We start from the raw sequence: 54,414 nt of genomic DNA on the forward strand, positions 1-54,414 counted from the left end.
TGGCGCGCAAGGCCTCGCGACCGGCGTCCGTCGGTGCCGACAGTTCCATGCGGATGCCCTCCCCGCCCAAAAGGGCCTTGACCGTGATGGGACCCAGTGCCTCGGGAGCAATGTTCACGCTTAGCGTTCGTTCCCCGTTCGGCCCAGCGGCCAAAGTGGCCATCGGGCCGAGCAGTTGGCGGTGCAGCGGTGCGGGCCCCTGGGTGCGTACCAGCGGGCTTTCCGTGGCCGGTGTTTCGAGCGGGTCCACGGCCGAGATGCCGCCGTCGTTGGAGACTCGGACCGATGCGATTGCGTCGTCAGAGGTAGTGCGGACTTCGATCTGCCCGGTTGCCGGTGGGAGGGACTGGGCCGGGGCGTTCGTTGCAGCGGGCGCCATCTCGGTCCCGGCCAGTGCCGTGGCGACACTGGCTTCCGGAGTTTGTCCCCCGGCACCCGGTCCTTGCCGAGCATCCGCCGAGGCGGAACCCGGTGCGTGTTCCTGGGTCGGGGCACCGGTGGCCGAAATTGCTGCCCCGGGTTGCCCGGTGACGGCCGCCGTCCCGTTCGTGCCTGCAGCCACAGGATCGAGGGTTCCCGTGGGTTCCGAAGGGGTCGGCACCGCGAGTGGCTGCAGTGCGCCGGTTGGGGGCAGGTCGGGATGGGTAATCGTGGTTCCGGGCGTGGGTGCCACAGGCAGGGAGGTGCCACCTTCAGGCAGCTGTATTTCCAAAGCGGGGGCCTCTGCCAAGGGAAGCGGCTCGGCTTCCGGAGCGGCAACGACCCCAGGCTTCGGCACGACCAGCGGCGGTGTGACGGCCACCGGGAACGGCGACCCTGCACCGGAGTCAGGTGCCTGTGCAGCGGAAACCGAATCGGCCGTCGGCTCCTTGCCGGTTTCGACGACCGAAGTGGAGCCGACGGTTACCGTGGCGCCCGAAGGAAGTACGGCGGAAGCCGACAGTCCCGGAAGTTGCGCCCGCTGGACCATCACGTGCCCGGCATCCGATGCGCTGGACTCCGCCGGATCCCGGCCGATGGAAGATCCCAGCGGCGAAGCACCGGTAGGCAGCCCGCTTTCCGCTGTCCCCGGTGCGGCTGCGGCAGCATCCGCTGCGGTTCCCGCCGATGCGCGCTGGGTACCCGGTACCGGCAACGACGGAACCATGGAGGCAAAGACCTCGGCGAACTGGCCGGCAGGAGCGTTTCCGGGTTCGGTTGAACTCCGGGAGGCCGACGATGCCGGGGCAATCCCGCCGGGACCGGCAGGGGCAGCCGGCAGTGCGGCGAAGGGTCGCGGGAACGGAATCATGCGCCGCTCACCGCCGTAGAGAAGAGCGCGCGCTGCACTGCCGCGGTGAGCTCTGCCTGCTGCGTCGTGGCCAACGCCTTGGCTGGGGCAGGGGTCTTTGCCTCGGCCGCACCGGCCGTTTCGGAGGGCACAATTCGGCGAATCGTCATGATCGTGGCATCGGTTTCAAAGAGCTTGCGGATGCTCACGGTTTCCCCCGGACGCGGGGCATGGATCATTTTGTTGTCGCCCAGGTAGATGCCGATGTGGCCACCACCCCGGGTGACGATCAGGTCCCCCGGCTTGGCCTGGGCCAACGAGGGAACCTCGGTTCCTTCCTTCGCCTGCTGTCGGGCCACGCGGGGAAGCTCCACGCCAAGGTCCCTGAACGTGTGCTGCACGAAGGAGGAGCAGTCAAGACCGATCTCGGGATTGTTTCCGCCCCACACGTACGGGACACCCAGGTACTTCTTCGCAGTCTGCACCACGTCCGAGCCATCCACGCCGTCCGCAGTTGCCGGTGGTTCCTTGCCCACAGCCTTGGACTGGTCCACTGCCGCGCCGGAACCGGGAGCCGGCGAGGTCACGGGTGCCGGTGGTGCGGTGACAGGGCTCGCCGCCGCGGACGGGGCCATGGCCTGTTGCAGGGCCTGGGTGAAGGAGGCCGGTGTTGTGGGCATGGCCGCCGAACTTGCCCCGAGTCCCGGGACGGCACCAGCCAGCGCTGCAGCCGCCACGGAGCCGGAAGGCGCTGCCTCGGCCTTCGCGGTTGCCGGGGTTCCGCTGACGCGGGCAAGTGTCGATTGGATGGCGCCGATGCGTGAGGCCATGTCGCTGAAGCTCACGGTGTCTTCCCTTCAAAAGCGTTGGTGGCACCCAGGTCGTCAAGCAGCAATTGCTCCCGTGACAGGGCTTCGGTACGTACCTTCACCTCGTGGCGGTGGGCAAGTTTTTCCAGGGCCTTGAGCTCTTGGCGGGCCCGGCGATGGGTTTCGCGGGCTTCTTCCGCCTGCCCGTCCAGCGTGGAAACCAGGGTGTCCAGTTCCAGCAGCATGCCGCGCGCGGAGGCACGCGAGGCGACCAAGGCCATCAGCGTCTCGCTGTCCACCGGAGCCTGTTCGGGTGCGGCCATGGCATCGCGCATGGCGTTTCGCTCCATCATCCGCTGGCGTAGGCCGCGGTTGGCCGCGGCAAGGTCTCCTGCTGCCTTGGTTTCCTGCAGTCCGCGCAAACGCAGCAGCCCCGAAAGTGCAAATCCCCTGGACATCAGGACACCCCCATGTTCCGTAGCAATGAGTGAAGTTCGGCCCACGAGTGGGCGCTGGGCACCGGTTCCTCGAGTCTCTGTTGCAGGAACCGATTGATGGCAGCTTCGTGATCGACCGCGGCATCCGCCAGCGGATTGCTTCCGCGCTGGTAGGCTCCGACATCCAGCAGGTCCTGCACGGCACGGCGTGCGGCCATGACTTTGCGCAGCGTGCCTGCTGCATTGGCTTGTTCCTTGCTGGTCACCCGGGAGGCGACACGCGAAACAGAGGCAAGTGCGTCAATGGACGGGAAGTGGCCGGAAATGGCCAGTTTCCTGTCCAGGACAATGTGCCCGTCAAGCAGCGAACGGGTCGCGTCGGCGATGGGTTCGTTATGGTCGTCCCCGTCCACCAGCACGGTATAGATCCCGGTGATGGAACCTTCCGAGGAGGTCCCGGCTCGCTCGAGCAACCGGGCGAGCAGGGAGAACGTGGAGGGAGGGTAGCCGCGCGTTGCCGGCGGTTCCCCGGCGGAGAGCCCGATTTCGCGCTGTGCCATGGCGACACGTGTCAGGGAATCCATCATGAGCAGCACCTGTGCACCGGATTCGCGAAAGGACTCGGCAATGCGTGTTGCCACGAATGCTGCCCGCAGCCGCATGCGCGCCGGCTCGTCGGCGGTGGAAACCACGACGATCGAGCGGGCCAGGCCTTCGGGGCCCAGGTCCTCTTCCAGGAACTCGCGGACTTCGCGCCCGCGCTCGCCCACCAGGGCAATGACATTGACCTGTGCGCTGGTGCCGCGGGCGATCATGGAAAGCAGCGAGGACTTGCCGACTCCGGATCCGGCGAACAGCCCGATGCGCTGGCCTGCACCCACCGCGGTGAGGGTGTCCATGGTCCGGACACCGAGTTGCAGTGGCGTGGTGATGCGGCTGCGTTCCAGTGCCGCGGGGGCCTGGTGCTCCATGGGAACCAGGGTGTGTTCCCCCAGCGGGCCAAGCCCGTCAATGGGCTGGCCCAATCCGTCCAGCACGCGGCCAAGCAGGCCGCTGCCGACCGGGATGTAGGCGGCAGAACCGCTGCTATGTACAAAATCGCCCACCCTGATGTCATCCATCGGTCCCAGCGGCATACAGTGCAGGGTGTCTCGACGCGCGGCAACCACTTCGGCGGCGACTTTGGCGTCCCCGATTTCCAGCACGGTGCCCATCGGCGCGTTCAGGCCAGCGACTTCGAGCCCCAACCCGACCACCGAGCTCACCACTCCCATCCTCACCGGCTCGGCTGCCCGCAGAGCCGCGTCCAGGCCCGTCCAGGACCGTGCCTCCACGCTCACGGGGTTGCCCCGCGCAGCGCAGCACTGGCCCGTTCGAGTGCGGTGGAGATGCGGGCGTCAAGGAATCCTTCGTCGAATGCCGTCAGCGCATCCCCGCGGGCGAGCACGGGATCTGCAACCAGCGCGATGCCGGTTCCGGGAACCGTTTCCAGTTCCAGCAACGCAATATCCTGCGGATTCATGCGGATCTGGCGAACCGTGGCTTCGTCTATGCCGTTCAGGGCCCGATCCAAGGCCGCCTTCGCACCGAAGCGGTCGTTGGACAGTTCCCTGCCCACGATCTTCTCGGCCAAGAGCAACGCCGATTCCACCAGCACGGTGGAGGCGGCTTCGAGCACCGGGACGGTGCGTGCGTGCAGGGCCGCGGCCGCCGCGCCCAGGGCGCGAACCGCCTCGGCATGTTCGGCGGCACGCGCGGCATCGGCCTCGGCCGCGACCCGTGCCTGATCCTCGCGCTGGGTCCGAGCCCAGGCCTCCGCGGCACGGATGCCCTGCGCATATCCGGTGGCGTATCCGTGCGCCTGCGAGGTGCCCAACTCGCGCTTGGCCGAGTCGGAAAGATCCAGGGCGCCAAAGTGCGCAGGTTCAAAGGCGGTCGGATCAGAGGACATAGTCTTCCTCGTCGCCGCGCTTGATCGTAATTTCGCCACTGGCCTCCAGTGCCCGGATGGACTGGACCACGTCGGCGCGCGCCTCCTCGACCTGTGAGACCCTGACCCTGCCCATGGATGAGATCTCCGCGTCAAGGATTTCCTTGGTGCGGTCGGAGATGTTCGCACGGATCGTCTCCTCAACCTCGGCCGCGGCGCCCTTGAGGGCAAAGGCCAGCGTTGAAGCGTCGACGCCGCGCAACACGCGTTGTACGTCGCGGCGATCGAACTTGACCAGGTCCGCGAAGGAGAGCATGCGGGAGCGCACTTCTTCGGCCAGGTCCGGATCCTGCTCGTCCAGCGAGGAAAGCAGGTCCTTTTCGATCGTGATGTCCGAGCGGTTCAGGATGTCAACCAGTGGTTGGATGCCGCCGACCGCCTCGAGCGGTTCGTGGGTGGTGATGACCGACCCGGTCCGCTTCTTCAGTTCCTCGGCCACCACGCGCACGGCCTCGGGCACGGCAGTGCCCATGGTGGCCAGGGCCCTGGCGGATTCGGTGCGCAGCGATCCCTCGAATCCGGCCAAGACAGCCGACGCAACCTCGGGGCGCAGGTGAGCCAGGACGAGTGCAATGGTTTGCGGCAATTCTCCGTCAAGCAGCGAGCCGATATGGGCTGGTTCGGTGCCGTCAAGGAATTCAAAGGTCATCCCGGCCATAGTGGACGACAGGCGATTCATGACCGTGCTGGCCTTTTCGCTGCCGAAGGACGCCTCGAGCAGTCCCGCAGCCATGTCCCGCCCGCCACGAGCGCTGGGTTTGCCGGACGTGGCGAGTTCGTGAATTTCACGCACGGTGTCTTCCACCAGCGAAGAGTCCACCCGGCGCAGGCGCACCAGTTCCGCAGCGATTTCGTCTGCCTCGAACTCGGTGAACTGGCGCATGACTTCCGCCGCATGGTCCTGGTCCAGTTGCATAAGCATGATCGCGACCTTCTGGGTGCCCGTCAGCTTCCGGGGTGTGCCGGGTCCTTGTGCCATTAGTCGGTCCCCTTGTCATCCATCACGGCGCGCAGGTAATCGGCCATCTTGGCTGGATCCTTGGCCGCCAGGGCCGAAAGTTCCTCCCGCTTGACGTGGTGCGGGGTGACCAATTCGGCCACAGGTGCTGTGGCAGGAACCTGGCTGATGGCCATGGTGTCCGGGTGCGTGACCTCTGCCGGAGCCGGTGCCGGTGGTAGCGACGTGAATTCGCGGAACTCGCCCAGGTCGACAGGTTCGCGGTTTTGCTTGTTGCGCCGCACATACAGCGCGTAAACGACGGCCAGGATCAGCGCCAAGCCGATGACTCCGGCAATGATCAGGGTGCGCTGAAGTTCCGCGGTGCGGGCTGCCTCCTCGGCGGCGGCGGCAGCCGCGAGCGCGGCCTCGGCGGCAGCGGCGCCGTCGGCATTGAACGGCACTACCGAGACGTTGACGGTGTCGTTGCGCGCCTCGTCGATGCCGGCTGCGGTACTGACCATTTGAGTGATGTCCGGAATGCTCAACCCCTGGGTGGCGGCGGAGTTCAAGGCTACCGACACGCTCTGGCGGTTCAGGTTGCCGGAGGGGATCAAGCGGTTCTCGGTCACCTTGTTCACGGCGTTGGTGCGCTGGTTGTCGGTGGAGGTGAAGGTCCCCTCGCCGCCCGCACCGCCGGGCACCGCGATGTTGTCAGGGCCGAGCACACCTGCGCCGGCCCCTCCGGTACCCTCGTATTCCTCTTCTTTGCTGGATTCGGTCAGCGCGGGTTCGCCTTCGGGGTTGGTGAAGGATTCCTCGGTTCGTTCCGCCGATTCCAGGCTCAGGTCCGCCGCCACCGCGACCGTGGCGTTCCCGGGCCCGACCACGCGGTCAAGCATGGCCTGGATGACGCCGGCGACCCGGGTTTCGTAGTCGGCAGCCTGTTTCTCGGCACCACCGGTCAACCCGACGCCCGCGGCGGAAAGCAATTTTCCCGTCGAGTCAACGACCGAGATGTCCTCGGCCTTGAGCCCGTCGACCGCGGCGGAGGTCAGGTGCACGATGGATTGGACCTGGTCGCTGCCCAATGTCACGTTTGGCTTGGTTTCGACGAATATCGATGCGGTGGGGTCGGTCTTGGAATCCACGAAGACGGTTTGTTCGGGGATGGCTAGCTTGACCGAGGCAAGGTTGATGCCGTCCATGGCCTGGATGGTGGTGGCCAGCTCGCCCTCGAGCGCTCGCTTGTAGGTGACTGACTGCTGGAATTCGCTGGAGGTCACACCCATGTCGTCAAGCAGCGAGTATCCGCTGGTCCCCGCGCTGGGCAGCCCCGCAGCGGCGGCCTTGAGCCGCGAGTCGTACACGTTGGCTTCGGGCACCAGGATGGTGCTTCCTCCTCCGGTGAGCTCATAAGGGACCGAATCGGTCTTCAATTGCTCAACGACCCCTGCTGCGTCTTCCGGGGCCAGCCCCGTGAACAGCGGTGTCATTTTGGGTTGGCCCAAGAAGGCCACAAGCGCAATGGTTCCCAGGACCAGGCCGGCGACGCCGATCAGGGCGATGGTGCGCTGTGCCAGGCTGAAGCCGCGCACGGCATCCATGGCCTTGGTCAACGGTGCTGGAACGTTGGCCACTAGGCTTGCATCCTCATGATTTCATTGAAGGCCTCAACGCCGCGGTTCCGGAAGGTCGAAGCCATTTCCAGCGCGACCGCGGAACGGGTCGAGGCCAATGTTGCGGCGTGGATGTCAGTCAAGTCCCCGGTCACGGCCTTGATTGAAAGATCATTGGACGTGGCTTGCAGTGACTGGACCTGGTCCACGGCGCCGCCCAGGGCGGTGGCAAAGGCTGAGCCGTCGGTGGTTGGTGCGCCGGCCGGCTTCAGGTATCCGGTGGGCAGGGTGGGGCTAACGCCCGCGACGGGGCCGATTTCGAAGGCCATTACTGGTTGCGTCCGATCTGCAGCGCTGCCTGGTAAGTTTCCTTGGCGCGGTCCACGACGGCCGCGTTCACCTGGTAGCCGCGCTGGGCCATGATTAGGCTCCCCATTTGCTCGGACATGTCAATGTCCGGGTAACGGACATAGCCTTCCTCATCCGCCAGCGGATGGTCGGGTTCGTGCACGAGCCGTCCCTCGGCATTGCCGAATTCCGAACCGGCGACATACACGCCGGTGTTTTCGGCGCCAGCCTGTGCCAGGACGTAACGAGCCCGGAACGCCTCGCCGTCGGTGGCCGTGGCGGTGTTCGCGTTCGCAAGGTTGTCCGACACGGCATCAAGCCATTTGCGGTGAACGGTCAGAGCGCTGCCGGCGATTCCGATTGCGTCAAGCATTAGTTGCTCCGAAGGGCGGTGCGAATGGCATTGAACGGCCCCGAAGCCGCCTGCGTGGCGAATTGGTAGCGCAGCACCGTGTCGATGTTGGAGAGCGTCTCGGTGTCCAGATTGACGTTGTTTCCGTCAAGACGTGTGGGTTCCAAGGACGCGGAAGTGCTCGCGGCGGCCCGGCCATTGCCTTCTGCCACGGACCGTGCCAGCGCGGATTCAAACACAACACGACGGGCGTGGTAGCCGGGTGTGTTGACGTTGGCAATGTTGTTTGCGATGGCACGCTGGCGCAGTGCCAAACCGTCCAAGGCGCTTTCGAGCGCAAGGGACGTGACGGAATTGAACACGACGAATCGCTCCAAGGTCGTTGTGTGGCCCATCCGTGGGCGCAAAGGGGAATGAGCAATCCGTGCTCAAACTAGACAATCGGCCACTCGCAGTTGGCCGTTAGCTATTCGGGCTATCCGACCGAATCCAGATAGACGGAGGTCTGGGATACATCGCGTGGGACGGTTCCTACGGCCCGCAGCTGCTTAGCGATGTCTTCGCGTCGCCGACGAAGCACTGCCTGCAGCACTTTCATCTCTTCGACCAGGACCGCCGCACGGACTTCGAACTCCACGGGCAGCGGCCCGCGGGCAACGGGAGCCTGCCACGAAGTTTCCGGCAGTGCCACGAGTCGGGTGTCATCCTGAGCGCAAGTACGCAGCCGGGCAAGATGGTCCGCCATCCCATCTAGGACAAGCATCCAGGCCTTCCGGATTTCGGCAGATTCCGTTTGCTCAGCCAATACGGATGCCGCCGTCTCCTGAAATAGGCGCCACGGGGGCGGTTGCAGCTTCGTGCCAAGTTTGCCGCAGCGGTTCCATCAGCGAGATCGCCTGCCGTGTGAGTCCAGCGTCGCGTTTGATGTTGGCATCGATTAGGAGCTGGGTGGCGAACGCGTAGATGCTGTGCAGACCCTTGGCGCCCGACCATACATCGCTATTCAGGCTTGAGATGAGCTCGGAAATGATTGACTGGGCGTGCACCAGGTTTTCGGAGGCCACCGTCCATTCTGCGGCGAGCTGCGCAGTTTCCGCGCGATTCAAGTCCACCAGGAGCCGGTCGTAGAGCATAGTCAGCAGCCTCGCAGGGCTGGCCGAAAGGATTGCTTCACGGTTCAGTTGCGCACGTTTCAGGGCCGGGTTCATCATCACTTCTTCTGGGTCGTCGGGAGCGAGGCCAATTGCGAGGCCAGGTACGACTGTTGGGAATTGAGGTTGCTCAGTTGCACCTCGAGGGCCGAGTAGATGCGCTTCAGCGTTGCTTCCCTGCCGCTCAGGCGCCGGTCCCAATCCTCGATTTGTGTATCCAAGCGGGACACCATGGACTCCTGGCCCTTGATCCGGGAGGTGATAACGCCGTCGTACTTGTCTGACATGGCCGTCGCCACCGTCGAGACACGCGAGGAAATGGTTTGAAGCACGGTCTCGACCCGTGCTGGATCCTCGGCCAACGCCTTGGCGAACTTTTCGGCGTCAAACTCGAGTTTGCCGTCCTTGGTGATCGAGATGCCGATTTCCGAAGGGGACTTGGAATCGATCGGCATGATTGCCGCATCCATGATGCGTTGTTTCACATCGCGCGCGGTGCTGTCGCCGGTGAAGATCATGCCCTTAGTGGCGCCACCAGTGCCCGAGGTGACCGAGGAATTCGTGGCAATGAAATTGAAGAGTCCGTTGAGGGAATCCACCAGGTCCGAGGCGACCTTTGAAGTGGCGTCGCTGTCTCGCTCGACGGATACGGTGACCGGCTCGGTAGAAACTTTTGAGACGGTGACGTCGACCCCCGGCAGAAGTGCTGCGAAAGTATTGGTCGCAGAGCTGACGGTTTGCTCGGCGGCCGTTCCAGACCACAGCGTAACCTCGGCGTCTTGCGCCAAACGGATTTGTGTCATCGGAACCGCTGTCCCTGAAATCGTGAAGGCGTTCGCGGCGCCGGTCTCGCTGGAGGAAAATTGCACCCGGTATTGGTCGTTTCCGGCGGAAACCTTGACGGCACTGACTCCGGAGTCGGAGGCATTGACTGCCGCAATGATGTCATCCAGCGAATTCGATTGTGCAGAGATGACCGACTCGGTCCCGTCTGCGGCGGTGATGGTGAAGCTGGATTCTGTCCATTCGGTAATCGGGTCCGAGACGTGCAACTGGCTTTGAGCCAGTTTGGTCACCGTAAGGTCCAGCGATCCGGCGCTCGCACCGACCGTCGTAGTTACCTTGAGTCCCTCGGAGCTTCCCGATGTGCTGAAAAGTTGCAGTGTTTCCGGCTTGGAAAGCTTCGTGGTCAGCGCGGCGAGATCTGCAACGCGAGTGTTCAACGCTTGAAGGGCGGCCACCATGGTCTGGGTCGCGCTGACCTTGTTTTTAAGGATGTTCTGAGGGATCGCCTCGACCTGCATGAGGGATCTGATCAGCGACGTGGTGTCCAGCCCGCTGGCGAGTCCGTCGAGTGCCAGGCCCATGTTTACTCCGCTTCTACCTATGGTGTGGATACCGCAAATCTCCCGCGGCAGGCCAGGGACTCGATGAGCCGAAACCTGCCGCGGGAGATCGTTGGATGCTTAGCTGGGGTCCAAACAATTGCATGGCTTGGAACCGCTGTTTGCTAAACGACTGGGGATGCTTAGCCGAGGAGCTGCAGGACACCCTGGTTGGACTGGTTGGCCTGCGCGAGCATGGCGGTACCGGCCTGGGACAGGATGTTCGAGCGGGTGAAGTTGACCATTTCGCCAGCCATGTCGACGTCGCGGATGCGGGATTCTGCGGACTGAAGGTTTTCGCGGGTGACGTTGAGGGTGTTGATGGCGGACTCGAAGCGGTTCTGCTTTGCACCGAGCTCGGCACGCGAAGTGCTGATGGCGGTGACGGCGGCATCGATTGCTTCAATGGCCAGCGCGGAGTTGGCCTGCGAGTCAACCGTGATGTCCGCGGTGAGGTCAGCTCCGGTGGACTCCGTGGTGACAACGCCGGTCAGTGCGGTGGAAAGGTTGGTGAGGTTGACGTCGATCACGTTGGAGACGTTGGTCGCCTCGTTGCCGTTGGCACCGATCTGGAACGACTTGGTGGAGCCGTCCATCAGGTTGATGCCGTTGAACTCGGTGTTGGCGCCGATGCGGTTCAGCTCTGAAGCGAGGCCGTCGATTTCGGTCTGGATCGCGGTGCGCGAGTCGGCGTTGTTCGAGTCGTTACCAGCCTGGACAGCAAGGTCGCGCATGCGCTGCAGGATGGAGTGGACCTCGGTCAGGGCGCCTTCAGCGGTCTGGATGACCGAGATGCCGTCCTGAGCGTTGCGGGCGGCAATGTTGAGGCCGTTGACCTGCGAGCGCAGACCCTCGGAGATGGACAGACCTGCAGCATCGTCGGCTGCTCGGTTGATGCGCAGGCCCGAGGACAGCTTCTCCAGCGACTTGGAGAGGTCGTTCTGCGTGTTGGAAAGGTTGCGGTGAGCGTTCAAAGCCGCGATGTTGGTGTTGATCTGCATACCCATGGTGAATTCCTCCGTGAGACGGGTGTCATTACTGAGGTCCGTCCGTGGACCTCAATCACCGACTATCGGCCACCTTGCAGCGCTAGTTAGCGGTTGCAGGAAAAGAATTCCTCGGGCATGCCGCGTTGCACACTAATATCTTTTGTCGGCAATCCGCACGATTCCACCGGCCACGCGATCCCCAAAGTCCTTGAGGTAAAGTTCCCGCCTATGGGTCGCTGCCCGGGTGAGCGTCGACTCGGGTGCGGGTGGCTGCTCCGGCACGTAGCGTGTTTGCAATCCCTCGTGAAGCAACTTCATGGCGGTGGTGCGGCGCTGGGAGACCGCCGAATGTGTGACGCCCATTTCGGCGGCGAGCTCTTTCACCGTTGAGCCTGCAAAATAAATGCGTTCGATAATGACGCGCAGGTTTTCCGGCAATGCCGCTACGGCGTCCCGGATCACCTTGGTGTGCTCCGCCTCGAGCAAGGCCTCTTCTGGGGTCTCGGTGCCTGAGACCAAATAGTCGTTCATGGTGTCTTCGATGGACACCACCGTGCGTGCCGAATCATTCAAGACCGCCAGCGTGGCCGTCTGGTCCATGCCGAGTGCCTCGGAGAGCTCGGAAATCGTGGGCGTCCGGCCCAGCGCCGCCGTCAGGGATTCCTGGACGGTCCGGGTCTCTGTGATTTTTTTCCGGGCTCCTCGTGTCGCCCAGTCATTGGAGCGCATGTCGTCGGCAAAAGCACCGACGATGCGTCGGCGGGCATAGGCACCGAAGGGAACGCCGAGGGAGTCGTCGAAGGCATCCGCTGCGGTAATGAGTGCGATGGCACCCACCGACGCCAGGTCTTCTCTCGAAAGATGTGTCGCCTTGGCGCACAGCTCTGCCGCGAGATATCCAACCAGGGGAAGGTTCTCTAATACCAACTGGTTGCGTGCCTGTCGCTCCAACCGGATCGTCCTTGTCAATTTGAGTGATGATCAAGCCACGAGCTAATGCCACTGGCCACGTACGTTTTTCCCCAAACGAGTATTTCCCCGAAAATGATGTTAGCCGGAATATCCCCAAAAAGCAGACTTGAAAACATACCAATTCGAAGTTGTACAGCTAACGTTCATTTTGAGTCGGCCGATAGACTCCCATAACTGGGGATTCTTTGGGGGCGCAACAGTCTGAAAGGATGTAAACATGGGAACCAATGAGCTTTCAGCCCTGTTGTGGAAAGAACGGGAACTACTCGAGTTGCTTCACTTCAAATTGGAGGAAGAGCACTTGTTGCTGGTTTCCGGAAAGTCGCAATGGATAGCGCTGGCGACGCGGGAGATCGAGAATATTCTCGAGAAAGTCCACGCCGCCGGCCTGTCGCGCGCATTGGAGGCCTCCCAGTTGGCCTCCAATTGGGGAATCGACGCGGCTTCACCCTTGACCCGGATCATTGAGGCTGCGCCTCCGGGACCGTGGAACGAGATCCTCACAGCCCACTTGACCGCCCTGCGGGACACAACCGCAGAAATCACCCGTCTGCGGGATGCCAATGAACAATATTTACGTGCGGCCTACCGATCCACTCAGGAGACACTGGCGAACTTGGGCGAAGATACCTCGCTATATGGCCCTTCCGGAGGATCTGCGGGGCACAGTGCCGGAGCACACATCATCGACACGAATCTCTAGGAGCTGACATGAGTACATTCAGTGGTCTGAATACGGCCATGTCTGGCCTCAATGCGGCCCGCCTAGCCATGGAAACGGCAGGCAACAACTTGGCCAATGTGGGAACGACCGGTTACACGCGTCAGCGCGCCGACTTTGTCTCGGCTGGATCCGTCGCTTCGACCGGCTTGCTCGCATCCCGCCCCGGCGTTGGCCAGGGAGTGGTGCTGACCGGGATCGCCCGCCTCGCCGATGCCCATCTGGATGCGCGCGTGCGTGGAACCGTGGCTCTGGCAGCACAATCCGACACCCGCGCCGAAGGACTGGCAAACCTCGAAGGGATCCTGCGGGAACCTGGAGAAAACGGCCTCTCAGCATTGTTCAATGACTTCTGGGCCGGTTGGGAAGACGTGGCCAACCAGCCGGGAGAGTCCTCCCCCGCCGCTGTCCTGCTGGAACGGGCCAAAGCCGTGGTCAACCGGATTGGATTGTCCCGCGCCGAGCTCACCGACCAGTGGTCGGCCCAACGCCAATCCCTGGACAGCATGGTCAACGACGTCAATTCCGCGGCTAGCACGGTCGCCGGGCTGAACGCTCAGATCCGTTCCTCCATTGCCTCCGGCGGCGCTCCCAATGCATTGCTGGACCAGCGAAGCGCGCTCACGCAGGTAATCGCCGAGCTCTCCGGGGCAAGCGTCCGCGAATTGCCCGACGGCAGCGTGGATGTCTTGATAGATGGCAACGCCTTGGTCACCGGCTCAACCGTCCGTCCATTGGAAGTCACCGGATCGCCAACGTTCGATGGAGGAGCCGCTCCGGCCCTGCAGTGGGCACACCGCCCCGGACAACCCGTCGCATTGCAGGCGGGCCGCCTCGCCGGGGTGGTTTCCCTCCTTGCGCCGGCCGATACCACCGGCAGCGGTGGTTCGCTCGCGGAAGCCGCGAAGTCGCTGGACGACATTGCCTCGAAGCTGGCGACGACCGTCAATACGGCGCAAGCCAACGGAATGACGGTAGACGGCATTCCCGGCCCTCCGTTCTTTGATTTCGATCCAAATGATCCGGCGCGCTCGCTCAAGGTAGTGGCCACCGGAGCCAAGGACCTTGCAACCGCCGGTGCCGGAGGCGGAAAGCTTGACGGCTCCAATGCCTCCCATATCTCCACGCTGGGGGACTCCGCAGACGGACCGGACGCGCTGTGGTCAAGCATGGTCATTAAGATCGGAACCGCCACCAAGGCGGAAGCCCAGCACGCGGTCTCGGCAGCGGTGGCCGCAGCAGGAGCAGTCAGTGCCCAGCAATCTGTGTCGGCGGTATCCATCGATGAGGAAAACGTTGCCCTCATTGCCAACCAGCATGCCTTCCAGGGGGCCGCACGGGTCATGACGGCAGTCGATGAAATGCTCGACACGCTCATCAACCGCACCGGGCTCGTTGGAAGATAAGGGAGAAGGCCCATGACTCGAATCACCACTGCTTCGCTTACCACCACCACCGAGCGCAACCTGCAGGCCGCCATGACGCGTTTGGCCACGATCCAGAACAAGGCTGGTACCCAGAAGGAAATCGGCAGACCAAGCGACGACCCGGCGGGGACAGCCAACGTCATGGCACTGCGCTCACAGCTGCGCCAGAACGAACAGTTCAGCCGCAATGTCCAGGACGCCAACGGTTGGCTCTCCACCACGGACAAGGCCATGACCACCACTACCGAGCTCCTCCAGCAAGTACGCGACCTCACGGTCAAGGGCGCCAATGACGGCGCACTGTCGCCAGATGCAAAGGAGGCCATTGCACTGGAACTGGATGAACTTCACGATGCGCTGCTCACTGCGGCAAATACCCAATTCATGGGACGCCACGTTTTTGCCGGCACCTCGGATAAATCCAACGCCGTGGAAACGGATTACACATTCAACGGAACCAGCGCGGTGGAGCGTCGCATTGGGGCGAACTCGAGCGTCCGCGTCGATGCCGACGGAGCCCAAGTGTTCGGAGAGGGCAACGCCAGCGTCTTTCAGCTCGTGAAGGAAATCGCAGCGGATCTGCGCGCGGGAACGAATATTTCGTCACGGATCGGGGACGTCGATATGAGTCTCCGAAAGGTCTCGGGTGCCCACGCAACCATCGGTGCCAGCCACGCAGCAGTTTTGGCCGCCGGCGATGCGTTGCTTGCGGATTCCGTTTCCCTGGAGGCTCGACGGAGCGGCATTGAGGACATCGATCTAGGTTCAGTGATCCTGGAACTCAAGACCCAGGAGGTCGCCTACCAGGCTGCCCTGTCCGCGGCCTCGCGCACCCTTCAGCCCTCGCTGATGGATTTCCTGCGGTGAGCCGGGTACTGGTTCCAGCAGCCGCCGTCCCTGGTTTCCCCGAAGCGACCACGTTGTTGTTGGACCCCGTGGAGGGTGCACTGGGCTTGTACGCGCTGGGCTCGCCGCAAGCCGCCGGGCTACGCCTTTTTGTGTTGGACGCCGCCCTGCACCTGGCAGACTACAAGCCGGTCTTCACCAACGAACAAATGGCACTGGTGGGAGATCCGGAGCCGGGTTCCCGAGGCGTCCTGGTCATTGTGAACACCTCCGACCACCACGCAACCGTCAACCTGTTCGCCCCGTTGGTGTTCAATGCCGATACCGGTAGTTGCGCCCAACTAATCCTTGAGGGCCAAGAATGGCCCATCCGCTGGGCGCTGCCGCACTAGGCCGTACTGTTCGTTGCCCCGGCGGTGGCTCGGATTACGTGCAAGTGAGAGGCGACAGCTTCCAAAAATCCTACCTATTGGGCCCCTGCTTCACCTCGCGCAGCTTGGTTCCCGCACTAATCCCTTTTCCCTCAAACCTGTCTTATGGGGAAAGTGCGCCCTAGGATTGGCCGTACGTGCGAGCCTGCTGCTTCGGTCTCGCCGTTTGGAAAACCGGCCATGCAATCCGTGCGGCCGGAACATGGTCCGGGCCTTGGGGTACGGATCACGGGGACCCGCCGAAAACGGCCTGTTGCCCCGCCGATGGCCACCCGACCATTCGGGCAATCGGCGGTATGTCATCGACGTCCCGCCATGTTGAAAGCAGGGGGAACTTTCCCATGGCACGCATCAAAGCACCTCGACTTCTCGCCATTTTTTCCACCGGAATCGCAGCCTTCGCGATGACCCTCACCGGCATGGGGCCGGCCACGGCCCTTGCCACGCCAACCGAAGCCAGCTCTTCCGGGGTGGTCAACTACGTCAACCTCGGAGACTCGTACTCCGCCGGATTCGGCTCCGGATCCCTGGCTGCCGGCCCGTTGCCCGGTTGCCTACAGGGCAGCGGTCCAACGCACGTCAGCAAGATTGCGGCCATGGAGAACGTGGATCTGGCCATCAACGCTGCCTGCGCCGGCCTGACCACCACGGAAATTGCCGGTGTCACCTCCGTTCTCGCACCGCAGCTTGCTGCTGCAGACCTGACCACGCTTACTCTCGGCGCCAATGACTTGGACATCCGGGGACTGGTTCTTGCATGCAGCACCATGGGTTCAGATGCCACCTGCGAGCAGGCCCTGGCCATCGGTGCTTCCCTGATCCCGGCAATCGGCGCCTCGGCCCGCCAAACGCTGCAGTTGCTGGATTCGGCGACGGCCGGGAAGGTCCTGGTGCTTGGCTACCCTCGACTGTTCACCACTTCCAACGGCGACCAACCATTGATCACGGCCGCCCGCGCCAGGGACCTGAACGACCTCGGGGACTTGCTGAACGAGGCCATCCGGACCGCCGCAGAGGAAACGAGCGCCAAGTTCGTTCCCGTGCTAGGACCGTTCAACAACCATGGCCTGGGTGCCGGTGATCCCTGGATCTACTTCAACCTGGCAAACCTCGCCGACCCGTTCAACCTGCACCCGACAACCACCGGATATCTCGAGGGCTATTATCCGGCGGTGCGCAACCACATCCACCTGAACCAGTTGGTGCGCTAGGTTTGGCGCAAGATAGGTAAGCGCTGGACCGTGCAGACACCACGGTGCCGCGCTTACCTACTGCCGAGCCGCGGACCCGACGCCATCCGTACTAGGCTTGAACCCATGGCAAATCAAAGCTCCGAGGCCGCAGCATCCCAGCTGGCAATCCTGTTGACACCCCAGGGGTGGGAACTGCTGAACTCGGTTGACCCGTCCGCCGCCGGAACCAAGGAAGCGGCACTGAACCTCAATCTGTCCTTGCGCAAGGCCGGCCACCCGGTGGAATTGGTGACGGCGGTGGTCCAGCAGGCCCAGCTTCGCTCCAGGGCCCGAACCAAATTCGGCCCCTTTGCCGACCGCATGGTTTTTACCCCGGCCGGCCTGGAACAGGCGACTCGGCTCAAGCTCGCCGGTCTCCACGCCCAGCGCTTCACCCGTGCCGGGATCAAGAGGGTTGCCGACCTCGGATGCGGAATCGGTGCCGATTCACTCGCGTTGGCCAGCGCCGAGCTCGAAGTCACCGCCGTGGAGATGGACGAGACCACCGCGGCAGCCGCCACCCTGAACCTCATGCCGTGGCCCACCGCCACCGTCGTCAATGGGGATGCGACAGAGTTCGACCTGACAGGCTTTGACGGGGTGTGGCTGGATCCTGCCCGTCGCACCACCGACACTTCCGGCACCTCGCGGATCTTCGACCCGGAGGCCTTTAGCCCGCCCCTGTCCTTCGTCGAATCGCTGGCCGACCGAGGCCTTGCGGTGGGGGTGAAGATGGGCCCGGGACTGCCCCATGAAGCGGTTCCGGCTAATTGCGAGGTCCAATGGGTGTCGATCAATGGTGACGTCACGGAGGCCGCGCTCTGGTTCGGCCCGCTCGCCCGCCCCGGGATCCGCCGCGCCGCCTTGGTCATTGCCGCCCACGGCGCCACGGAGCTGACGAGCCCCGTGGACTTCGACCCCGACGCCGCGCTGCGCGGAGACGTGCCGGTGGGCGAAATCGATTCCTACATTTACGAGCCCGACGGCGCAGTGATCCGTGCCGGGCTGATCGACGAATTGCTCAAGACCACCGGCGGGCACCTGATCGACCCGCGCATCGCCTACTTCAGCACCGCGGAGCCGGTTGAAACACCGCTGGCCAAGGCCTACAAGGTCCTGGCCGTCCGGCCCTACCATGTGAAGAACCTTCGTGCCTGGGTCAAGGCAGAGAAGATCGGCGTGCTGGACATCAAGAAGCGCGGCATGGATGTCACCCCGGAGGAACTGCGCAAGATCCTGCTGGCGGGCACCGGGCGCGACGCCAAGAACAAGGCCACCCTGATCCTCACCCGGGTCGGCGAGCAGCGCTACGCCATCGAGGTGGAGCCGGTCTAGCCGGAGTGGGCGCACGAATACCTGGGTGGACCAAATAATGCCGCCGATCCGCCGGCGGTGGCATCAACCGTGCCATTTCGCTCGATAGACTGGCAGCAAGAACATAGTGGCGTGATTCGCCCTTAAGAAATGGAGGGTCGATGCAGATAGATTTCGCATCATCACGCCAGTCCACACTTGGCGTGGAATGGGAAGTTGCCTTGGTGGATCGCCATACTTCCGACCTGCGCTCGGTCGCCGAGGAAGTCCTGGCTGAATTGAACGTTCGCCACGGCTCACTGGCCGTCGACGAGGAACATCCCCACGTGAAGCAGGAACTGCTGCTGAACACCGTGGAGATCGTCACAGGTGTATGCGAAACAGTGGCCCAGGCCAAGGCCCAACTGCATGAGAACCTCGTGGCGGTCCGCGAGGTCACCGACCCCATGGACGTCGATCTCTACTGCGCCGGCTCCCACCCGTTCGCGCCTCCCAAGCTGCAGCCGGTCACCGACAAGGACCGCTATGCGAAGATGATCGACCGCACCCAGTGGTGGGGCCAGCAGATGGTGATCTACGGGGTGCACGTGCACGTGGGCCTGGATTCCCGGGCCAAGGCCCTGCCGGTGGTTGACGGGCTGATCAACTATCAGGCGCACTTCCAGGCGCTCTCGGCCTCCAGCCCCTTCTGGGGCGGGGAGGACACCGGTTATGCCTCGCACCGCGCCTTGATGTTCCAGCAGCTTCCCACCGCCGGGATCCCGTACCACTTCCCGACCTGGGAACAGTACGAGGCCTACGTCGCCGACATGCTGCACACCGGCGTGATTGACGACATCTCCGAGATCCGCTGGGACGTGCGCCCGGTCCCTCGCTTCGGGACCGTTGAAATGCGAATCTCCGACGGGCTCTCCTCCCTGCAGGACATCGGCGCCATCGCCGCCCTCACCCAATGCCTGGTGGATGACATGTCCACCACGCTGGACAACGGCGGATCCATCCCCGTTATGCCGCCGTGGTATCGGGTCGAAAACAAGTGGCGCGCCGCCCGTTACGGCATGGAGGCCATCATCATCCTCAATGCCGCCGGGGATGAAATGCTCGTTACCGAGCACCTGCGCCAGGAGCTCGTTCGGCTTGCTCCCGTTGCCGAAAAGCTGGGCTGCAGTGCCGAGCTCGCCGATGTGGAACGCATCATCAAGGGTGGCGCCGGCTACCAGTGGCAGCACAAGATTGCTTCGGCCAACAACGGCAACCTGCGCGAGGTTGTCAAGGACAACGTCCGCCGGATGCACCTGGCCTAAACAACGCAATCGGGTACCTGCGCGAAAGGGTGGATGGGCATTTTGACCCAACCACCCTTTCGCGTTCCCGGCCGTTTCTAGACGGCCAATGAAATCAGGCTCACCGGCTGTCCGGAATCGGTGGAGAACTTCAGCCCGCTCGGCAGCACGTTATCGGCCACGAGCTGGGCTCCCAGGGCCGCGACCATGGCGCCATTGTCGGTGCACAGGCTGCGCGGCGGCACACGCAGGGTGATCCCTGCCGAGGAGCAGCGTGCCGCCAGCAGCTCGCGCAGGCGCGAATTGGCCGCCACCCCGCCTCCGAGCAAAAGGTTTGTCAGGCCGTGTTCCCGGCAGGCACGCACGGCCTTGGACGTGATCACGTCCACCACGGCTTCCTGGAAGCTGGCCGCGATGTCGGCCACCGGCACCTCCTCGCCGCGTTTTTGGTATTGCTCGACGCAGCGCGCGACGGCGGTCTTGAGACCGGAGAAGGAAAAATCGTGGCGGTGCTTTCCCGGGTCTTCCTCGGTTCCGATGAACTTGGGCAGTGTCAGGCCCCGCGGGAACCTGATGGCCTTCGGATCGCCTTCCTTGGCGATACGGTCGATGACAGGGCCTCCCGGGTAACCCAGGCCCAGCAAGCGGGCGACCTTGTCATATGCTTCGCCCGCCGCGTCATCGATCGTGGCGCCCAGCAAGCGCACATCGGAGGTGAGCGAATTGACCTGCAGGATTTCGGTGTGGCCGCCGGAGACCAGCAGCGCACCGAGGTTCTCGGGCAGCTCTCCCCCGTCCAGGATGCCCACGCCCACATGTGCGACCAGGTGGTTGATCGCGTAGAGGGGCTTGCCCGTGGCCAGGGCCAGGGCCTTGGCCGCCGACACCCCCACCATCAGGGCGCCGGATAGCCCGGGTCCGCTGGTCACCGCAATCGCGTCGATCTCCGCCAGGCTCACCCCCGCGTCCTTGAGCGCCGACTCGAGCGTCGGGACAAAGGCATCCAGATGGGCGCGGGAAGCAATCTCGGGAATGACACCACCGAAACGCACGTGCTCCTCCATCGAGGAGGCCACGGCGTTGACCAAGAGTTCGGTTCCACGCACGATACCCACCCCGGTTTCATCACAGGAGGATTCGATGCCAAGAACAAGCGGTGCAGATGGGGACATGGAACCAATTTTAGGTTGCCCACCCCGGTTTGGGCGAAGCGGGCCCCGGGATGGGCAAAAACCGTCAAGCCGGGGCCCGGGGCCGCTGCCCACGACCGCTCAATCGGTCAGGATGAGCACCTTGCGCATGATGATGGCGTCGACCCCGTCGCGGTAGTACCTGGCCCTGCGGTGGATGGCATCAAAGCCGTGGCGCGAATAGAGCTCCTGGGCGCGGGGGTTGTCCGCGCGGACCTCGAGCAGCAAGTCCGTGGCACTGCGGCCGATCGCAGTGTCGATCATCAGGCGCAACAGGTGCGTCCCGATTCCCCGCCCCTCATACTCCGGTGCCACCGCAATGGTCTGCACGTCGGCCAACGGCAGCACGCACATCAGCCCGCAATAGGCAACGATCTTCCCGCCATCCAGCACCACCCAGTAATTCCGGGTTGCCTTCTGCTCCAGCTCGCCAACAAACATGTCCTGCGGCCAGGCATCGGTGGGGAAGAGCGCCTTTTCCATCTCCCAGACCTCGGCCACGTCGGCGTGAACCATTTCACGGGTCTCCAGACCCGCCACGGCGGGGTTGGCCATGGGTCGGTTCACAGCAGCTTTCCCTTCATGACCGCGGGAACCTTGGCATCGGATTCGCGCAGGTAAAGCGGTTCGGTCCCCAACAGTGCCTCCCCGGCAACCAGGGCGCGCAGCGCACGGGTTCCCAGCGAAACCGCGCCGGGGTGCAGGTGTCCAAAGCCCGGGACCACTTCGGCTCCCGCGGCGGCCAGGCGTTCGGCATACAGTCCGCCACCGGCCCCGTAAACGGGTCCCGCCGGCAGTTCCTCGGCGGTCGTGACGTGCGGGCCATCAAGCAGCTTTCCGGTCTTGTCGTAGCGGGCCCAGTAGAGTTCCTTGCGCCGCGCATCGATCGCAACGGTGAAGTCCCCGGCCGGTTCCTGCACCACGGCGTCAAGGGCAATGGCGTCCAGGCTCATCACCCCATGGACCGGGATGTCCCAGACAAAGCCCAGGGTCCGAGCGGTGGCCAGTCCCGCGCGCAGCCCGGTGAAGGGCCCGGGGCCCACCCCGACCGCGATGGCGTCCGGGATCCGGCGGCCGGCCTGTGCGAGCAGCGACTCGATGGCCGGGGCCAGGACCTCGGCGTGGTCGTTGCCGACGCTCGAGGTGAAGGTGCCCACCACGTTGACGGTGGTGCCGTCCGATTCCAGCAGGGCCGCCGAGGCGTTGGCGGAGGTGTCAATGGCCAGTACAAGCATGTATGCGGTTCCCTCGTTGTTCTAGCGTTCGAAGTCGGTCAACAGCGCGGCAAGCCCGGGATCGTTCTCCCAGCGCGGGCCAAAGGCCGCGACCCTGATGGTGCGTGGCTCGTCGTCCTCGCCCTCATTGAAGTCGAAGACCAGGTCCTCGTGGATTTCGGCCGAGCCGGGGCGTAGCAGCACGATTTCAAGCCTGGAATCGCTGAGCTGTTCGACCTTCCCCGCGCCCCACTCCACCACCGTGACGGATTGGCCCATGCTCGCTTCAAGGTCAAGGTCGTCGAGTTCCGCGGCGCTGGCCAGCCGGTAGGCATCGACGTGCACCAGGTCCGGGCCGTGGCCCAGAGCGGGGTGGATGCGGGAAATCACGAACGTCGGCGAGATGATGCCTTCGCGCACGCCCATCCCCAGTCCGAGTCCCTGGGTGAAGGTGGTTTTTCCCGCACCGAGCTCCCCCGTCAGGATGACCAGGTCACCGGCACGCATGATCTCTCCGAGCCGGTGTGCGAAGTCGCGGGTTTCGGCGATGTCTCCCACCGCAAGCTCGGCGGCAATCGAGGCCTCACTCACCGGATTCTCCCCAAGTTCCCTCCACCAGCCGGCGCGGAACGCGTGGCGAGATGCGGGTGACGATTTCGTAGTTGATGGTTCCCGCGGCGTCTGCCCATTCGGTCACGCTCGGGCCGCCCTCGCCAAAGAGGATGACCTCGGAACCAAGGATTTCCGCCACGTCGACATCGGGGCCCAGGTCCACCACGAACTGGTCCATTGCAATGGTGCCGCGAACCAGGTAGGTCTTGCCGTTGATGCTCACCGGGGCGTTCAAGGCAGCACGCGGCACACCGTCGGCGTAGCCCATGGGGACCAGGCCCAGGTAGGTTTCCTTCTCGGTGTGGTAGCGCAAGCCGTAGCCCACGCCCTGCCCCGCAGGGACCTTCTTCACGTTGGCGATCCGGCTCATCAATGTCATCGCGGGGCGCAATCCGTAGCGCGAGGGGTCTTCCCCGGCAAAGGGGCTCAGCCCGTACAAGCCAAGTCCGAGCCGCACCATGTCGTAGTGGGCATCGGGACGGGTGAGGATCGCGGGGGTGTTGGCAATATGCCGCACCTCGAGGTCGAATCCCGCATCCTCGGCCAGGGCGACGGCTTGGTTGAAGGCTGCCAGCTGGTCGTCGGTTTCCGGGCGTTCGGGCTCGTCGGCCACGGCCAGGTGGGAGAAGACACCGACCACGCGCATCAGGCCCTCCTCCTGGTAGCTGGCCGCCTGTCCCAAAAGCAGCTCCCATTGGTCGGCCGTGCAGCCGTTGCGCCCCAGGCCGGTGTCGATCTTCAGGTGGACACGTGCGGGCTGGGCGGCTGCCTGCGCTGCCCGGGCCACATGCTCGAGTTCCCAGCCCGAGACCGCCAAATCGATGTTCGCGGCAATCGCTGCCTCGAAGGGTGTCCCCTCGGTGTGCAGCCATGCCAGCAGTGGAGTCTCCAGCCCCGCTTCGCGCAGTTTCAGGGCCTCGGAGACGTGGGCGCAGCCCAACCAGGTGGCTCCGGCCTGCACCGCCGCACGTCCAACGGCCACCGCCCCGTGTCCGTAGCCGTCCGCCTTGACCACTGCCATGACCGCGGCCGGGGCCACGAGCTCGGCCACGCGCTTGACGTTTTCGCGGACATTGGCCAGATCGATGACGGCGCGCCGTTCCCAGGAAGACGTCGTTGTCTCATCTTGGGCGTGGGTTGGTTTGTCGGTCTGTTGGGTTGATTGTGCACTCACCAATCCATCATCCCACTATCGCCGTGGTGCTTGCTTCAAGGCCACGCCACCCGCTCCAGGTCCATGGCCGGGGCTGCGCCGGGTACGACGAAGCCCCGGTGGCCTGATCATGGGATCTGGCCGCCGGGGCAACGTGTCGGGCGGACCGGAAGGGCCCGCAGTGAATTAGACGGTTCGGTTGGTGCGAAGTTCGTCGCGGATTTCGGCCAGCAGTGCAAGCTGCGGGTCGATCTCTTCTCCCGGCTCTTCAACGCCAAGGCGGGCCTGGCGCTTTTCCTCGAGATGCTTCATCGGCACGACGACGAGGAAGTAGATGGCAGCAGCAATGAGGATGAAGTTCACCAGAACGGTGAGGAAGACACCGAACTTGATGTCAACTCCGTTGATCCCGACAATGAGGAAACTGTCGAAGTTCGGCGAACCTACCACTGCCGCGATCAGCGGCATGATGATGTTCTCCACCAATGAATTGATCACGGCGCCAAAAGCAGCACCAATGACAACGGCAACGGCAAGGTCAACGACATTGCCCTTCATAATAAATTCTTTGAATCCCTTGAGCATGTGCCCAGCTTTACACACAATCACGGTGGTCAACAGGCACGACGCGGAAACTTTTTGGGAAATTCTCGATACGTTCACCCAAAAATTCGAGTCTCAGATCTTGCGAAGCAGCATCCTGCGGATCGAATGGTCCGCCGATTTGCTGAGCACCAGCTGCGCGCGGCCACGCGTGGGAATGACATTTTCCCGCAGGTTCGGCTCATTGATCCGCTTCCAGATCCCGTGCGCGGTTTCCCTGGCTTCTTCGTCGCTCAGCGATGCATAGCGATGGAAATATGACGCGGGATCCGAGAACGCGCCGGAACGCAGCTTCATGAACCGGCGGATGTACCACTCCTCGATGTCCGCCGTTCGGGCGTCGACATAGACGGAGAAGTCAAAGAAATCACTCAGGGCAAGGCCCGCCGTGCCGTCGAGGCGGGCCCGGGCCGGCTGCAGCACGTTCAGACCCTCCACGATCAACACCTGCGGGGAACGCACGACGACTTCCTTGTCCGGGACGATGTCGTAGGTGAGGTGCGAATACCAGGGGGCGCGCACCTCCGGTGCACCGGACTTCACCTCGGAGACAAAACGCAACAAGCGACGACGGTCATAGGATTCCGGGAATCCCTTGCGGTGCATGATGCCGCGTTTTTCCAGATCCGCGTTCGGATACAGGAAGCCGTCCGTGGTGATCAGCTGCACGTCGGGGGTGTCGGGCCAGCGCCTCAACAGTTCCTGGAGCACGCGGGCCGTCGTTGACTTGCCCACTGCCACCGAACCCGCCACGCCAATGACAAACGGCGTGCGCCTGGTGCTCTCCCCCAGGAAGGTGTTGGTGGCCTGGTGCAGCGACGCCGATCCCTGGACATAGAGGTTGAGCAGGCGCGATAGCGGAAGATAGACCTCACGTACCTCGGCGAGGTTGAGTTGTTCGCCCAGGCCGCTGAGGCGGCGCAGGTCCGCTTCATCCAGCGGCTGCTTGAGTTCGTTGGACAGTCTTGCCCAGGTTTGGCGGTCCAATTCGACGAAGGGTGTAGCACTGTAGTCGACCGCACGCTGTCCATTCACGCCTTGAATTGTGCCAACAATCCGCCCGTATTCCCAAACTTCACCTTTTGGCCATAGTTTGGACGCGTGGGCATGCACACATAACTTTTACGCCGTCCGGCGGGGCAAATGAACGCACGGACTTGCGTGGCACGGTAATCTTTTTGGCATGTGTGGAATCGTTGGATACGTAGGTAATGCTGGACGCGCAGCCGATCACGGGGCGCTCGATGTGATTCTTGAGGGCCTTCGACGCCTGGAGTATCGCGGCTATGACTCGGCCGGACTGGCCGTGGTCACCGAGGCGGGCATTGACTCGCGAAAGAAGTCGGGCAAGCTCGTCAACCTCGTCGAGGCCCTGGAAGCCGATCCGTTGCCTGCTTCGCTGACCGGTATCGGCCACACCCGTTGGGCGACCCATGGCGGACCCACCGACGGCAATGCACACCCGCACCTGGCCGACGAAGGCAACCTCGCGTTGATCCACAACGGCATCATCGAGAACTTTGCCGAGCTGAAGGCCAAGTTGCGCGCCGAGGGCGTCGAGTTCCTTTCCGAAACCGACACCGAAGTTGCCGCAGCGCTGCTGGGCTCGGTCTACCGCGGCGCCGGCGAAGGCAACCTCACCCGTTCGATGGAGCTCACCGCCCGCCAGCTCGAGGGTGCCTTCACCCTGCTGGCAGTTCACGCAGAGCACCCGGGCGTTGTCGTGGCTGCCCGCCGCAATTCCCCCCTGGTCTTGGGACTGGGCGACGGGGAAAACTTCCTGGGCTCGGATGTTTCGGGCTTCATCGACTTCACCCGCCGTGCGGTCGAGCTGGGCCAGGACCAGATCGTCACCATCACCCCCGATTCCCACACCATCACCGATTTTTCGGGCAACCCGGCCGAGGGCAAGGAATTCCACGTCGACTGGGACGCCGCCAGCGCCGAAAAGGGCGGTTTCGGCTCCTTCATGGAGAAGGAAATCTTCGACCAGCCCGCTGCCGTGGCCGACACCCTGCTGGGCCGCTCGGACGCCTTCGGACGCCTGACCCTCGATGAACTGCGCATCTCCCCCGAGGAACTGGCCGCCGTCTCCAAGATCATCGTGCTCGCCTGCGGAACCTCCGCCTACGCGGGTTCGGTTGCCAAGTACGCCATCGAGAACTGGTGCCGGATCCCGGTCGAGGTGGAGCTGAGCCATGAGTTCCGCTACCGCGACCCGATCGTGAACGCCAACACCCTGGTCGTCTCCATCTCCCAGTCCGGCGAGACCATGGATACGCTCATGGCAGTGCGGTACGCCAAGGAACAGGGCGCGAAGACCCTGGCCATCTGCAACACCAACGGCTCCACCATCCCGCGTGAATCCGATGCAGTGCTCTACACGCACGCCGGACCCGAAATCGCCGTGGCCTCCACCAAGGCGTTCCTCGCGCAGATCACCGCCACCTACCTGCTCGGCCTGTACCTGGCCCAGCTGCGCGGCAACCTGTTCAGCGGCCAGATCAAGGACATCCTGGCCGACCTGGGCAAGATCCCGGCAAAGATCCAGGACATCCTGGACCGCAGCGAGGAAATCAAGTCGCTGGCCCGTTCCATGCAGGAGACCGAATCGGTGCTCTTCCTGGGCCGCCACGTGGGCTACCCGGTCGCGATGGAAGGCGCCTTGAAGCTCAAGGAAATCGCCTACATCCACGCCGAGGGCTTCGCCGCCGGCGAGCTCAAGCACGGCCCGATCGCGTTGATCGAGCAGGACAAGCCAGTCTTCGTGGTTGTCCCCTCCCCGCGCGGCCGCGATTCGCTTCACTCCAAGGTTGTTTCCAACATCCAGGAAGTCCGCGCCCGCGGCGCCAAGACCTTGGTCATCGCCGAGGAAGGCGACGAGGCGGTCCGCGACTTCGCCGAGTTCATCTTCTACGTCCCGGAAACCCCGGTGCTGTTGATGCCGCTGCTCTCCACCGTCCCGCTGCAACTCTTCGCCTGCGAATTGGCCTCGGCCAAGGGCCTGGATGTCGACCAGCCGCGCAACCTGGCGAAGTCGGTCACGGTCGAGTAGTTCCTGGACCCAGATACGTTCCATCGCCGGCGGTGCCGGTGCTTCCCCTGTTTCGGGGAAGCACCGGCACCGCCGTTTTAATGGCTAGGCCTTCCCTCCGCCCGATTGGTCGGCATATATGCCGCAAAGGAACTCGGCCTGGCCCAGGTGTGAAGCGGTCTCGTTAAGCACGCTAATGAGCCGGACGCCGGCAGTGACGGGCGGATTCCACCGCCGGTCAATAACGGTTGAAAGGTCCGCCTCGTGCAAGGCCGACAGGATGCCCATGGCTTGTTCGTGCACATCCCGGTGGTAGCCGAGCAGGTATTCGCCGTCATACATCCCGAAGTCCGCGACCTGGTCGCTGCTGTGCCCGAAGCCGGTATCCAGCTGCCTGTAGGACAGATTGAAACGGGTCACCCAGTGCTTGGCGATCCAACACTGTTCGAGCGTTGAATCCCCATCCAGTGCCCTGGCCAGATGCGTGAAGTGGTCATCCTGGATGCGGGTCAGGTGCCAGGCAAGCCATGCCATCGAGTTCGAATGGCTGCTCGCCCTAAAGCGCAGCATCCGCGGTTCGGCCTCTGACAGGAGCCGCTCGAGGCCATCCTGAACGCGGCCAAAGCCGTCCCGCAACAGCGCAATCGCGACGGATTCCGTTTCGTTCTCATGCAGACTCATCGCCTGTCCTTTCCCCTCGGATCGCAGGACGCGCTGCCTCGTAGCCTACGACTCCGGCAGTGCGCATGCCATAGCCGGAATCCTTCGCCGACGTGGAGTGCTTCCCAAAGCCGATAAACTCGGAGGCATGATCGTGGGAATTGGTGTTGATGTTGTGGAGGTCTCGCGCTTCAAGGCGCAGCTGGAGCGGACTCCGGCCTTGCGCGAGCGCCTCTTTGTTCCCGCGGAACGCGAGCTCCACGTGAGGTCCCTGGCCGCACGTTTCGCGGCCAAGGAAGCCATTGCGAAGGCATTGGGTGCTCCGGCAGGCATGAACTGGCAGCATTGCTGGATCGAGAAGGACGGCGCCGGCGATCCCTTTGTGGTGCTTGACGGCTCGGTTGCCGAGGCGGCCGCAAGAAAGGGTGTGGTGCATTGGCACCTCTCCATGAGCCATGACGGCGATCTGGCCACCGCCATGGTCGTCGCCGAACGGTAGACAGGTACCTCCCGACTGGCCATGGCTGCGGCAATTCGCCTCCGGAGTTGGGTATTCTGAACTAATGATCCCCGTCTATGCAGGTACCCACGTTCGAGATGCCGAAGCCCAGCTGCTGCGCGATGCCAACGACCTGACATTGATGCACCGGGCCGCCGACGCGTTGGCACACCAGGCGGTGCTATTGCTCAAGGAAAATACGGGGCGCCTTTACGGTTCCCGTGCCGTGGCCCTGATCGGACCGGGCAACAACGGCGGGGACGGGCTCTTTGCGCTTGCCACCTTGGCCAAGCGCGGGGTTCGCACCACGGCGGTGCTATTGGGCTCCCACGCACATCAGCAGGGCCTGGCGGCACTGTCGCGTGCCGGCGGACGCACGGCAACCTTGGCGGACCTCGACGACCTCCTGGTTAACTGCGATCTGCTCATCGATGCCGGCTATGGCACAGGGGTCCGTCCCGGGACGAAACTTCCCGACGTGCCCCGCGAAATCCCGGTGCTGGCGTGCGACCTTCCCAGCGGAGTGAACCCCGACACCGGAGCCGCGGCGGACAACGTCATCCCGGCCGACCGCACCGTCAGCTTCGGTGCACTGAAAACGGGACTCGTGGTGGGATCAGGCCACCTGGTGTCCGGGAACATTCTCGTCACCGACCTGGGACTCTCCGCAACCTTGCCCGAACCCGAGGCCTGGCTGGTACAGGGAGACGACCTCGAACTGCTGCTAGACCGCAAGACCGACTGGAGCAACGCGGGCAGGCACAAATACCAGCGCGGGGTACTGGGGCTGATGGCGGGCTCCGCCAAGTACCCCGGCGCCGCGGTGCTCACGGCCCGGGCGGCGGTGGCCAGCGGGCTGGGGCTGCTGAGAACTCTGGTCCCGGAGGCCGTTGCAACGGCCTTGACCACCCAGGTGCCGGAATCCGTCCCGCTGGCACCGCCCGAGCTCACAGCCCTCTTGGCGCGCAACCGCCGCAATGAGCGCGAGGGTGCCACCCGCATCGGAGCCTGGGCCATCGGCCCGGGGCTTGAGGACACCGAGGACACCCGCCGAAACTTGTCGGTGATCCTGGCCGCGAGCAATCCCTGTGTCATCGATGCCGGCGCGTTGGCCATGTTGGAACCGGGCGGACACCACCAATTGCGCATTCTCACCCCGCATGCCGGGGAACTGCACGCGCTGCTGGCCAAGGCCGGCGTACGCGTCAGCTCCCGCGACATCTCCAACGACCCGATCCGCTGGGCCCGCTGGGCGGCCGTTGCCTACGACTCCGTGGTCCTTCTCAAGGGACCCTCGACCATTTGCACCGCCCCCGACGGCTACACCCTGATCGTCCACGCCTCCACCCCGGATCTGGCCACCGCCGGCAGCGGCGACGTGCTCACGGGCATCCTGGGCACGCTGCTGGCAGCAGCGAATTTCCCGGCCACACGCACCGCGAGTGACGTCGTCGCGCAAAGCCATCGCCTGGCGGACCTGGCCGCGGCCGGCGCGCTGATCCATGCCCATGCGGGTTCCTTGGCAGCACACGAAGGCATGGTCAGCGCCGTCGACCTCCTGCAGGAGCTGCCCCGCGCCGGCCGCGACCTGGGACTTTAGGGGCTACGCCGCCGTTCGGCGGGCCGGACACGCTGCCTCGAGCCGGAACCGGGACCGGATTAACGAAAGGGACCCACCAACATTGCGAGTGCTTGGTGGGTCCCTCGCATTTGCGGATACTTGGGGGTACACGCAAACACCGCGTGGACAATTGGGGTAACCCACGCTCAAGTCATGCTACCCAATTTTCGGATAGTCGCATGCCTAATTGACCGTCAAATTTGAATACTTGGTGATTGCCGAAGCGGCGCCACAGTCAGCCAGTGCGCCCGGACGATAGCCAACCGGGGACCGGCGCGGCACGTGCCCGCCGGCGCACTCCCGGTCTTCTCCAGGACCTAGAGCTCTCCGTCAAGCGGAGCATGGTGCTGGCCCATGCCCACGATCTCCCAGCCCGACGCTTCCCATTGCTTCCGGTTCAGGACGTTTCGTCCGTCGATGAGGCGCCGGACGGCCACCAAGTGCTCGAGGTCCGTCGGGACCAGGGCCTTGAATTCCGCCCATTCGGTCAGCAGCAGCACCAGATCGGCATCCTGCACGGCCTCGGGCAGGTCGCTTGCGTACTGCAGGCGCGGAAAGCGCTCGGCCGCATTCTTGTTGCCCTTGGGGTCGTAGACGAGAACGTCGGCGCCGGCGTTGTACAGCCGCACCGCGATGTCCAGCGCCGGGGAATCGCGCACGTCGTCGGAGTCGGGCTTGAAGGTGACGCCGAGGACCGCGATGCGTGCCCCGACCAGCTGGTCCTTGAGCATCACGTTCGCCAGGCGGACCACGCGTTCGCGCCGGCGCAGGTTGATCTCGTCGACCTCGGCCAGGAAGCCCATGGTGTGGGTCAGACCCAGTTCACTGGTCCGCGCCTGCAGCGCCCGGATGTCCTTGGGCAGGCAGCCTCCGCCGAAGCCCACGCCGGCATTGAGGAACTTGCGTCCGATGCGCGCATCGTGGCCCAGCGCGTCGGCCAGCACCGTGATGTCCCCGCCGATGGTCTCGGTGACCTCGGCAAAGGAGTTGATGAAGGAGATCTTGGTGGCCAGGAAGGCGTTGGCGGCGACCTTGACGAGTTCCGCGGTCTCAAAGTCGGTCACGATCAGCGGGGTGTCCGCCTCCAGGGCAGTGGCGTAGACCTCGCGCAGGATCGCCTCGGAGGTCTCGTCCTCGACCCCCAGCACCAGGCGGTCCGGGGACATGGTGTCTGCCACCGCGAAGCCCTCGCGCAGGAACTCGGGGTTCCAGGCAAGGGTGATCCGTGCGTCGGGGTGGGCGTTGGCCGCAATCAGCCCGCGCAGCCGGCGTGCGGTGCCCACCGGGACCGTGGACTTGCCCACGATCAGTGCCGTGCCGCGGATGCGGGTGGCAAGCTCGGCCACCGCCGCGTCGACATAGCGCATGTCGGCCCCGTGCCCGTCGGCGCGCTGCGGGGTGCCGACGCCCACGAAGTGGATATCGGCCCAGGTGGCCACCTGCTCGTAGTCGGTGGTGAAGCGCAGCCGGCCGGAGGCAACGTGCTTGCGCAGGAGCTCGCCCAGGCCCGGTTCGTGGAAGGGCAGCTTGCCCTCGGACAGTGCCTGGATCTTTGCCGGGTCGACGTCAACGCCGATGACTTCGAAGCCGAGTTCAGCCATGCAGGCAGCGTGCGTCGCGCCCAGGTATCCGGTGCCTATCACCGATATCTTCATGCTCATGCCCGTGGAACACCCTTTCGAAAATCACTGGTGCAGCCGGGGGGCTGCACATTTCAAATGCGTGTGGCCGAGCGCCTGACACCGTAGGTGCCGGATCGCTCGGCCACGGTCTCAATGTTGCAAAGAGTATTTATAGGGCCAGTTCGCGGGAAACGACTTCGGCCAGCGAAGTCGCCAGTGAATGGGCCACGTCGTGCGAGGTGGCTTCCACCATCACGCGCACCACCGGCTCGGTTCCCGAGGGACGCAACAGCACGCGGCCGTTTTGCCCGAGTTCCGCCTCGGCGGCGACGATCGCGGCAATCAGCATCTGGTTGCCCGGGGCGGCTTCCTTGTCAACGCCCTTGACGTTGATCAGCACCTGCGGCAGCACCGTCATCGCGGCGGCAAGGTCCTTCAGGGACTTGCCGGTGGCCTTGACGCGGGCCGCAATGTGCAGGCCGGTCAGCACCCCGTCGCCGGTGGTGGCGTGGTCGGCGAAGATCACGTGGCCGGACTGTTCCCCGCCCAGGTTGTAGCCGCCCTCGCGCATGCCCTCAAGCACGTAGCGGTCGCCCACGCCGGTTTCCTTGATGGCGATGCCCGCCTCGCGCATCGCGATCTTCAGGCCGAGGTTGCTCATCACGGTGGCGACCAGGGTGTTGTCCTTCAGGACGCCACGTTCCTTCATGTCCATGGCCATGATGGCCATGATCTGGTCCCCGTCCACGACGGTACCCTCGTGGTCCACCGCCAGGCAGCGGTCGGCGTCGCCGTCGTGGGCGATCCCGAGGTCCGCCCCGTTGTCCAGCACCGAGGCCTGCAGGCGTTCGAGGTGCGTCGAGCCGTAGCCGTCGTTGATGTTGATGCCGTCGGGTTCCGCCCCAATGACCACGACCTGGGCGCCGGCGGCGTTGAAGACCTCCGGCGAGCAGCCGCTTGCGGCGCCGTGGGCGCAGTCAAGGACGATCTTGAGCCCTTCCAGGCGGTTGGGCAGCGTCTGCAACAGGTGCATGATGTAGCGGTCCTCGGCGTCCGCGAAGCGGTTGATGCGTCCGACGTCCGGCCCGACCGGGCGGTGCTTGGGCTTCTCCATGGCCGCCTCGATGGCGTCCTCGAGCGCGTCGTCGAGTTTCTTGCCGCCGCGGGCCAGGAACTTGATCCCGTTGTCGGGGGCCGCGTTGTGCGAGGCGGAGATCATGACGCCGAAGTCGGCGCCCAGGTCGGCGACCAGGTATGCCGCCGCCGGCGTGGGCAGGGTCCCCGCATCGTGCACGTCGACGCCTGAGGCCGCCAGGCCCGCCTCGATCGCAGCCGAGAGGAAGTCGCCGCTGATCCGGGGATCCTTGGCCACCACCGCCACGGGACGTCGCCCGTCATGTATTTGTTCATGACCCAGAACCATCGCGGCAGCCTGTGAAAGCGCCATCGCCAGCTCGGGGGTCAGAAGTTCGTTTGCTTTTCCGCGGACACCGTCGGTCCCAAATAACCTTGCCATCGCGACTCATCATAACCCGCACCCGGAGCATTCCCCGGCATTTCTCCAAACGGCATTCCACCGGCCGACCGCCCCGGGGAAAAGCAGCTTCCGGGCCCGGCGGCTGCCGGAGACGGACCCTAGTCCGTGCGCCCGGAATCCACCGTGACCCGCAGCGGAAGGGATGCGGAGGTACCCGCTGCGTTCTGGAGTTCGGCGGTGTAGCGGTGGTTGCCGTCCGCCCGTCCGCTGAACCGGACCACGGCGCGTTGCACCTGCGGGCTGTCGGCCTTCAGCGCCTGGCCGTGGATGAGCCGGCCGTCCTCGAAGAGACGGAAGACACTTGCGTTACTCCCGCGCGGCAACTCCATGACCACGGAGTAGTCCCCGTCCCAGCGGGCTGCGCCGGCCTCGGGCGCCAGGGACAAACGACTGCTTGCCGGCACTTGGGTTTCCACGTCGGTCGGCTCCCATGAGGCGGGGTTCAGGGGCAACTGCACCGGTTCCAGCGTGAGCTCGGCCGAGGCCTGCTTGCTGCCGTTTACTGCGGCAAGTTGCACCGTGCGTGCGGCCAGTTCCCCGCCGAGGGCCTCCTGCTCGGTCAATACGTGGACCAGCTCGGTGCCATCGGTGGCACCGGGGGCCAGTTCCCCGGCGAGCGCCTGGTCCCCGGAACGGATTCCGGTCAATCGCACGTTGCCGGTGTTGTGCAGCACGGCAGGGTGGCTGACGATGTCCCCGGCGGAGGCGTAGCCGTCGCCGTCGCGGTCGGTGAAGGTGCCGGCGGTTGCATTGGCCGCGAGGCCCGGGGCGCGCACCAGCAGGTCCACTTCTCCCCCGTCAACCACGTACTTCTTGATGACCGTGGCGTAGTCGGGTGCCTTCCCGGCGGTCCAGGTGCTGGCGGGGACGAAGTAGCCGTCGGCCACCTCGGCCTCGGTCACGGTGTGGCTCGGCGTGGCGCAGTCATAGGCGGCTCCGGCCGCCAAGGCGGAGTACCGGCAGTTGCCCGCCGGGCTGCTTTGGCCCACCGGGGCGGCAACCAGCGGTTCGAAGTTGCCGGCCGTCGGGACCACCCAGGCGATGGTGTTCCCGGTGTTGGCGACGTGGAAGGTGTACGGCAGCTTCTCCCCCGCCGCGTAGGGGGTGGCGGCAAGGTCGCGGGCCCCATCGGAGCGCTTGCCCGAAACATCGAGCGAGACGATTTCCTGGCCCTTGACCTGGGCGGTCAGGGTGGCGTGCGAGGTGCGGCCGTCCGCGGCGGTGAACCGGGCCTGCAGTTTCACTGCCCCGTTCGCGGTGGCCGGGGCGGTGACCGGGAGGCTGAGGGTGGTTTCGGCGCCCGCGGCCAGCGGGGCAAGGTCGGCGGTGCCCAGGTCCCACCCGTCCGGGCCGGTGAGCGTCAGCGTGCCCGAGAGCGCGGTGGATTCCTGGTTGGCGATCTTCACGGATGCCTCGGCACTGGACCCGGCGTCCAGTGCCAGCGGCGCGGCCGACAGCGGGGCGCAGGCGACATTGAGCCAGTCTTGGTCGAACGTGGCAAAGGGGAGGTCGTTGGTGTAGCCGGCCTCGTAGAAGACCCCGTACAGCCCGTCGTCCAGCGCGGTGGCGACCGAGTAGGCGGAGAAGCCCGAGCGGATGGTGCGCAGCCCGGGCCAGGTCTCCCCGTCGTCGCAGGAGACCCGGGCCGAGACGTTGCGGCGCTCGGTGGGGTGGTTGGCCCCCGTGTACAGCAGCATCTTCGCCTCCGCGCTGCCCTCGGCCGCTTCGGGGAACATCCGGGTCACGTGGGCGTTGTTGGTCGGGTCCACGAGCTCGGTGTCGGTTTGAACCGGCGAGTAGCTGTGACCGCCGTCGGTGGAGATCGCCACCTTGCGGAAGCCGCCGTTGTTCGAGTCGCGGGAGTTGAGCATCACCCGGCCGTCGGAGAGCTCGACGACCTTGTTCTCGTCCATCCCGGTGCCGATGAATTCCCCGCGCTCCCAGGTCTGACCGTGGTCATCCGAATATACGGAGTAGGCCTGGATCGGCGTGCTGCCATCGGCCTGCATGACCCGGCCGGCGTATTGCTGCACCAGCCGCCCGGCGTGGGCCCCGTAGCGCAGCTGGATGCCGGCCCCGGAGGTGGCGAAGGTGGACTTCACGTCGCCCGGTTCGGGGGTGGCATCGGCGCCGGGCTTGGCCACGTCGGTGATCAGCCGCGGTTCGCTCCAGCTCACCCCGCCGTCCCTCGAGGAGACCACCGCGGCGCTGATGACATTGCGGTCGGCATCGTCGTTCCCGAAGGTGCTGCCGTGGAATCCCTGGTCCTTGGAATAGACAAAGAAGGCGAAGACGGTGTTGGTTTGTGCATCGACAACGAAGCTGGGGTCGCTGTAGCCATACTTCAGGGTCTCGGCGTCGCCCAGGTGGCCGGCGGCGATGGTGGTCATCTGTCCGAAGGTCTTGCCGTTGTCGGTGCTGCGGCGCATCACGATGCTGTTGGCATTGGGCGCGTCGGCGGCGGAATTCGGGCGGGCGTCCCAGGCCGTGAGCACCACGCCGTTGCCCAGGTGGGCCAGGGCGGGGATGCGGTAGAAGTAGTTCTCGCTGGTCCTGTCGGCTGCGAGGTTCGCCTCGCTGTAGGTGCCCGGGGCGGCGAACGGATCGCTGCCGGGCACCGGAAGTGCTGCACCTGCGGATCCCGCCAGGGCAACCGGGGCCAACAGCGCGATCAGGGCGGCGGCCGCCAGGGGGCGGGCGGCGCGGGAGGGTCGGGGTTTCGGGTGTGCGGTCATCTCTTGGGTAGTGCCTTTCCGGCTGGGGAGGGTCGGGGCGGTCGAGCTAAGAGGTAGGACATCCGATCTATGAATACGTGAGTTATGCCACACGTGTCAAGCAGCGGGCGGCGAATCAGTCGAAGTCGAGCGCACCGCCGGGCGCGTTGTCGCGGGCGAAATCGTAGTATTCCCGGTCCCCGAGCAACGAGGCAGCCGCCTCGTCCACGACCACCGTCGCCCGCTCATGCAATTGCAGCGCGCTCGCAGGGCAGAAGGCGCCCAGCGGGCCTTCGGCCATGGCCGCCACGGCGGCCGCCTTGGATTCCCCGGTGGCGACCAGCAGCACCGAGCGGGCACGCAAGATGGTGCCAATGCCCTGGGTCAGGCAGTGAACCGGCACCGCTCCGGCGTCGCCCCCGAAGAACCGCGCATTGTCGCGCCGGGTCCGCGGGGCAAGGGTCTTGACGCGGGTGCGGCTGCCCAGCGAGGAGCCGGGTTCGTTGAAGCCAATGTGACCGTTGGCCCCGATACCCAACAGCTGCACGTCGATGCCGCCCGCGGCCTCGATGGCTTCCTCGTACTGCATGCAGGCCGCCCGCAGGTCGACCGCGGCGCCGTCGGGGACGTGCACTCGGGCCGGATCCATCCGAAGCGGCACGGTGACGTCCCGGTGGATGACCGAACGGTAGGCCTCGGGATGCGCGGGATCAAGTCCCACGTATTCATCCAGCGCGAACGCCGTTGCGCGGGAGAGGTCCAGCCCCTCCCGCACCAGGGCGGCCAGCTCCGAGTACGTTGCCTGCGGGCTGGAGCCGGTGGCCACGCCGAGCACGGGATCGGGCCGTCTGCCGAGGACGTCGGCAATGAGGCGGGCGGCATGGCGGCCCACGGCCGCCGGGTCTGAGAGCACGATGATTTCCACCCTGCCCAGAGTACCCATCTTTCGATGATTTGTCCGTACCAATATCAAGATTTTTCGCTATATACTCGGAATCATGGAGCAATCACGCGAATTGGTTCGGACCGGTTCCCCCAAGTACGTGGCCCTGGCCAACGCCCTGGCCGAACAGATCCGCACGTCTCTGGCCGTCGGAGATCCGCTGCCCACCGAACGGGAGCTGCAGGCCGGCTTCGGGGTCAGCCGCGACACCGTGCGCCGGGCCATCGCCCGGCTGGCCTCCGCAGGCCTGGTCTACAACGTGCAGGGCTCGGGCACCTATGTCGCGGATCCCGCGCAGATCCGCAAGGGCCCGCGGCTCACCGGATTCAGCCAGGACATGGCCGAGCGCGGGCTCAAGGCCTCCTCCCGCACCCTGGACTGTGGGATCGAACCATGCTCGGCCGACACGGCCCGCACCCTGGGCCTGGCCGAGGGCTCCGGCGTCCTGCTGCTGCGCAGGCTCCGGCTCGCCGACGGAACACCCATGGCCCTGGAGACCGCCCGCCTACTGCCGGGCCTCTTCGGCGAGGAACTGCCCGACCCGGAGGGCTCGCTGGACGCGCAGCTGGCCGCGCACGGCCAGCGCATCGTGCGGGCCTCCCAGGCCATCTCCGCAACCAACCTCACGCCCACCCAGGCGCACCTGCTCGACCAGCCCGTGGGAGCCGCGGCCCTGCGCATGGAGCGGGTCGGCTTCACCGAACGCGGGCGGGCCGTCGAGGCCACCGAGACCCTCTACCGCGGGGACCGCTACGGCTACGAAACGACCGTGGAGCGGGGTCCCGCCTGATTTCGGAGGTACCGGTTTCAAAGTATGACCCGCACCGAACCCGAGACGCATGAACGGCATCCATTCCGCACCGAACCATGAGACTGAACCGCTAGAGTCGACAGTGAGTAGCGAAGTCAAACACGACTTTGCACTCGTTGGCCAGGGGGCAAGAACGTGACCGAAACAGTGATTTCACCGAAGCGGCTGGATCCGCGTGGCTTGCTCAGTGAATGGGCGAACGCGTCGGACGAGTGGGTACGCTTTATTGTCAAGCATGTCCTTTCCGACGGCGAACCCTTAGGAATCGAAGAAGAGTCTCAGGCTTACGCCCTTTTTCGGCAGGAGAATGCTTTTGAAGCCCGTGCACTGCCCACGGAATTGCCACTGGCGACTCTTGAGCAGGAGGATGAAGCAATTGAGCCACTAAAGCTCACGTCTCTCGCTGAAGTAACCGGTGTCAACGCTCTGGTGGAAGGCGGTGTCATTGAACCGCATGAGGGTCTGACGATCCTGTTCGGTGAGAACGGTACGGGAAAGACGGGATATTCGCGGATCTTCAAGGGACTCGCTGCCAGCCGGACCGCGGACGTGATCCTTGGCAATATCGAAGCCACTAGCCCGCAGACTCAATCCGCATTGGTCGGATACACACTAGGTGGGGAGTCTAAGACCCATGCATGGACGGGACAACAAGGAATTGCCCCCTTCACTAGAATGTCCATCTTCGATAGCCCTTCCGTCAGTTTCCACGTGGACGACGATCTGGAGTACGTGTACGTTCCGGCCGCCCTTGCGCTGTTCAATCACGTGATTGCTGGCATCAAGGCTGTGCAGAGCCAGATTGAACAAGCTGTTGAGGATCTGCAAACGGGACCAACAGGAGTTCTGTCGCGGTTTGCGCCTGGCTCCAGCGTGTACCCCCTTATCGAGGAACTTGGGGCTGCGACTGATCTAGAACAGTTGAAAACGTTCGCCGATACCGATCATGACGTTGACGCTCGCTTGGGCAACTTACATCGCATCGTCGCCGCACTCGAAGCAGACACAATTGGCTCTGAGATCAAGGTCCAGCAGCGCGTCGAAAATATAGTCGCTCAAGCGTCGGCTGTAGCAACATCGATGGTTCAATTCAATATCCCTGAGTTTAATCTCGAAATCGCTAAACTCGCCGACCTCGAGGATGACTATCGAACGTTCCGCGCCGCATTGTTTGAGGCGGCAGATCTCCCTGCTGATCCCGATGAAACCTGGAGCACATTCGTCGAAGCAGGAGACAGCTACAAGACGCATCTCACCATACTGGGCGCACACGATGCTGACCGATGCCTCTACTGCCGACAACCGCTGGACGAAACCGCGCGGGCACTAATCGACAAGTACTCTGAATATCTGGAGGACAAGATCACCACCGAAATTGCCGCCTCGGTTTCCCGACTTGAATCTCTTGCCGAACCGATCCTGGCCATCCAAGCAGGTGACGCCTCTACTTTTGCAAACGAATACGCTTCCACGGACGACAAGCCGACTTTCCACGTGGAGCTGGACCGTACTCTTGCCACGTTGGCTACTCTCACAGGCCACCTTCAATCGACGTCGATTGTCGAGTTGGATCTAACCCTAAACACTGCAGAGGACTTGGAGGCACTCACCGCCGCTCTGTCAACCACGAAGGAATCGTTGGTAGAGCTGAGAAGGCATGATGAGTCGCGGGCGCAAACGCTCGCTGAGAAAAAGACGGCGCTTGTCGAACTGGAAGCAGCCGCGGAACTGACAAAGTCGTGGACGGTGATCGAGTCGCATGTGAAGGACGCAAAGCAGGCAAAGCGGTTGACGCTACTCGCCAGACCCATGACCGGGCTCTTGCGGGCTGTCACTGGCCTGGCAAAGACCGCGAGCGACCAGATGATCAATGCGAGCTTCGACGCACTCTTCAACGAAGAATGCACCGCCCTTCGAGCGCCTACGCTGCAAGTGGAGTTCTCTGGCCGCCAAGGACGAGCGCAACGACGGAAGGTCCTCAGTGGTAAGCACAAGCCGTCCAAGGTTCTTTCGGAAGGCGAACAGAAGGTAATCGCGATGGCGGACTTCCTCGCCGAGGCGCGGCTCGCTGGCATCTCGGCTCCGGTCATCTTCGATGATCCAGTTTCCAGTCTCGATCACCGGCGGATCAACGAGGTCGCACAACGAATCACTTCTCTCGCTAGTACCACGCAGGTCATCGTGTTTACGCATGATATCTTCTTCGCGATTACTCTGCTCCACCTTATGGAAGCGACTAAGCGATGCTCGTACTTCCACATTAGTGACGAGGGAGGAAAGGGGCAGATCGTCCGCGCGACCGGCCCGCGCTGGGACAGCCTGAACAACCTTAAGAAAAACATCAACCAGACGATCCAGGATGCCAGGTTGCAAGAGGGTGATGCTCGTGCAGCCCTCGTTCGGACCGGCTACGACTGGATCCGAGCATGGTGCGAGGTTTTCACGGAGTCGGAACTGCTCCAGAATGTTACTCAGCGATACCAACCCAACGTACGCATGACGAACCTGCCGAAGATCAAACCCGCGGCTTTGCCTGCCGTCATCGAGACCGTCACTCGGATCTTCGAAGACGCTTGTCGGTACATCGACGGCCACTCGCAGCCGCTGCCGAGCCTGAATGTAACTCCTACCCTAACTGGACTGGAAAATCATTGGGAACAATTGACCACAGCGCGAACGACTTACAACAATGCTGACGAGTAAACGAGCGATAGTCGTTGTTCAGCTTCAGTGGCGGAAGGACCAACAGTGATTATCCAACTTAGTTTTGACGTACCACCAGAGATCCATGCAGGGTTGCTAAGTGGCGAGTACATTCGACACGGTGGCATCGTACGCAACAAACTAGGACAAATCGTCAAGCCCTTAATTGAGGTCTCCGTACCATCAAACGCCAAGACGACCCTGGGAAATGTAGCAGCGAGATCTAAGAACCCGGGGGTCATCATCGCCGCAGCTGCGCTGGTCACGGTGGCAGTGGGAACGACCGCGATAATCGCGGCGAGGAAGTGGGGCGGCAGGCCCTTCATGCCGGAGTGCGTTGAAAGGTACAACGCCTCCTTGGGTGCCTATCTGGAGGCAATCGAGGCAGGACGCCTTGATACGGACATTATTGACCGGCTCGTCGCCGATTTCGATGCTGTTAGTGCTTGCTCCGACGAGAGCAGCAGCATCACGCTCGACCTGAATACGAAGCACGGAGAATCGCTATTCAATCTCGTGGTTGGTTACACGAGGCAACTTGCCGAAGCAAACTCCATCGACCTGGGTGAACTTCAGGAACTTACATCAGCTTCCGCGCATGATGAAGTTGTTCACCTGCGTCGGCTTCTTGAAGCTCAGAAGAAAATCTTTACCGAAGCAGCCTAGCTCAACTGCTATGGGGCAACCGACAAGACAGAAGGGAACCAATCAGAATCCGGATCCTTCCTAATCCCGGCGCTTCCCGGCAGTAGGGGTCACTCGCCTCCGACGGTGGTGTGGATCAGCCCGCGGATCCCGTCGAAGTGCCCGGCCATCAGGCGCGCGGCTGTCGCCTTGTCCCCCGCGGCCACAGCCTCGTAGATGTCCCGGTGATTCCGGGCGGTCTCCACCAGCAGGTCGTCGGTGGGATCCATCTGCTCGTGCAGCTTGGAATAGGCGGACCAGAAGACCCCCAGCAGGTTGGTGAGCATGCCGTTCTCCAGCGGCTCGAACAGCCCGCGGTGGAACTGCTCGTCGGCCTCACTCAGCGGCCTGCCTGCCTCGGCCCGGGCCTCCATGTCCTCCACGGCGGCACGGACGCGCCCCAGTGCCGGCGGCGTCATCGCGTCGATGGCCGCGCCGATCAGCCCGGCCTCGAGGGCCTGGCGGACCTCGACGAGCTCGAGGGCCTCGTGGCCGCCGTTGCGCAGCGAGAGCCGCGAGTGGAATTCGAGGGTCGCGGCGAGCGCGCCGAGCTGCTTGGTGGCCACGAACATGCCGTAGCCGTGGCGCACGTCCACGATGCCCAGGGCCTGGAGGACCTTGAGCGATTCGCGCACGGTGTTCCGCCCGACGCCGAGTTCCTCGACCAGCTCGTGCTCGGTGGGCAGCGGATCGCCGGGAACGAGCCCGCGCTCGAGGATCAGCTCCATGATTTCCTGCTGCAGGGCCTGCAGCCGGTCGGCCGCGTTGGCCCGCGCCCGCCGGGCGGATGGCTGTGCTGCGCTCATCGGTTTCCCTTTCTTCTGCCGCATCTCGCCTGCCGGCCCCGCGGGCTGCGGGGCCATGGTTGACGTTCAATGTGACTTCGCATACATTGTACTGCAGGCATAGGACATCCTACATCCGATAACCGTCCACATCCCACTCCAAGGTGACCACCATGACGCTACACAACGAAGTTTTGAACATGGCCAGCTCCCGCCGCAATTTCCTCAAACTGGCCGGGGCCATGGGAGTCGCCGGCGCCTTCGCCGCGACTCTCTCGGCCTGCGGACCCAGCGGAGCCACCGGCACCGCCGCCTCCGGGGCCGCCGGGACCAAGCCGATCGAGGCCGGCATGTCCTACGCGCTTTCCACCGGGTTCGACCCGATGACCTCCTCCGGGGCCACCCCGATGGCAGCGAACCTGCACATCTTCGAGGGCCTGACCGAACTGCACCCGGCAACCCGCGAACGCTACCTGGCACTGGCCGCCGCCGAACCCGTCAAGGTCGGGGACAAGGGCTACGAGATCAAGCTGCGCGCCGGGGCCACCTTCCACAACGGTGACCCGGTCACCGTCGAGGACGTCGTCTACTCCTTCGAGCGCGTGCTCGATGAGAAGAACGCCTCGCTCTTCGCACAGTTCATCCCCTTCATCGACAAGGTGACCGCGAAGGGCACCGACACCGTCTCCTTCACCCTGAAGTATGCCTTCCCGCTCTTCGCCGAGCGCATTTCCATCGTCAAGATCGTCCCGAAGAAGCTGGCCTCGGCTAACCAGGCCGGCTTCGACGCCGCCCCGGTGGGCACCGGGCCCTACAAGCTCATTTCCGCGGTCAAGGACGACAAGATCGTCTTCGAGAAGTTCGAGGCGTACAACGGGCCGATGGCCGCCCAGGCCCCGGGCATGACCTGGTTCCTGCTCTCGGACGCCGCGGCCCGCGTCACCGCGGTGGAATCCGGCCGCGTCCAGGCCATCGAGGACGTCCCCTACCTGGACGTCGAACGGCTCAAGGCCAACGCCACCGTCGAGTCCGTGCAGTCCTTCGGCCTGCTCTTCTTGATGTTCAACTGCGCCGAGAAGCCCTTCGACAACAAGCTGGTCCGCCAGGCCCTGCACTACGGCCTGGACACCCAGACCGTCATCGACCGGGCCCTGCTGGGCAACGCGACCGCGGCCAGCTCGTTCGTGCAGGAAAACCACCCGGGCTACCACCGCGCCTCCACCGTCTACGGCTACGACCCGGAAAAGGCCGCGGCCCTGCTCAAGGAGGCAGGGGTCACCGAGCTCTCCTTCGAGCTGCTGACCACCGACACGTCCTGGGTCAAGGACGCGGCCCCGGTGATCATCGAGTCCTGGAACAAGCTTCCGGGCGTCAAGGTCACGCTCAAGTCCATGCAGTCCGGCGCCCTGTACCCGGACCACGTCGACTCGGGCAAGTTCCGCGTCGTCGCCGCCCCGGGCGACCCCTCGGTCTTCGGCAACGACCTGGACCTGTTGCTTTCCTGGTGGTACCGCGGCACCGTGTGGCCGCAGGACCGCTTCCGCTGGAGCAAGACCAAGGAGAACGCGACCGTGCAGAAGCAGCTTGATGCCGCCGTGCGCGCCGCCGACCCGGTCGCCGCGCAGAAGGTCTGGAACCAGGTCATCGACCTGATTGCCGAGCAGGCCCCGCTCTACCCGATCCTGCACCGCATGCTGCCGACCGCCTGGAACCCGGATGCGCTGACGGGCTTCCGCCCGCTGCCGACCACCGGGCTCTCCTTCGTGGACGTCGCGCACGCCTAGCGCGCATTTGTGGCGCGCCGCCTGCCGTCCCCCATCGGCGGCGGCGCGCACTCCTTTTACCCCCTCCATCTCCGCACATCCCCCAAACCGAGGAGCACCATAGACGTGGGCAATACCCTCCGCCTGCTGGGCCGACGCCTGGCGGCACTGCCACTGATGATCCTGGGCGTGACGCTGCTGGTCTTCCTGGTCCTGCAGTTCTCCCCCGGCGACCAGGCCACCACCGCGCTCGGCGAGGGCGCCAGCGAGGAAGCCAAGGCCGCCTACCGCGCCGAACGCGGCCTCGACAAGCCGGTGATTGCGCAGTACATCTCCTTCCTGGCCCGCTTGCTGGTGCTCGACTTCGGCAAGACCACCCCTCCGGCCCAGCCGATCTCCGGGATCATCGCCGGCGCGTTCCCGCTGACCCTGCAGCTGACCTTCTTCGGCGTGGCCATCGCCGTGGTGCTCTCCCTGCTGCTGGGCGTCACCGCCGCGCTCTACCGCGACCGCTGGCCCGATGCGGGCATCCGCGTGCTCTCCATCGCCGCCGTCGCGACTCCCTCCTTCTGGCTCGGCATCCTGCTGATCCAGTGGCTGGCCCTGGGCACCGGCACCTTCCCCTCCGGCGGCTTCGTACCCTTCAGCCAGGATCCCGCCGGCTACTTCCGCTCGCTCGCACTGCCCGCCCTGGCCCTGGCCATCCCGGTCTGCGCCTCGCTGATCCGCGTGGTGCGCACCTCGATGGTCGAGGAAATGGACAAGGACTACGTCCGCACCGCCATCGGCAACGGGGTCCCGCGCCACGAGGTCATCCGCCGCAACGTGCTGCGCAACGCGCTGATCACCCCGGTCACCGTGCTGGGCCTGCGCATCGGCTACCTGCTCGGCGGAGCGGTGGTCATCGAAATGATCTTCTCGCTGCCCGGCATGGGCCAGCTCATCCTCAACGGCATCACCAACAACGACGTCTCCCTGGTCCAGGGCGTCACCCTGACCATCGCCATCACCTTCGTGCTGGTCAACATCGCGGTGGACCTGCTCTACCTGCTCATCAACCCCCGGATTAGGACGGTATGACCATGCGGTACGGACTCGCTGACCGCCTCAGCCGCCCCGGCCTGGCCTTCAAGGCCCTCCCGGCCGGCTCCAAGGCCGCCCTGCTCTTCCTCGCCATCGTCGCCCTCGCGGCCCTCTTCGCCCCCTGGATTGCCCCGCACGACCCGCTGGCCACCGGCATCCCCGCCCAGCCACCCAGCGCCACCAACCCCTTCGGCACCGACCGCTTGGGCCGGGACATCTACTCGCGCCTGCTCTTCGGCGCGCGCTCCTCGCTGCTCATCGGCCTGGGTGCCGTGGCGCTGGCCATCGCCGTGGGAGCCGTGCTCGGCGCGATCGCCGCGACCGCCTCCAAGTGGGTCAGCGAAACCGTCATGCGCATCATGGACGTCATCATGGCCTTCCCCGGCATCGCGCTGGCCGCGGTCCTGCTGGCCACCCTGGGCAACTCCGTCCCGGTGATCATCGTCGCGATCGCCGTCATCTACATCCCGCAGCTGGCCCGCGTGGTCCGCGCCAACGTCATGGCCCAGTGGGGCGAGGACTACGTGCGCGCCGAGCAGGTGCTCGGCGCCGGACGGCTGCACATCCTGGTGCGCCACGTGGTGCGCAACACCGCCGCCCCGGTGCTGGTCTTCGCCACCGTGATGGTCGCCGACGCGATCATCTTCGAGGCCTCGCTCTCCTTCCTGGGCGCCGGCGTCCAGGACCCGGCCCCCAGCTGGGGCAACGTCATCTCCTACGGCCGCACCCTGGTGCTCAACGGCGCCTGGTGGGCCACCACCTACGCCGGCCTGCTGATCCTGCTCACCGTGCTCTGCCTGAACGTGCTCGCCGAGGGCCTCACCGACGCCATGGTGAACCCGCGGCTGCGCAAGCCGGCAAAGATCACCGAGAAGGACAACACCGCCGCCGCCGTGCTGCGCGCCGAGTCCGGCGCCGGTGCCGCCGCCCAGGCACCCGCATCGCCCCACGCCGCGACCCCGCCGCTGCTCGCCGCCCAGCTGGACCGGCTGCGCTCCACCGAACTGGGCCGCGGCGACCGGCTGGCCCCCGACACCGCCGCCCGCCCCATCCTTCAGGTGCGGAACCTGTCCATCCGCTTCCCCGACCGCTACGGCGACACCAGGATCGTGGACAATGTCTCCTTCACCGTCAACGAGGGCGAGACCATGGGATTGGTCGGCGAATCCGGTTGCGGCAAGTCCATCACCTCCCTGGCCATCATGGGCCTGCTCGCCCCCAACGCGCAGGTCACCGGCTCGATCCGCTTCGAGGGCCGCGAACTCGTGGGACCGGACAACCGCGAGGCCACCCGCGAGAAGCTCTTCAAGGGGCTGCGCGGGGAACAGATCGCAATGGTCTACCAGGACGCCCTGTCCTCGCTGAACCCCTCGATGCTCATCCGCGAGCAGATGGAACAGCTGACCCGGCGCAACGGGCGGATGAGCCCGGAGGAACTGCTCAAACTGGTCAAGCTGGATCCGCGCCGGACGCTGCGCTCCTACCCGCACGAGCTCTCCGGCGGGCAGCGCCAGCGCGTGCTCATCGCCATGGCGCTCTCCCGCTCCCCCAAGCTCGTGGTCGCCGATGAGCCGACCACCGCGCTGGATGTCACGGTGCAGGCCCAGGTCGTGGACCTGCTCAACGAGCTGCGCGAGCAGCTCGGCTTTGCGATGGTCTTCGTCAGCCACGACCTGGCCCTGGTCGCCTCCCTGGCCCACCGCGTGACCGTCATGTACGCCGGGCAGGTCGTCGAATCCGGCGCCACCGGCGAGCTGCTGGCGGACCCGCGGCACGAATACACCCGCGGGCTGCTCGGGGCCGTGCTCTCCATCGAATCCGGTGCCGAGCGCCTGCACCAGATCCCCGGCTCGGTGCCCAGCCCCCGCGACTTCGCGTCCGGGGACCGCTTCGCGCCCCGTTCGCTGGACCCGGCCGCCGATCCCGCCCGGGCCCTGGCCTTGGAAAGGATCGGCGCGTCCGACCACTACTGGGCCACCGCGGCCGCCAGCACCGCCGCCTCCACCGAAGGAGCCAACGCATGAGCACCACCGCCCTGGCCGGCGCCCACGGCGCCGCCGTCTCCGCCGCCCCGGTCCTGGAACTCAAGGACGTGCACGTCCACCACCGCGCCCGCGGCGGCAAGCTGTTCAACCCGACCATCGTGCGCGCGGTCAACGGGGTCGACTTCACGGTCGCCCGCGGCGAAACCGTCGGCATCGTCGGGGAATCCGGGTGCGGCAAGTCCACGCTCGCCTCGGTGCTGGTGGGCCTGCGCGAACCGACCAGCGGCTCGGTGCTCTTCCACGGGCAGCCGTTCTCCCGCCGCGGGGCGGCCCGCAAGGAATTCGGCCGGTCCGTCTCGATCATCTTCCAGGACCCGGCCACCGCGCTGAACCCCCGGATGACGGTGCACGACATCCTCACCGACCCGCTGCTGGTGCACGGGATCGGGACCAGGGCCAGCCGCTCGGCCAAGGTCTACGAGCTGCTCGAGCTGGTCGGGCTTCCGGCCTCCGCCGCGGAGGTCTCCCCGTCCCAGATCTCCGGCGGGCAGCGCCAGCGCGTGGCCATCGCCCGGGCGCTGGCGCTGGACCCGGAACTGGTGATCGCCGACGAGCCCACCAGTGCGCTGGACGTCTCGGTCCGCGCCCAGGTGCTGAACCTGCTCACCGACCTGAAGGCCAAGCTCAACCTGGGACTCGTCTTCATCTCCCACGACATCTCCACCGTCCGCTACGTCGCGGACCGCATCTGCGTGATGAACGCAGGGCAGATCGTGGAGCAGGGCACCGCCGCCCAGGTCTTTGACACCCCCACCAACGACTACACCCGAACCCTGCTGGGCGCCGCCCCGAGCCTGCTTCAGGCCCCGGCACCCACCCGAACTCCCCTGGAGGAATCATGAGCACCACCCCCGCATTCACCGGCGTCATCCCGCCGGTCATCACCCCGCGCACCTCCGACGGCGCCCTGGACCTGCCGGGCCTGGAGGCCGTGGTCGAGCACCTGGTCTCCGGCGGCATGCACGGCCTGTTCCCGCTGGGCTCCTCGGGCGAGACCCCCTACCTGACCGACGCCGAACGCGCCGAGGTCCTTGCCACCGTGGCCTCGGCCACCGCGGGCCGGGTGCCGCTGCTGGTGGGCGCCAACGAGCAGACCACCGCGCGGGTCATCGAGGAGGCCCGCAAGGTCGCCTCCCGCGGCGCCGACGCCGTCGTGGTCACCACCCCGTACTACGCGATCTTCGACGCCACCGAGGTCAAGCGCCACTTCCGCGCCGTCGCCGCGGCGGTGGACGTCCCGGTCCTCGCCTACGACGTCCCGGTGCGCACGCACTTCAAGCTGGCCCCCGGGCTGCTGGCCGAGCTCGCCCACGAGGGCACCATCGCCGGGGTCAAGGACTCCTCCGGCAACGACATTGCCTTCCGCCAGCTGCGCCTGCTCACCCGCGGACTCGAGGGCTTCGCCCTGTTCAGCGGGCACGAGGTCGTGTGCGACGCCGCGATGCTCTCGGGCGCCGACGGACTGGTCCCGGGCCTGGCCAACGTGGACCCGGCCGGCTACCGCAGGCTCTACGACGCCGCGGTGTCCGGGAACTGGGAGACCGCGGTGAAGGAACAGGACCGGCTCGCCGAGCTCTTCCGCATCGTCGATGTCCCCGACGGCTCGCGGGTCTCCCCCGGCGCCGGCGGACTCGGTGCGTTCAAGACCGCGCTGGCCGAACTCGGCGTCATCGGTGCCAACACCATGAGCCGGCCCATGGAGTCGCTGAACGCCGCCGAGGCCACCGAAATCCGCGCGATCCTCTCCGCCACCGGACTGCTCTAGGTCCATGGCAGCACATCGCACCGCCGTCGGCATCGACCTGGGCGGCACCAAGATCGCCGCCGCCCTTATCTTTGCCGACGGCACCATCTCCTCCCGGGCCTCGCTGCCCACCCCTGCGGCAAACGGACCGGAGGCGGTGCTCGATGCCATCGCCGAGCTCGCCGCGCCGCAGCTCGCGGCGGCCCTTGCCGCCGGGACACCGGCGCTCGGGGTCGGGATCGGGGCGGCCGGGGTCATCGACCCGGCAACCGCCCGGGTGCTCTCGGCCACCGACCACCTGCCGGGCTGGGCCGGGACCGACCTGCGCGCCGGGCTTGGAACCCGGCTCGGGGTGGAACCGCACCGCATCCAGGCGGTCAACGACGTGCATGCCCACGCCCTGGGCGAGGGCTGGCTGGGAGCCGCCGCCGGGTCCGATTCGGTGCTGCTTGCCGCCTTCGGCACCGGCATCGGCGGTTCGCTGCTGTTGCACGGGGTTCCCGTCTACGGCGCCCGGCAGGTCGGCGGGCACCTGGGCCATGTGCCCTGCGCCGAGGCAACGGGATTGCCCTGCCCGTGCGGGGCCACCGGGCACCTGGAGGCCGTGGCCTCCGGGCCCGGGCTGCATGCCCTCTACCTGCGCCGCGGCGGGGACCCGACAGCTACCGACGCGCGCGCGGTGTTCGCCCGCGCGACGGACGGGGACGTAATCGCGGCAGCCGCCATCCACACGGCGGCCACCGCGGCCGGCCGTGCCCTGGGCGGGCTGGCCAACGCGCTGGACCCGGAGGCCGTCATCGTCTCCGGCGGCCTGGCCGATGCCGGCGAGCCCTGGTGGGGCCCGCTGCGCGCGGCTTTCGCCGCCGAACTGATCGGCCCGCTGGCGTCCCTGGCCCCGCAAGCGGCGGCGCTGGGCGCCGACGCCGCCCTGGCCGGGGCCGCCTCGCTGTTCCTTGCCCCCGCCCACTCCACTCTTGTCTCCGCGTAAAAAGGATCCAACCCCGTGCTGCTGACAGCCACCCAGATCGCCGCGCTGAAGGGCGCGCTGATTGTCTCCGCCCAGGCCTACCCGGGCGAGCCCATGCGCGATCCGCGCACCATGGCGCAGGTCGCGGCCTCCGCCGTGATCGGCGGTGCCAAAGCGGTGCGCGTCCAGGGCCTGGCCGACATTTCCGCCACCCGTTCCGCGGTGCAGGTCCCGGTCATCGGCTTGTTCAAGGACGGGCACGACGGCGTGTTCATCACCCCCACGCTGCACCACGCCCTGGCCGTCGCGGCGGCCGGCGCGCACATCGTCGCCCTGGACGGGACCCGGCGGCCGCGGCCCGACGGGCTGGACCTGGCGCAGACCATCGCCGGTATCCACGAACGCTCTTCTGCCACCGTAATGGCCGACTGCGGTTCGCTCCAGGACGCGATTGCCGCCGCGGCCGCCGGGGCCGACCTGATCGGCACCACGCTGGCCGGCTACACCGGGGAACGGCCCAAGACCCAGGGCCCGGACCTGGAACTGCTCGAGGCCATCGTGGCCGCAGACCTGGGGCTACCGGTCATCGCCGAGGGCCGCATCCACACCCCCGCGCAGGCCCGTGAGGCGCTGGACGCCGGCGCGCACGCCGTGGTGGTCGGCACCGCCATCACCCATCCGGCGACCCTGACCGGCTGGTTCGTCGACGCCCTGGAATCGTGAGTCCGCGCATGGGCCCGAGCGTGGGCCCGATCCAAACCGTGCTGGCCGCCCGCGGGCATGGCGGCTACCGGCAGTACCGGATCCCCGCCCTGGCCGTGACCAACGCCGGGACCCTGCTCGCTGTCTACGACGGCCGGCCCACGCTCGATGACCTGCCCTCCCCCGCGGACTTGGTGCTGCGCCGCAGCACCGACGGCGGGGCAACCTGGGAACCGCAGCGCATCCTGCGCACCGGCACCGGCCTGCACGGCTTCGGCGATGCGTCCCTGCTCGTGGACCGGGACACCGGCACGATCTTCTGCTTCCACGCCGCGACCACGCGGTGGGGCTTCTTCGAATCCCGCGAGGGCACCGCCCAGACCCAGCACGTGGACCTCTCGGTTTCCACCGACGACGGCCGCAGCTGGAGCCACCGCAGGATCACCGGCCAGTTGAAGCGCCCGGGGATCCGCGGAATCTTCGCCGCGTCGGGCGCCGGAACCCAGATCGCGGCCGGCGCGCACGCCGGTCGGCTGCTGCAGCCCTGCGTGGTGCTGCTTTCAAGGGACGGGCGGATCGCCGCCGCGGTGGCCCACAGCGACGACCACGGGCAAAACTGGACGCTGGGCAATCCGCTGGATCCTGCCGCCGACGGCACCCACACCAACGAATCCTCCGTGGCCGCCCTGCCCGACGGCAGCGTGCTGCTGCACTCGCGCGCGACACCGCACCGGCTCACCGCCCGCTCGGCAGACGGCGGCGCCACCTTCACCCGCCCGGTCCCGGTGCGCCAGTTGCCAGACCCCAGCGACAACGGTTCGGTGCTCGCCCTTTCCGGCGGCGGGCTCGTCGCCACCCACAACGCGCACCAATACCTGCGCCGCAACACCGTGCTGCGGCACAGCCCCGACGACGGAACCACTTGGTCCGCTGGCATCGTGCTCTGCCCGGGTCCTTCCGCCTACTCCACGACCGTCCAGCTGCCCGACGGCTCGGTCGGCGTGCTCTATGAGCGCGGCGCCTACGAGGAGATCGTCTTCGCCCGTGTCCCGCTCGCCGACCTCACCGCGCAGGACGTCACAAACCCGCCGGACGACGACACCAACCCCGACCACGGTCCCCGCCCGTTGCCCGGCCATCCGGACCTGCTGGTGGAGCTCGTGCCGCGCTCGATCACCACCGCTCCCCCGAAAGACTGGACGTTCACGGAACCGCACCTCGTGCTGGGGCAGGCCGATGCCGGCTACGGGGCGGCCGGCAAGGAGGTCGGCCAGGCGGCTGCCCAATTGGTCGCATCCAGGGCGGATCTGCTGGCCAACTACGGCCCGCCCGCCCCGGGAATCCGCCCCGGGGACACCCTCACGTATTCGGCCGCCGTCACCAACCGCGGTACCAAACCGGTGACCGTGCGGCCCAGCGGAGACGTGGACGGGCACGCGCAGCAACTGGCCCCGGGGGCGACCGCCGTATGGCTCCACCTGAACCACCGAACCACGGCGCCAGGATCACGGCCGCGAATCGACTGGGCCGTCGAACATGGCCCGGTTCCGCCGAACCAAACCATTCGGCCCTAGCCGGGCCGGCAAGGGGCGGCGAATTGCCTGCCAAAAGGTCGGAGGTCTGCTCTCGAAACGGACCTCCGACCTTTACCGTTTTAAGGACCAAAGGCCCCACAACCTTTCGGTTGCGGGGCCCCTGGGTTCCAGCCCGATGGCCGGAGCAAGCGGTTTAGCGCTTGGAGAACTGCGAAGCCTTGCGGGCCTTCTTGAGACCAGCCTTCTTGCGCTCGATGACGCGGGCGTCACGAGTCAAGTAGCCGGCCTTCTTGAGAGCGGCGCGGTTGTTGTCGCGGTCGATCTCGTTCAGCGAACGGGCGATGCCCAGGCGCAGCGCACCGGCCTGGCCCGAGGGGCCACCACCGTGGATGCGTGCAATGACGTCGTACGCGCCGTCGAGCTCGAGGAGCTTGAACGGTTCGTTGACATCCTGCTGGTGCAGCTTGTTCGGGAAGTAGTTTTCCAGCGAGCGGCCGTTGAGGGTCCACTGGCCGGTGCCCGGAACGACGCGCACGCGGGCAATTGCCTGCTTGCGGCGGCCGACTGCTGCGCCTGCAACAGTCAGTGCCGGACGTTCCTTGACGACAACGGCTTCTGCCGATGCGGACTCCGAGGTGTACGAAGTCGGAGCTTCACCCTCGAATTCAGTGATCTCTTCAGTGTTCTGAGCCACGATAATCTCCTAAAGTCTTGTTCTCGGGGCCCAGCGCTACTGCGCGACCTGGGTGATTTCGAAGGTCTTCGGCTGCTGTGCAGCGTGCGGGTGCTCGGCACCGCGGTAGACCTTCAACTTGGACAGCTGATCTGCAGCAAGGGAGTTCTTCGGAAGCATGCCCTTGATGGCCTTCTCCACTGCCTGGACCGGGTTCTTTTCAAGAAGCTCGGCGTAGGTCACGGACTTCAGGCCGCCCGGGAAACCCGAGTGGCGGTAGGCGCGCTTGTTTTCGAGCTTGGCGCCGGTGAGGGCAACCTTCTCGGCGTTGATGATGATGACGTGATCGCCCATGTCCATGTGGGGGGCGAAGGTAGCCTTGTGCTTGCCGCGCAGCAGGGTTGCGGCCTGGACGGCGAGGCGACCCAGGACAACGTCGGTGGCATCAATGATGTGCCACTGGCGGGTCTGGTCAGCCGGCTTTGGAGTGAACGTACGCACTGTAATTGCCTTTGTTTTATTGGTTACTGGTCAAGCACAGTTCCAAGCAGCGGCTGTGAGATCCACTGTTGTCGATGTGCTGTGTTCGATGCGCTGTAACCAGTTCGCCAGGTGAGGACTGAAAAGACCGGCCGTCCATGAATGTTCGCAATCCCAGCAGACCAGTGGCTCTGCAACTGAGCCGTCACGCGGAGAAGGTTGTGTCGAACAAAGGACACGCACAACAGCCCATAGTCTATCGGATTAACCCCGACTCCACCAAAGCGTCGGGAGTGAGCCTGCCTACGCCGACTCATCGATGCCCAGGTTGACCGGAAATCCACGAACGCCAGGACCCTTCCCGCATCGGATCGAGTCCGTCGCGGGGGCACCCCACGGCCTGCCGCTACTCGCGGGTGCCGCGCAGTTCCGGCAGGTTGGTGGTGATCTCGTGCGGCTTGCGCCGGGTGCGGGTCAATTCCGCGCGCCTGGCGATCTCGTGGGCATCAAGCGGATAGGCAATTTCCTCGAGCACCAGCGCCCGTGGATCCGCCAGCATGATCCGTGAATCGCGCACGGCTTCCGCCAATCGCATTGCCACCCAGCCCGGGGCCTCGCTGCCGTCCCCCACCTTGATGCACGCACCGATCATGGCCCTGACCATGTTGTGGCAAAACGCGTCGGCCTTCAGGTGCACCACGATGATGCCTTCGGAATCCCGCTCGAAGGTGAATTCCGTGAGCGTGCGGATCGTGGTGGCATGGTCCCGGGGCTTGCAGAAGGACAAGAAGTCGTGGCGTCCGAGCAGGCTTGCGGCCTCGGCGTTCAGCAGCGCGACGTCGAGATCCGTCTTGTGCCACATGGTGAAGGCACGGGTCAGCGGATCGAAGCGTGCCGGGCCATCGGCGATGCGGTAAGAGTAGCGGCGCCACAGCGCAGAGAACCGTGCGTCGAAACCGGAAGGGGCGATCCAGACGTCGTGGACCAGGATGGCCCCGTGTTCGCGGCCAAGCACGCCGCGCAGCCGGCGAAGCAGGGCAAAGCCTGGTTCGAGGTCGGCTCCGCGGGCCAGGCCCGCCACTTCGGTGGGGGTCAGGTCGAAGTGGGCGATCTGGTTCCGGGCATGTACGCCGGCATCGGTGCGACCGGCAACGACCGTGCGGATGTTGCGGCGGATGAGCATGGCCAGACCCGCCTCGAGCACGCCCTGCACGGTGGGAAGGCCCGGCTGCAGCGCCCAGCCGTTGTAGGCGGTTCCGTCGTAGCCGATCCGTATGCCCATGCGGACGGTCGCAGGTTCGGTGGCGCTGCCGGCCGGCGCGAGGCCGGGGTGCTGCGCGTCAAAGGCGGAAGTGTTCATCTCACGGTCCTCGTTCAGTGTCCGCTTCCACCTTCTCGGGGCGCGGCTCCTCCCCCGCCGTCGCGTGCCGCCGTCGATGGCGAGGGCAACACGGCGAGGGGTCTTCGGTACTTAAAGCGTTGGGGGCGGGGGGGGGGGGGGGCGGGGGCCCCCGCCGGGGCGGG

52 protein-coding genes (1 of these 52 only partly in view) are annotated in these 54,414 nt (G+C 65.3%); 21 read left to right on the forward strand and 31 right to left on the reverse strand.

Features of this window, described 5'->3' with window-relative positions; genetic code table 11:
* The 15 genes from ACIPVK_RS07755 to ACIPVK_RS07825 all read right to left on the reverse strand — a co-directional run.
* Positions 1-1,291: the 5' portion of a flagellar hook-length control protein FliK gene (locus tag ACIPVK_RS07755; RefSeq protein ID WP_407611389.1), read on the reverse strand. 251 nt of this gene lie to the left of the window's left edge; the window shows 1,291 of its 1,542 coding nt (coding positions 1-1,291); its start codon is at positions 1,289-1,291; its stop codon lies off the left edge, out of view.
* Positions 1,288-2,115: a C40 family peptidase gene (locus ACIPVK_RS07760; protein WP_407611390.1), complete on the reverse strand. Its 828-nt coding sequence runs from the start codon at positions 2,113-2,115 to the stop codon at positions 1,288-1,290. The genes ACIPVK_RS07755 and ACIPVK_RS07760 overlap by 4 nt, the downstream gene beginning before the upstream one ends.
* Positions 2,112-2,537 (reverse strand): hypothetical protein, encoded by a 426-nt coding sequence (locus ACIPVK_RS07765; RefSeq protein WP_407611391.1) that lies wholly within the window; start codon positions 2,535-2,537, stop codon positions 2,112-2,114. Before ACIPVK_RS07765 ends, ACIPVK_RS07760 begins: the two co-directional genes overlap by 4 nt.
* Positions 2,537-3,790, reverse strand: coding sequence for a FliI/YscN family ATPase (locus ACIPVK_RS07770; RefSeq protein ID WP_407611434.1), 1,254 nt, complete (start codon positions 3,788-3,790; stop codon positions 2,537-2,539). The genes ACIPVK_RS07765 and ACIPVK_RS07770 overlap by 1 nt, the downstream gene beginning before the upstream one ends.
* 62 nt (positions 3,791-3,852) lie before the next feature.
* Entirely contained in the window at positions 3,853-4,467 is a 615-nt protein-coding gene (locus ACIPVK_RS07775) for a FliH/SctL family protein (RefSeq protein WP_407611392.1), read from the reverse strand.
* Entirely contained in the window at positions 4,457-5,485 is a 1,029-nt protein-coding gene (fliG, locus tag ACIPVK_RS07780) for a flagellar motor switch protein FliG (RefSeq protein WP_407611393.1), read from the reverse strand. The genes ACIPVK_RS07775 and fliG overlap by 11 nt, the downstream gene beginning before the upstream one ends.
* Positions 5,485-7,083: a flagellar basal-body MS-ring/collar protein FliF gene (gene fliF, locus ACIPVK_RS07785; protein ID WP_407611394.1), complete on the reverse strand. Its 1,599-nt coding sequence runs from the start codon at positions 7,081-7,083 to the stop codon at positions 5,485-5,487. The genes fliG and fliF overlap by 1 nt, the downstream gene beginning before the upstream one ends.
* Positions 7,083-7,391, reverse strand: coding sequence for a flagellar hook-basal body complex protein FliE (locus tag ACIPVK_RS07790; RefSeq protein WP_407611395.1), 309 nt, complete (start codon positions 7,389-7,391; stop codon positions 7,083-7,085). The genes fliF and ACIPVK_RS07790 overlap by 1 nt, the downstream gene beginning before the upstream one ends.
* Positions 7,391-7,783 carry a flagellar basal body rod protein FlgC gene (locus ACIPVK_RS07795; RefSeq protein WP_407611396.1) on the reverse strand — a complete coding sequence of 131 codons (393 nt, stop codon included), beginning with the start codon at positions 7,781-7,783 and terminating at the stop codon, positions 7,391-7,393. Before ACIPVK_RS07795 ends, ACIPVK_RS07790 begins: the two co-directional genes overlap by 1 nt.
* Positions 7,783-8,124 (reverse strand): flagellar basal body rod protein FlgB, encoded by a 342-nt coding sequence (locus ACIPVK_RS07800; RefSeq protein ID WP_407611397.1) that lies wholly within the window; start codon positions 8,122-8,124, stop codon positions 7,783-7,785. The genes ACIPVK_RS07795 and ACIPVK_RS07800 overlap by 1 nt, the downstream gene beginning before the upstream one ends.
* Positions 8,125-8,237: 113 nt before the next feature.
* Entirely contained in the window at positions 8,238-8,453 is a 216-nt protein-coding gene (locus ACIPVK_RS07805; protein ID WP_407611398.1) for a hypothetical protein, read from the reverse strand.
* Positions 8,454-8,559: 106 nt separating this feature from the next.
* Positions 8,560-8,973, reverse strand: coding sequence for a flagellar export chaperone FliS (gene fliS / locus ACIPVK_RS07810; protein ID WP_407611399.1), 414 nt, complete (start codon positions 8,971-8,973; stop codon positions 8,560-8,562).
* Positions 8,973-10,280 carry a flagellar filament capping protein FliD gene (gene fliD, locus ACIPVK_RS07815; RefSeq protein WP_407611400.1) on the reverse strand — a complete coding sequence of 436 codons (1,308 nt, stop codon included), beginning with the start codon at positions 10,278-10,280 and terminating at the stop codon, positions 8,973-8,975. Before fliD ends, fliS begins: the two co-directional genes overlap by 1 nt.
* A 161-nt stretch (positions 10,281-10,441) precedes the next feature.
* Positions 10,442-11,305 (reverse strand): flagellin, encoded by an 864-nt coding sequence (locus ACIPVK_RS07820; RefSeq protein WP_407611401.1) that lies wholly within the window; start codon positions 11,303-11,305, stop codon positions 10,442-10,444.
* Between the two features lie 132 nt (positions 11,306-11,437).
* The gene (locus ACIPVK_RS07825) at positions 11,438-12,238 is read right to left on the reverse strand and encodes a sigma-70 family RNA polymerase sigma factor (RefSeq protein WP_407611402.1); all 801 of its coding nucleotides are present in this window, start codon (positions 12,236-12,238) and stop codon (positions 11,438-11,440) included.
* Between the two features lie 238 nt (positions 12,239-12,476).
* Between ACIPVK_RS07825 and ACIPVK_RS07830 the strand changes: the two genes are divergently transcribed.
* The 7 genes from ACIPVK_RS07830 to ACIPVK_RS07860 all read left to right on the forward strand — a co-directional run bounded on the left by ACIPVK_RS07830 (position 12,477) and on the right by ACIPVK_RS07860 (position 19,534).
* Positions 12,477-12,962: a flagellar protein FlgN gene (locus tag ACIPVK_RS07830; RefSeq protein ID WP_407611403.1), complete on the forward strand. Its 486-nt coding sequence runs from the start codon at positions 12,477-12,479 to the stop codon at positions 12,960-12,962.
* A gap of 8 nt (positions 12,963-12,970) precedes the next feature.
* Positions 12,971-14,386 carry a flagellar hook-associated protein FlgK gene (gene flgK, locus ACIPVK_RS07835; protein ID WP_407611404.1) on the forward strand — a complete coding sequence of 472 codons (1,416 nt, stop codon included), beginning with the start codon at positions 12,971-12,973 and terminating at the stop codon, positions 14,384-14,386.
* A gap of 12 nt (positions 14,387-14,398) precedes the next feature.
* Entirely contained in the window at positions 14,399-15,274 is an 876-nt protein-coding gene (flgL, locus tag ACIPVK_RS07840; RefSeq protein ID WP_407611405.1) for a flagellar hook-associated protein FlgL, read from the forward strand.
* On the forward strand, positions 15,271-15,645 hold the full coding sequence (gene fliW, locus ACIPVK_RS07845; protein WP_407611406.1) for a flagellar assembly protein FliW: 375 nt from the start codon (positions 15,271-15,273) through the stop codon (positions 15,643-15,645). Before flgL ends, fliW begins: the two co-directional genes overlap by 4 nt.
* A gap of 380 nt (positions 15,646-16,025) precedes the next feature.
* Entirely contained in the window at positions 16,026-16,895 is an 870-nt protein-coding gene (locus tag ACIPVK_RS07850; RefSeq protein ID WP_407611407.1) for a GDSL-type esterase/lipase family protein, read from the forward strand.
* A gap of 105 nt (positions 16,896-17,000) precedes the next feature.
* Positions 17,001-18,251 carry a THUMP-like domain-containing protein gene (locus tag ACIPVK_RS07855; protein WP_407611408.1) on the forward strand — a complete coding sequence of 417 codons (1,251 nt, stop codon included), beginning with the start codon at positions 17,001-17,003 and terminating at the stop codon, positions 18,249-18,251.
* A 140-nt stretch (positions 18,252-18,391) separates the two neighbouring features.
* On the forward strand, positions 18,392-19,534 hold the full coding sequence (locus ACIPVK_RS07860) for a glutamate--cysteine ligase (RefSeq protein WP_407611409.1): 1,143 nt from the start codon (positions 18,392-18,394) through the stop codon (positions 19,532-19,534).
* A 77-nt stretch (positions 19,535-19,611) separates the two neighbouring features.
* Here the strand turns inward: ACIPVK_RS07860 and tsaD are convergent, their stop codons facing one another.
* The 7 genes from tsaD to coaA form a co-directional block, all read right to left on the reverse strand.
* Positions 19,612-20,685: a tRNA (adenosine(37)-N6)-threonylcarbamoyltransferase complex transferase subunit TsaD gene (gene tsaD, locus ACIPVK_RS07865; protein ID WP_407611410.1), complete on the reverse strand. Its 1,074-nt coding sequence runs from the start codon at positions 20,683-20,685 to the stop codon at positions 19,612-19,614.
* Between the two features lie 99 nt (positions 20,686-20,784).
* Positions 20,785-21,258: a ribosomal protein S18-alanine N-acetyltransferase gene (gene rimI / locus ACIPVK_RS07870; protein WP_407611435.1), complete on the reverse strand. Its 474-nt coding sequence runs from the start codon at positions 21,256-21,258 to the stop codon at positions 20,785-20,787.
* Positions 21,259-21,266: 8 nt separating this feature from the next.
* A complete protein-coding gene (gene tsaB / locus ACIPVK_RS07875) occupies positions 21,267-21,938 on the reverse strand; it encodes a tRNA (adenosine(37)-N6)-threonylcarbamoyltransferase complex dimerization subunit type 1 TsaB (RefSeq protein WP_407611411.1) in 672 nt (223 codons plus the stop codon).
* Between the two features lie 21 nt (positions 21,939-21,959).
* The gene (gene tsaE, locus ACIPVK_RS07880) at positions 21,960-22,508 is read right to left on the reverse strand and encodes a tRNA (adenosine(37)-N6)-threonylcarbamoyltransferase complex ATPase subunit type 1 TsaE (protein WP_407611412.1); all 549 of its coding nucleotides are present in this window, start codon (positions 22,506-22,508) and stop codon (positions 21,960-21,962) included.
* Positions 22,501-23,616, reverse strand: a complete 1,116-nt coding sequence (gene alr / locus ACIPVK_RS07885) for an alanine racemase (protein ID WP_407611436.1) — start codon at positions 23,614-23,616, stop codon at positions 22,501-22,503. The genes tsaE and alr overlap by 8 nt, the downstream gene beginning before the upstream one ends.
* 252 nt (positions 23,617-23,868) lie before the next feature.
* The gene (mscL, locus tag ACIPVK_RS07890; RefSeq protein ID WP_407611413.1) at positions 23,869-24,267 is read right to left on the reverse strand and encodes a large conductance mechanosensitive channel protein MscL; all 399 of its coding nucleotides are present in this window, start codon (positions 24,265-24,267) and stop codon (positions 23,869-23,871) included.
* Between the two features lie 93 nt (positions 24,268-24,360).
* Positions 24,361-25,320 (reverse strand): type I pantothenate kinase, encoded by a 960-nt coding sequence (coaA, locus tag ACIPVK_RS07895; RefSeq protein ID WP_407611437.1) that lies wholly within the window; start codon positions 25,318-25,320, stop codon positions 24,361-24,363.
* 148 nt (positions 25,321-25,468) lie between these two features.
* Between coaA and glmS the strand changes: the two genes are divergently transcribed.
* Complete coding sequence (gene glmS / locus ACIPVK_RS07900; protein ID WP_407611414.1) at positions 25,469-27,340, forward strand: glutamine--fructose-6-phosphate transaminase (isomerizing); 1,872 nt, start codon at positions 25,469-25,471, stop codon at positions 27,338-27,340.
* A gap of 84 nt (positions 27,341-27,424) precedes the next feature.
* On the opposite strand, the gene ACIPVK_RS07905 is transcribed toward glmS, so the two are convergent.
* A complete protein-coding gene (locus tag ACIPVK_RS07905) occupies positions 27,425-28,000 on the reverse strand; it encodes a mycothiol transferase (RefSeq protein WP_407611415.1) in 576 nt (191 codons plus the stop codon).
* A 127-nt stretch (positions 28,001-28,127) separates the two neighbouring features.
* Here ACIPVK_RS07905 and ACIPVK_RS07910 point away from each other — a divergent pair, with 127 nt between their 5' ends.
* On the forward strand, positions 28,128-28,478 hold the full coding sequence (locus tag ACIPVK_RS07910; RefSeq protein WP_217389456.1) for a holo-ACP synthase: 351 nt from the start codon (positions 28,128-28,130) through the stop codon (positions 28,476-28,478).
* 64 nt (positions 28,479-28,542) lie between these two features.
* On the forward strand, positions 28,543-30,078 hold the full coding sequence (locus tag ACIPVK_RS07915) for an NAD(P)H-hydrate dehydratase (RefSeq protein WP_407611416.1): 1,536 nt from the start codon (positions 28,543-28,545) through the stop codon (positions 30,076-30,078).
* A 338-nt stretch (positions 30,079-30,416) separates the two neighbouring features.
* Here ACIPVK_RS07915 and ACIPVK_RS07920 read toward each other — a convergent pair whose 3' ends face one another.
* The 4 genes from ACIPVK_RS07920 to nagB form a co-directional block, all read right to left on the reverse strand.
* Positions 30,417-31,760, reverse strand: coding sequence for a UDP-glucose dehydrogenase family protein (locus ACIPVK_RS07920; protein ID WP_407611417.1), 1,344 nt, complete (start codon positions 31,758-31,760; stop codon positions 30,417-30,419).
* A 130-nt stretch (positions 31,761-31,890) separates the two neighbouring features.
* Positions 31,891-33,237, reverse strand: coding sequence for a phosphoglucosamine mutase (glmM, locus tag ACIPVK_RS07925; RefSeq protein ID WP_407611418.1), 1,347 nt, complete (start codon positions 33,235-33,237; stop codon positions 31,891-31,893).
* Positions 33,238-33,356: 119 nt separating this feature from the next.
* Positions 33,357-35,993: an exo-alpha-sialidase gene (locus tag ACIPVK_RS07930; RefSeq protein WP_407611419.1), complete on the reverse strand. Its 2,637-nt coding sequence runs from the start codon at positions 35,991-35,993 to the stop codon at positions 33,357-33,359.
* A gap of 115 nt (positions 35,994-36,108) precedes the next feature.
* Complete coding sequence (nagB, locus tag ACIPVK_RS07935; RefSeq protein WP_407611438.1) at positions 36,109-36,897, reverse strand: glucosamine-6-phosphate deaminase; 789 nt, start codon at positions 36,895-36,897, stop codon at positions 36,109-36,111.
* A 73-nt stretch (positions 36,898-36,970) separates the two neighbouring features.
* Here nagB and ACIPVK_RS07940 point away from each other — a divergent pair, with 73 nt between their 5' ends.
* The 3 genes from ACIPVK_RS07940 (at position 36,971) to ACIPVK_RS07950 (ending at position 41,095) form a co-directional block, all read left to right on the forward strand.
* A complete protein-coding gene (locus tag ACIPVK_RS07940; RefSeq protein ID WP_407611420.1) occupies positions 36,971-37,705 on the forward strand; it encodes a GntR family transcriptional regulator in 735 nt (244 codons plus the stop codon).
* 156 nt (positions 37,706-37,861) lie between these two features.
* Positions 37,862-40,429 (forward strand): AAA family ATPase, encoded by a 2,568-nt coding sequence (locus ACIPVK_RS07945; RefSeq protein ID WP_407611421.1) that lies wholly within the window; start codon positions 37,862-37,864, stop codon positions 40,427-40,429.
* Between the two features lie 45 nt (positions 40,430-40,474).
* The gene (locus tag ACIPVK_RS07950) at positions 40,475-41,095 is read left to right on the forward strand and encodes a hypothetical protein (protein WP_407611422.1); all 621 of its coding nucleotides are present in this window, start codon (positions 40,475-40,477) and stop codon (positions 41,093-41,095) included.
* Between the two features lie 89 nt (positions 41,096-41,184).
* Here the strand turns inward: ACIPVK_RS07950 and ACIPVK_RS07955 are convergent, their stop codons facing one another.
* Complete coding sequence (locus tag ACIPVK_RS07955; RefSeq protein ID WP_407611423.1) at positions 41,185-41,919, reverse strand: FadR/GntR family transcriptional regulator; 735 nt, start codon at positions 41,917-41,919, stop codon at positions 41,185-41,187.
* 152 nt (positions 41,920-42,071) lie between these two features.
* Here ACIPVK_RS07955 and ACIPVK_RS07960 point away from each other — a divergent pair, with 152 nt between their 5' ends.
* The 8 genes from ACIPVK_RS07960 to ACIPVK_RS07995 all read left to right on the forward strand — a co-directional run bounded on the left by ACIPVK_RS07960 (position 42,072) and on the right by ACIPVK_RS07995 (position 51,776).
* Positions 42,072-43,682 carry an ABC transporter substrate-binding protein gene (locus tag ACIPVK_RS07960; protein ID WP_407611424.1) on the forward strand — a complete coding sequence of 537 codons (1,611 nt, stop codon included), beginning with the start codon at positions 42,072-42,074 and terminating at the stop codon, positions 43,680-43,682.
* Between the two features lie 105 nt (positions 43,683-43,787).
* Positions 43,788-44,741, forward strand: coding sequence for an ABC transporter permease (locus ACIPVK_RS07965; protein WP_407611425.1), 954 nt, complete (start codon positions 43,788-43,790; stop codon positions 44,739-44,741).
* Positions 44,742-44,743: 2 nt separating this feature from the next.
* Positions 44,744-46,768 carry a dipeptide/oligopeptide/nickel ABC transporter permease/ATP-binding protein gene (locus ACIPVK_RS07970; protein WP_407611439.1) on the forward strand — a complete coding sequence of 675 codons (2,025 nt, stop codon included), beginning with the start codon at positions 44,744-44,746 and terminating at the stop codon, positions 46,766-46,768.
* Positions 46,765-47,631 carry an ABC transporter ATP-binding protein gene (locus ACIPVK_RS07975; protein WP_407611426.1) on the forward strand — a complete coding sequence of 289 codons (867 nt, stop codon included), beginning with the start codon at positions 46,765-46,767 and terminating at the stop codon, positions 47,629-47,631. Before ACIPVK_RS07970 ends, ACIPVK_RS07975 begins: the two co-directional genes overlap by 4 nt.
* A complete protein-coding gene (locus ACIPVK_RS07980) occupies positions 47,628-48,554 on the forward strand; it encodes a dihydrodipicolinate synthase family protein (RefSeq protein WP_407611427.1) in 927 nt (308 codons plus the stop codon). The genes ACIPVK_RS07975 and ACIPVK_RS07980 overlap by 4 nt, the downstream gene beginning before the upstream one ends.
* Positions 48,555-48,558: 4 nt before the next feature.
* A complete protein-coding gene (locus ACIPVK_RS07985) occupies positions 48,559-49,521 on the forward strand; it encodes an ROK family protein (RefSeq protein ID WP_407611428.1) in 963 nt (320 codons plus the stop codon).
* A gap of 21 nt (positions 49,522-49,542) precedes the next feature.
* A complete protein-coding gene (locus ACIPVK_RS07990; protein ID WP_407611440.1) occupies positions 49,543-50,223 on the forward strand; it encodes an N-acetylmannosamine-6-phosphate 2-epimerase in 681 nt (226 codons plus the stop codon).
* The gene (locus ACIPVK_RS07995) at positions 50,220-51,776 is read left to right on the forward strand and encodes an exo-alpha-sialidase (RefSeq protein WP_407611429.1); all 1,557 of its coding nucleotides are present in this window, start codon (positions 50,220-50,222) and stop codon (positions 51,774-51,776) included. The genes ACIPVK_RS07990 and ACIPVK_RS07995 overlap by 4 nt, the downstream gene beginning before the upstream one ends.
* Before the next feature lie 154 nt (positions 51,777-51,930).
* Here the strand turns inward: ACIPVK_RS07995 and rpsI are convergent, their stop codons facing one another.
* From rpsI to truA, 3 genes are all read right to left on the reverse strand, one after another.
* Positions 51,931-52,431, reverse strand: coding sequence for a 30S ribosomal protein S9 (rpsI, locus tag ACIPVK_RS08000; protein WP_407611430.1), 501 nt, complete (start codon positions 52,429-52,431; stop codon positions 51,931-51,933).
* 36 nt (positions 52,432-52,467) lie between these two features.
* The gene (gene rplM, locus ACIPVK_RS08005; RefSeq protein ID WP_407611431.1) at positions 52,468-52,911 is read right to left on the reverse strand and encodes a 50S ribosomal protein L13; all 444 of its coding nucleotides are present in this window, start codon (positions 52,909-52,911) and stop codon (positions 52,468-52,470) included.
* A 385-nt stretch (positions 52,912-53,296) separates the two neighbouring features.
* Positions 53,297-54,250: a tRNA pseudouridine(38-40) synthase TruA gene (gene truA, locus ACIPVK_RS08010; RefSeq protein WP_407611432.1), complete on the reverse strand. Its 954-nt coding sequence runs from the start codon at positions 54,248-54,250 to the stop codon at positions 53,297-53,299.
* Positions 54,251-54,414 lie beyond the last annotated feature (164 nt).

It is taken from the genome of Paeniglutamicibacter sp. MACA_103, from assembly GCF_045798555.1.
In the GTDB taxonomy this organism is placed as follows: Bacteria; Actinomycetota; Actinomycetes; order Actinomycetales; family Micrococcaceae; genus Paeniglutamicibacter.

Excerpts from the sequence above, each read along its gene's own strand:
- fliG (WP_407611393.1), bottom strand. The coding sequence starts at position 5,485 with ATGGCACAAGGACCCGGCACACCCCGGAAGCTGACGGGCACCCAGAAG.
- ACIPVK_RS07790 (WP_407611395.1), bottom strand. The coding sequence starts at position 7,391 with ATGGCCTTCGAAATCGGCCCCGTCGCGGGCGTTAGCCCCACCCTGCCC.
- tsaD (WP_407611410.1), bottom strand. The coding sequence starts at position 20,685 with ATGTCCCCATCTGCACCGCTTGTTCTTGGCATCGAATCCTCCTGTGAT.
- truA (WP_407611432.1), bottom strand. The coding sequence starts at position 54,250 with ATGAACACTTCCGCCTTTGACGCGCAGCACCCCGGCCTCGCGCCGGCC.
- ACIPVK_RS07985 (WP_407611428.1), top strand. The coding sequence starts at position 48,559 with ATGGCAGCACATCGCACCGCCGTCGGCATCGACCTGGGCGGCACCAAG.
- ACIPVK_RS07855 (WP_407611408.1), top strand. The coding sequence starts at position 17,001 with ATGGCAAATCAAAGCTCCGAGGCCGCAGCATCCCAGCTGGCAATCCTG.
- ACIPVK_RS07960 (WP_407611424.1), top strand. The coding sequence starts at position 42,072 with ATGACGCTACACAACGAAGTTTTGAACATGGCCAGCTCCCGCCGCAAT.
- ACIPVK_RS07795 (WP_407611396.1), bottom strand. The coding sequence starts at position 7,783 with ATGCTTGACGCAATCGGAATCGCCGGCAGCGCTCTGACCGTTCACCGC.
- ACIPVK_RS07905 (WP_407611415.1), bottom strand. The coding sequence starts at position 28,000 with ATGAGTCTGCATGAGAACGAAACGGAATCCGTCGCGATTGCGCTGTTG.
- flgK (WP_407611404.1), top strand. The coding sequence starts at position 12,971 with ATGAGTACATTCAGTGGTCTGAATACGGCCATGTCTGGCCTCAATGCG.
- glmM (WP_407611418.1), bottom strand. The coding sequence starts at position 33,237 with ATGGCAAGGTTATTTGGGACCGACGGTGTCCGCGGAAAAGCAAACGAA.
- ACIPVK_RS07940 (WP_407611420.1), top strand. The coding sequence starts at position 36,971 with ATGGAGCAATCACGCGAATTGGTTCGGACCGGTTCCCCCAAGTACGTG.
- ACIPVK_RS07975 (WP_407611426.1), top strand. The coding sequence starts at position 46,765 with ATGAGCACCACCGCCCTGGCCGGCGCCCACGGCGCCGCCGTCTCCGCC.
- ACIPVK_RS07920 (WP_407611417.1), bottom strand. The coding sequence starts at position 31,760 with ATGAGCATGAAGATATCGGTGATAGGCACCGGATACCTGGGCGCGACG.
- fliS (WP_407611399.1), bottom strand. The coding sequence starts at position 8,973 with ATGATGAACCCGGCCCTGAAACGTGCGCAACTGAACCGTGAAGCAATC.
- ACIPVK_RS07765 (WP_407611391.1), bottom strand. The coding sequence starts at position 2,537 with ATGTCCAGGGGATTTGCACTTTCGGGGCTGCTGCGTTTGCGCGGACTG.
- ACIPVK_RS07955 (WP_407611423.1), bottom strand. The coding sequence starts at position 41,919 with ATGAGCGCAGCACAGCCATCCGCCCGGCGGGCGCGGGCCAACGCGGCC.
- ACIPVK_RS07980 (WP_407611427.1), top strand. The coding sequence starts at position 47,628 with ATGAGCACCACCCCCGCATTCACCGGCGTCATCCCGCCGGTCATCACC.
- flgL (WP_407611405.1), top strand. The coding sequence starts at position 14,399 with ATGACTCGAATCACCACTGCTTCGCTTACCACCACCACCGAGCGCAAC.
- ACIPVK_RS07775 (WP_407611392.1), bottom strand. The coding sequence starts at position 4,467 with ATGTCCTCTGATCCGACCGCCTTTGAACCTGCGCACTTTGGCGCCCTG.
- ACIPVK_RS07915 (WP_407611416.1), top strand. The coding sequence starts at position 28,543 with ATGATCCCCGTCTATGCAGGTACCCACGTTCGAGATGCCGAAGCCCAG.
- glmS (WP_407611414.1), top strand. The coding sequence starts at position 25,469 with ATGTGTGGAATCGTTGGATACGTAGGTAATGCTGGACGCGCAGCCGAT.
- ACIPVK_RS07930 (WP_407611419.1), bottom strand. The coding sequence starts at position 35,993 with ATGACCGCACACCCGAAACCCCGACCCTCCCGCGCCGCCCGCCCCCTG.
- ACIPVK_RS07820 (WP_407611401.1), bottom strand. The coding sequence starts at position 11,305 with ATGGGTATGCAGATCAACACCAACATCGCGGCTTTGAACGCTCACCGC.
- rimI (WP_407611435.1), bottom strand. The coding sequence starts at position 21,258 with ATGGCCAACCCCGCCGTGGCGGGTCTGGAGACCCGTGAAATGGTTCAC.
- ACIPVK_RS07770 (WP_407611434.1), bottom strand. The coding sequence starts at position 3,790 with ATGGGAGTGGTGAGCTCGGTGGTCGGGTTGGGGCTCGAAGTCGCTGGC.
- ACIPVK_RS07850 (WP_407611407.1), top strand. The coding sequence starts at position 16,026 with ATGGCACGCATCAAAGCACCTCGACTTCTCGCCATTTTTTCCACCGGA.
- fliD (WP_407611400.1), bottom strand. The coding sequence starts at position 10,280 with ATGGGCCTGGCACTCGACGGACTCGCCAGCGGGCTGGACACCACGTCG.
- ACIPVK_RS07970 (WP_407611439.1), top strand. The coding sequence starts at position 44,744 with ATGCGGTACGGACTCGCTGACCGCCTCAGCCGCCCCGGCCTGGCCTTC.
- mscL (WP_407611413.1), bottom strand. The coding sequence starts at position 24,267 with ATGCTCAAGGGATTCAAAGAATTTATTATGAAGGGCAATGTCGTTGAC.
- ACIPVK_RS07860 (WP_407611409.1), top strand. The coding sequence starts at position 18,392 with ATGCAGATAGATTTCGCATCATCACGCCAGTCCACACTTGGCGTGGAA.
- tsaB (WP_407611411.1), bottom strand. The coding sequence starts at position 21,938 with ATGCTTGTACTGGCCATTGACACCTCCGCCAACGCCTCGGCGGCCCTG.
- ACIPVK_RS07830 (WP_407611403.1), top strand. The coding sequence starts at position 12,477 with ATGGGAACCAATGAGCTTTCAGCCCTGTTGTGGAAAGAACGGGAACTA.
- ACIPVK_RS07910 (WP_217389456.1), top strand. The coding sequence starts at position 28,128 with ATGATCGTGGGAATTGGTGTTGATGTTGTGGAGGTCTCGCGCTTCAAG.